Source organism: Blastococcus sp. SYSU DS0616 (assembly GCF_054051015.1).
In genome coordinates this window covers 108,563-166,233 of record NZ_JBJHAJ010000001.1, presented here as the reverse complement: position 1 = coordinate 166,233, position 57,671 = coordinate 108,563, and the positions used below count along the sequence as shown (strand labels likewise).

Genomic DNA, 57,671 nt, shown 5'->3' with positions numbered 1-57,671 from the left:
CTGGAACAGCCAGTCGCCGGGGGGAGCGTCGGTGCCGGTCACCCGATCGTTGCTGAGCGCCAGCTCCACGATCAGTCGGTCGCCCAGGGGAAAGACCTCGACGCGGAGGCTGACGTCGGTGTCGAGTTCGAAGACGTCCGCTCGTCGGACCGTGGTGCCGCCCAGGACGAGCTCCTTGGGGATCTCGAAGGGAGTGCGCCGGAACCAGGTCCGCTTCTTGCCGGTCTCCTCGTTCAGGCGCTGGAAGCTTTCGTAGCGTCCCCATGAGGCCGTGACGACGAGCGTCCCGACATCGCCCGGCACCTGAAACCGCAACCCCATCGACGACGGGTGCGTAAGGGCGCCCTTGGGCCCGGTGTCCTCCTCGTCATCCGAATCGGCAGTCGCAACGTCCTCGTCGGTCGGAACAGGGACACCGGGTTGACCCGGATGCTCCGAATCCGCATCGCTGATCGCCTGCACCGGAGCGCCATCGACTCCTTGGCTCTCCGCTTCTTCGACATCAAAGTGAACGCGGGCGAGCGGGTCGATGGTGACGGGTGCGAGTCCCCCGATGGCGTACATGGCTCGGGGGCTCGCCGGAACCTCCTCGTCAAGGTCACCCCTCGGGCCGAGTAGCTCATGCCTTACAAGCTCAACGAGTTCGCCGCGGACCACGGTTGATGGTGCGCAAGACATCAGAACAGACCTCCCTGAGTCGCGGCGATGCTCTGCGCGGATGCTCGGTGCAGGTTCTCCTCAAGTAGACGGTCAAGAATTTCTGCTCTCGCGGCCGCATCAGGACTGAACCGTACGACGTTCTTGTAGGAAAAAAAGCCGTGGTTCAGGGGCACGTCATCCCATCCGTACGCTGCCATGACGGCCTCATCGACATCTACGTGTAGTTGACGCACGCGCTGGATGTCGGCGTCCTCGACACCGGGCGTATTGACAGCGTTATAGAGAGAGGTCAGACCAAGCCCGCGCGTCAGCATGATGTCTCTTCTATCGGAGTCGAGTCTCCCACCCGCAGCCGCAAGGCGCTGCGATGCAAGCGGACGCGGGAAGGGTTCAAAGCATGTGCTAGGTGTGTACATCGCATCGACGCGCATCGTGGTCCCATACTTCAATGCCCAGAGCCGGTGCAGTGAAGAGGAGAGTATTGCGAGCGAAGCATCATCATCCATGGCGAATACGACGCAGGAGTCACTGAATATCTGACCGGTAGGCACACGCACAGGCATAATCGTCTTGCTGACCCGCGACAGTACGATGACCTGTTTAAGAGGTGCGATAGCGGTGTAGAGGCCTGGCCGCGTTTCCCCATACCTCCACCAGCGTTCGCGGTTGGCCTTGCGGTTGAGTTTCGCTCGCTCCGGCGCCACCAGCTGAGCTACTCGGGCGTACGGACCGGAATACGATGCAGCTCTTTCCTGCGACCAGTCGAAGAAATTGATCGCCCACCGGCTGGCGGAACAGTCTGGTCGGGAGTTCAGGTCATCGCCATTGATGTAGCGACTTATCACGTCTTGATTGCGGTCTGATTCCTCTAGAAGTTCTTGCGCTTCGGTATCGTCGAGGATGAATCCCTTCCCGAGGACATAGGAGCCGATGAAGACCTTGCGCGCATTCTCCAGCAGCGCACGGGGAGATCCGGCGGTACGCCCCTCCGGCTCAAGCAAAGTGGAGATGGTTGCGCAGGTTTCTCCGTCTACCCACAGAGAGACTCGATTCTCTGGCTTGCCTCGGCCACCCCAGACTGCCGCGTACTCGAGGGAGACGATCGCGGACGGCCACGGTGCGCTCCGGATTGCCCGGGTCACGATGAAGCCCTGCGAGACCATCTGGTCTAGTCCCACTTCGCGAGTATCACCCTGGGCGATGCTGTTGGTAGCGATCAGTCCCAGTCGTCCCATGCCGTGTCGGAGCAGTGTCGATGCTCGCAGGAAGAAGTAAGCGACAAGATCGGCGCCTCCGCGCACGTTGCCGGCCACCTGCTGAACCAAGTATTCGCGGAAGTCGTCACCGACGGCAGCCTTAAGCTTCTTGTCACCAAGAAACGGTGGATTGCCGACGATGGCATCGAAGCCGCCGTGCTTGAGGAGCACGTCGGGGGCTTCGAGGATCCAGTGCAACGGCTCCCACCTCTCATAATCCGTAGCGACGGCGGGGGTGAGGCCCTGGGCGATGATGTGGTCGAGGCGGGTTCTGTCACCGTTGCTGCCGTCGGCAGGGAACGCTTCGATGAGAGCGCCTTCTATGGCGGTGTAGGCGTCGTCGAGTGCGGCGCCCGGCCTGCCGCCGAGTCGAAGGGCCGCGGCGACGATGCCGTCGGCGATGAGGCGGAGCTTGGCGGTGACCTGCTCTGACTGCTCGAGGAGGCGACGCTTGCCGCTGCGTGTGCGCTGCGGGTCCTCCTCGTCGACGGTGGTGGCGAGCTGGCGGCGGATGCGGGTGACCTCGTCCAGCACCGCCTCGGCGTCGACAAAGGCGTTGAGCTGGCCCTTGGACTTTTTCGTTTCCGGTGCGATGTGCAGGTAGCGCAGCTGGTCGAGTGACGTGAGGCCGAGCAGCGAGTTGCCGTGGAAGATCTTGTCGTCGACGAACGAAAACGGTCTGGCAGGGTCCAGGGAGACCAGCCAGAGGGAGAGTTTGCACATCTCGACGGCCATGCCGTTGATGTCGGCGCCGTAGAGGCAGCGCGCGATGACCTCGCGGATGGCGCGGGTGCGCAGGCCGGTGTCGACGTGGTCGCCGTCGACGATGCTCTCCGCAGTCCAGGCCTCGACGAGTCGGTCGGCGAGGTAGCGGGCGGCGGCGACGAGGAAGGCCCCGGAGCCGGCGGCGATGTCTGCGACCTTGAGGTCGAGGATCGCCGAGCTCGACTTGAGCCGCCAGGCGTCCTCCTCGTTGGTCTGCAACGGACCGGGCTCGTAGACCAGCGGCTGCAGGGCGTGGAGCACGACCTCCTCGGCCAAGGAACGGGGCGTGTAATGCGCACCGGCGTTCTTCCGGGACTGGGTCTCCGAGACCATCAGCCCGCCGCGCGGGACGACGTAGGGCAAGTCGCGCAGGTCGCGGCGGATGAAGTTGCCCCACGAAACCAGCGCCGGAAGCAGATCGGGGTCGTCCCCGGCGATCGGCTTGAGGAGCCGGTTCATCTCCGCCTCGTCGACCTCGGCGTCGTGCAGCTTGGCCAGCTTCGCCACCGAGACGAGCTTCGCCGCCGGCTGGGTCTGCTTGACCCAGCCGGTCAGCCTCGTCGCGAAGTCCTTGGCGCCCCTCGACTCCTCGTAGATGCCGTCCAGAGCGTCGAGGTCGATCTCGGGTTCCTCGCCGTCCTTCCCCACCAGCCCGAGCACGACCTCGGCGTCGACCTCGCGGCAGGTGTAGCCGAGAAGACCCTCGTAGATGTAGCCGATCTGCTCGACGTCGACGTCCCGGAACGAGATCCGCCGTGCCTGCCCGCCGACCTTGGCCACCTGGACCGACTCGAGCACGTGCAGCATCACCCGGTCGGACACGCGGAGACGCAGTCCGCCGTCGGGGCGCTCGGCCGTCAGCCACGGGAACCGCTGGGGGTCGAACAGCGAGCCGCCGTAGGCCGGCATCCGGACCTCGTCGAAGTTCGCCCCGCCGTAGAGCGCGGTGCTGACCGCCAGCAGCCGGTGCCAGACGTCTGTGGAGTGGTCGAGGTTCTCCTCGCCCTCCCGCTGCGCCCGGGCCTGCAGGTCGTCGAGCAGGTCGCTGAGCCCGTAGGCGGCCCGGTAGAGCTCCGGCGTCGGCAGCATCCCTCGCTCCTCGGCGAAGAGCAGGAACACCACCCGCATCATCACCGTGACCGCGGCCTGGTAGATCTCGTCCGGGTCCTCGCACAGCGGGTCGTCGAGCTCCTTGCCTCGCGCAGAGAGCCGCGCCTCGGAGAACGCCTGGACCAGCAGCTCGACGGACTTGCGGACCTGGACCCCGAGCGCCTCGGTGATCTCCTCGGCCTCGAGCACGCTGCGCTGGAACAGCCGCGGCAGCCGGCGCTCGGGATTCGTGTGTCGCAGCGTCGACGCGCTGACCAACGTCAGGAACGCGTCGCGCAGTCGGGGCTCCTCGCGCCAGCTCAGCGCGTCGACCACACCCGACCCGGTGGTCGTGCCCTCGCCGGCCCAGACCAGCGACCACCAGCGGCCGTCGGTCACCACCCCCACCGCGACGTCGGCCCTGCGCAGCAGCGCGGCCATCCGGTCGACCTCGCTCGCCGACCAGCCGTCCAGGCCCGCCGCGTGCAGGCTGTCGGTCGGCGGCGCGACGCGCAGCAGGCACGCGAGCTCGCCGTCCCGCCCCCGCAGGGCGCCGTCCGGACGCACCGCGATCGTCTCGCCCGGCGACCGGACCACCAGGTCCTCCGGCAGCTCGCCCGGTGCGACCCGATGCCCCTCCCACCCGGCGAGGACGTCGAGCACCACGTCCACCCAGGAGCGCGCCACGTCGGCGTACTGCTCGGCCGACCCGTTCCGGGAGCCGTCGAAGGCCTGCTCCCAGGCGGCGTAGCTCTCCTTGAACGTGACGAGCCGGTCGTCGACGTCGCTGAGCGGCTCCATCCCGTTCGGCCACATGTCCTTGAGAACCGGCAGGGACAGGAACGGGCCGTCGGTCTCGACCTGCGCCAACCAGTCCTGGTGCAGCTGCGTCGCGCTCGGCGGACGACGCCTCATCGGACCGCCGCCCCCTGCACGGCGTCGGCGGGGCTGATCGCGAAGAGCACCGCGGCAGGGAACGGCCACGGCTTCACGTCCTGGTACCGGGTCTCCACCGCCTCTCGTTCGCGGCGGCGCTCGTCGTCGATCTCGTCGAGCCTGGCGCGCATCTGCCGCAGGTCCCGCTCCGACTGGTGCTGCTCGACGTCGAACAACATCGCCTCCGCTTCCTGTTCGAGCTTCTCCGCCGCGGCGATCGACTCGCGGAGCGTGCCGGCGAACCGGGTGAAGATGGCGTCCACCCGGCCGAGGTCCTCGTCGCGCCGTTTCGCCAGGCGGTCCTCGACCTCGCGGGTCCGCCGCTCGACGCGGACCCGGATGGCGTCCTCCACGCGGGACCGGAGTCCTGCGGTGTCGTCGTCCCAGGCCGTGGCGAGGTCGCGCGCGACCTCGTCCGGCGCGGCGGTCAGCTCGTCGCCGTCCAGCGCCCGGGCCAGCAGCTCCTCGGCCCGTTCGACACCGACCTGCTGCCGCCGGGCCAGCCGCGTGCCGGCCAGGAAGACCTCCTCGTGCAGCCGGATGCCGCCCCGACCGACCAGGACCAGTCGGACGACCGCGGCGGCGAAGGACTCGTCGAGCCCGGGTACCACGACGGCGCTGACCCGGTTCAGGTCGGTCTCCCCGCCCCACAGGGCCGACCGGAGCAGCCGGGTGGACCGCTGGAGCAACGGGTGGCCCAGGTGGGCGTGGACGACGTCCGTGGTGGCGCGGGCGACGTCCTGATCGAACGTGATGGGCCGCAGGCGGTCCGGCTCCAGCCGGCTGGCCAAGCCCCGGGTGACCGGTTCCCAGGAGCGCGCGAGGGACGGCAGCTCGAAGACCTCGGCGCCGCCGTCCTCCACCTGGGTGGGGACCAGCCGAGGCTGCATGTCGAGGTCCAGGGCGGTCTCGACCACGCGCCGGAGGTTCATCGGCCGCAGGTGCAGGCTCTCCCGGTCGTCTTCGAGCTGGGTCTCGAGGGTGGTCAGCTCGGCGTTCACCTGCCGCTGACCCAGCAGCATCTCGTTGATCGCGCGGTCGCCCTTGGGAGCCTGCTCGCTCGACCTCGGCGTGAGGGCGGCGCCGGTGAGCTGTCGCTGGATGTCGGGCGCGATGATCTCGTTCGCCGATCCGAGGTCCAGCTCGACCCGGGCGATCTTCGTGGCGACGCGGGCGAGGAAGTCGACGTCCGACGCCAAGCCGGAGGGGCCGGCCACCGGTGTGAAGTGCCGGATGTCTGGCTGGTGGTCCTGGCCGTACCGGTCGACCCGGCCGATGCGCTGCTCGAGCCGGTTCGGGTTGAACGGGATGTCGTAGTTGAACAGTCGGTGGCAGTTGGCCTGCAGGTCGATGCCCTCGCCGGCGGCGTCGGTGGCGAGCAGGATGCGCACCTTGGTCCTGCTCGGCGGCTCGTTGAACTGCGCGCGGGTGATCTCGCGCTGCTCTGGGTCGGTGCTGCCGTCGATGATCGCGATCCGGTCGACGTCGTAGCCGTGCTGGAGCAGGTTGTCCCGGACCCAGTAGAGCGTGTCGACGTACTCGGTGAAGACGACGATCCGCTCGTCGAGCCAGAGGTCGCCGGCGAGCAGCACGCCGTCGAGGTGGCGGACCAGGGCCGCCAGGCGGGAGTCGACGGTGCCGTCGAACTCGTGGCCCCAGCGGCTGAGCCACCGCAGGTCGGCGACGTCCTCGTCGGTCAGGGGCGGGAGCTTTCGTCGGGTGCCGGCGAGGGTCAGCAGCTCCGTCTGGTCGGACTTCCCCTCCTCGAGGTCGTCCGCGTCGACGCCCAGGACGTCGTCGTAGTCGCCGGTCAGCTGGGCGTCCACACCGCGGAGCCGCGTCTCCAGGTAGACGTCGACCGTGCGGGCGAAGGCGACGGGGGAGGAGAAGAAGCGCTTCTTCAGCAGGAGCGTCGCCATGTCGCGGGCTTGCTTGGCTGCGCCGTCGCCCGTGGACACCGCCTTATCGCGCCGGTTCGTGAAGGCGAGGAGGCGTTCGTAGGCCTCCTCCTCGGCGGGCGTGGGCTCGAACGGCAGCGCGGTGACCTGGCGCTCCTGGAAGCCCTTGGCCTCCTTCAGGTCGCGCTTCAGCCGGCGGACTGCGACCTCGCGGAGCGCGGAGCGGTCGATGTGCGAGCCGCGGACGAAGCGCTGCGGGTCGACCATCTCGAGCAGGGCGGTGAACGACTCGACGTAGCCGTTGTGCGGGGTGGCGCTGAGGAAGAGGCGGTGCTCGCACTTCTCGGCCAGCTCGCGGACGGCGTGCGTGCGCTGCGAGTCGACGGCGTAGCCGCGGCGGGTGATGTTCAGCTTGTCGACCCGCTGCGGGCTCGACGGGGCGACGTGGTGGGCCTCGTCGACGATGAGGATGTCGTAGGCGAACCGGCGAGCGCCCTCGCGCTTCGCGGTCTGCGCGTACACGTCCCGGAGGAGGCGCTGGGCGCGCTGCCCCGGGAGCCAGGACATCGAGACGATGATGCGCGGGAAGAGCGTGAACGGGTTGGCGTGAAGCCCGTGGCTGCGCCGGACCTCGCGCATCGTCTCGGAGTTGATGATCGTGAAGTCGAGGCCGAACTTCTCGAGCATCTCGTCCTGCCACTTCAGGGCCAGGCCGGCGGGGCAGACGATGATCGCGGTGCGGGCGCGGTGGCGGAGGAACAGCTCTTGGGCGACGAGGCCGGCCTCGATGGTCTTGCCGAGACCGACGTCGTCGGCGAGGAGCAGGTTGGCGCGGGTCTCGCGGAGCGCGCGACGCAGCGGCTCGAGCTGGTAGGCCTCGACGTTGGCGCCGCTGCGGAAGGGCGCCTGGACGACCTGGGAGTCGGCGGAGGTGATGGCGCCCCAGCGGAGGGCGTCGATGAAGGCGGCGAGCCGGCTCGGGTCGTCGAAACGGGCGGGGTCGATCGTCGTCGGCAGGCCGAGCTCCGGGCGGAGCGAGCGGCCCTGCTCGAGCTCCCAGACGACCTGTAGCTCCTGGCCGAGGCGGTCCTCCTCCAGGGACTGGAGGGTGACGGCGTGCTGCAGCCCGGCGGTGGCATCGTCCGCGCCGCTGCGGGGGAGACCTTGGACGCGGACGTCCGTCACCGCCCACGTGGCGCCGCGGACCACGGCGATCTGGCCCGGCTCCGGTACGGAGCGGGTGTCCGCGCCCGACGCGTCCTGTTGTGCGGACACTCGGACATCGCTGCCTTCCATGACTGCCACGAGCTGGACAGTAGTTACGGAACAGAGACGCGTCGCCCCTCCATGGGAGTGAGCGTGTTGCAGATGCCGACGTGGCCGGTGAGCCCACAGGGACGAATGCGGCTCTCGTGGCCGGGAGGTGACTCGATCGGAGCAGCGCTCGTGTTGGTAGCGGCTCCCCGACCCGACCGTTGCCTACGCTCCGCCGAGCCCAGCCGGTCGGTGACGAGGAGTTCAAGATGACCACGCAGGTAGAACAGGCCGAAGACTCGAGCCTCGTCAAGGCTGGCGAGAAGCTGGTCGAGCAGCTTCTCAAGTCGGGGATCAATGGCTTCGGTCCCTTCAAGAGCGCGGCGGAGAGCGCCGAGGAGGCGCTGCGGGGGCGCACACCGGAGCAGGCGGTCAAGGTGCTGATCCGGAACCACTGCGCCATCGCCGGAGCGCAGGGATTCGTCACGAACCTCGGAGGCTTCGTGACCTTGCCCGTGGCTCTTCCGGCGAACGTCGGCGCCTCGTACCTCGTGCAGACCCACCTGGCGGGAGCCATCGCGGCCGTGCACGGTCACGACCTGGACAGCGAGCAGGTGCGGTCAGCGGTCCTGCTCTGCCTCGTCGGCAACATGGGCGCGGAAGCCTTCAAGCGGGTCGGTGTCACGGTCGGGACCAAGACGACCATGACGCTGATCAAGCGAATCCCCGTGACGGTCCTCCGTCAGGTCAACAAGAAGGTCGGCTTCATGCTGGTGGCCAAGTACGGCACCAAACGGGCGGTCGTGACGCTGGCCAAGGGCGTGCCGCTCGTCGGTGGAGTCATCGGCGGGTCCGTCGACACCATCACCACCCGGACCGTCGGTGCCTATGCGAACAAGGCATTCGGGTCGGACAGCGACGGGAACGGACGTGGGACCGACACGGTGTGACGTCTGCGGGCTCGACCACGACCGCCGAGCCCACATGGCGGAGCAGATCGGGGACATTCGCGCCGACGAGCTCCGGCAGGACCACGAGCGGCGCCGAGCGAGCAAGGTCGCCGCAGCAAAGCTCGCCGCGGACCGCCTACGGGAGCGATCGTCGGTGCAGCGGCGACCTGCGCCGGCATCGAAGGCGAAAGCGGCGCCTGTGTGCCAGGCCTGTGGTGCCGTCCCGCGCCACAGGCAGTTGCCGTGGTGCGACGCCTGCGCCATCGCTCGTGGTCACGTGCGCTGCGCTGGGTGTGCCGGGTTGACGAAGGCGGGCAAGCTCAGGAGTGGTGTTTGCCCGTCGTGCAGGCCGAAGGCCAGGTGCGCTGACTGTGGTCGAACCGCACCGATCAAGAAGTCGCGGTGGTGCCACAAGTGCTCGCTGCGGAACGGTTGGAAGGTCTGCTCTACCTGCTCCAAGCCCTTCCAGCCGTCGAAGGAGCAGCCGCGGCGTCGACGCTGTCCGAAGTGCGTCGAGAAGTACGCACTCGCCGGACCGTACGGCTCTGGATCGAGCGTCCGGACCGTGTCCGGCGGTCTCCCCGGTCTCGGTCGTCGGTAGCGGTGGTCCCCCTGACGGTGGCGGGACCGCGGCTGGCGTGCCTGCCGAGGTCGCTGACCGAACTCGTGCGACTGGAGCGGTGACACCGCTCCGCGCACGACCAGAATTGTCGTTCCCAGATGCGAGGCTCCCCCCAGGCCTGCGGCGAGTGCGGCGAAAGAGACGGGGAGCCCTGGATCGATGACGTCGACGACGCTCTTCTGCGTCCCCCCATCGGAGGACGTGGTGACTGCCGTCGCCGAGCGCGTGGCAGCGCTCGGCCCTCGCCCTCGCGAGCAGCGTTGGGCGAGTCTCTCCGCCTGCGTGCTCGACGCGGTGTGGAGCATCGGCGCCCGCTACGACGGGGTCGTCGTGCCTGTGGTCCGGCGGGTACTCGAGTCCGGGGCCACCGGGCCACTGCTCACGCCGGCGACCCTCGTCGACGACGTGTATCCGCTCGATCGATTCGTGCAACGCTTCCCGGACGAGGAATTGCTGCTCGCGGCGGCACGGAATCGTCAGCGGACGTCGACTCGCGGCGGGATCACCAAGGCTCAAGCCGTGCTCGGCTACGCGCGCGTGCTGCTGGAACACGGCGTCGAGGACATTGCCTCCGCGAATCAGGCATTGGTGTCGCCGCCGCTGCTCGCGTCGATCGAGAACGGGATGCGCCGTATCCGTGGAGAGGGCCGGTACGGCATCCGCCGCGGCTACTTCTGGATGCTGTGCGGGGACGACGGCCGCATCAAGCCCCACCGGATGGTCCTCAGGTGGCTCGCACCTCACGGCGTGCGCGATCCGGAGGTCGCCCAGCAACTGCTGATCGACGTCGCCGAGCTGCTCAGCCTCGAGGGCGCGTCGAACGTGACCCCGTGGGAGGTCGACCACGCGATCTGGTCGGCGGCACGAGGTGACGACGTCCGATGACGTCGCGGACCCCGTCGGATGGGTCTCGACACGCCGATGCGACGCGGGGCGGTTGGGACTGCTGAGGTCGGTGGTCGAGGGATTGCTCCTTTTCGGTGACGGACACGTCCGCATCTCCAGCCTTGTCGGCACGAGATGGCAGCGTCTCGGAAGACGGCCACGAACCGGTCGATTCGGACGCGCGCGGGGGAACCACATGCATCATCTGGCATCGGCGAGCGTGGCCCTGGGGCTCCGCGGCGGCCTCGAGGGGCGTTCCGCGTGACCGCCATCGCCGTCCCGGCGGATGAGAGAAGCCGGTCGGCGCATCCCGAGCACCAGCTCGAACAGGCCTACGTCACGCGGGCGTACGAGCTGCTGGACAAGGGCTTGGCGAGCGTCGAGCACACCTACCAGAGCTACGAGGAGGGCAACCGCGCCACGGCCACGGCCCTGAAGCGCGCGCTGGAAATCCTCCGCAACAGCCGTGGCTCGGGTCAGCTCGTGTTCGGGCGAGTGGACCAGGATGGGGAGCCTCTCTACATCGGCCGCCGGCGCGTCCACGACGAGTCGAAGAATCTCGTCGTCGCCGGCTGGCACGCTCCCGCGGCGCAGGTCTTCTACGAGGCCACCGCGCAGGACCCCCGCGGGCTCCAGCTCAAGCGCGTGTTCAGCGAGCAGGACCGTGTGCTGTCACGGGTCGTCGACGAGATCACCGCCACAGCCGCCGCGGACGTGATCGACGAAGAGCTGGACGGTCCCACTCCGATCAGCGACGCCCTCCTGACCGAGCTCGACCGATCCCGCGACGGCGCGATGCGCGAGGTCGTCGCCACCATCCAGGCCGAGCAGTTCCGCATCATAAGGGCGGGCAGGGACCAGGTCCTCGTCGTGCAGGGCGGGCCGGGGACGGGGAAGACCGTCGTCGGCCTGCACCGCGCGGCGTGGCTCGCGTTCAACGACGAGGCTCTCCGGCGCGCGGGAATCCTCGTCGTCGCGCCGAGCACGGCGTTCCTGGCCTACATGAGTGGCGTGCTGCCCTCGCTGGATGCCTCCGACATCCTGCAGGTCGACCTGTCGTCGTTGTACGCGGGAGAGGCGACACCCGCCGCCCTCGACGCACCCGAGGTCGCACGAGTCAAGGGCAGCGCGGCGATGGCTGTGGTCCTGCGGCGTGCGCTGCTGGCCCGACGAGGCTGGGGCGACGAAGACCTCGAGCTCTCCCTCGGGGGCGGGCGCGCGGTCGTGCCGGCGTCACGGATCCGCGCCCTCCTCGACGACGCCAGTCGGCGCGAACTGCCGCACAACCAGGCGCGTGACGTGCTCCGGCAGGCGCTGTCCGCCGCCGCCTTCGCCGCCTACACGGAGGCGCAGGCGGACGCAGGCCGAGCGGTCATCGCCACGGAGCCCGCCATCCGCCGCCTGTCGACGTTCACGAACGCCCTCGACCGGATGTGGCCCACCTTCACCGCGGAGGAACTGCTCCGGAGCCTCTACGGGACGCAGTCATGGCTCGTGGACGCCTCCGCCGGGGTGCTGTCGGCTGACGAACGCGCCGGTCTCTTCCGTGAAGCGCGGGCGAGCATCGCCGACGAGCCGTGGACCGTCGACGACCTGTTCTGCCTGGACGAGCTGTCCTTCCTCCTGAACGGCGAGGTCCGCACCTACGGGCACGTGGTCGTCGACGAGGCGCAGGACCTGTCCCCGATGCAGGCGCGAGCGCTTGCGCGCCGGTGCCCCGAGGGTTCGTTCACCGTGCTGGGCGACCTGGCGCAGGCGACCGGCCCGTGGATCCGCGACGACTGGACCGAGCTGACCGATCACCTCTCCGGTGGCACCGCCAGCGTCGAGACCTTGTCCATCGGCTACCGCGTGCCGGGCGAGGTGCTGGAACTGGCTTCCCGGCTGCTCCCGCTCATCTCGCCCGGCCTGACGGCACCCCGGTCGGTCCGCGCCGGGGCAGGAGCTCCCACCGTGCACCTCGACAAGCTGGAGCCTGGAGAGGGCCGCGCGCTCGAGCTGGCACAGCAGGACGTCGAGAGCGGCATGACCACGGCCATCGTGGTGCCCGACAAGTCCTACGGCGGTCTGCTCGCGTCCTACCGGCAGGTCGACGACTCGATCGGTGACGGAGGCAGCGGCGACTTCGGCCAGCCGCTGACCGTCGTCCCTGCCTCGGTGGTGAAGGGCCTGGAGTTCGACTCCGTCGTCCTCCTGCACCCCACCGAGCTCGCCCGCTCTTCCGTCGACGGACAGCGACAGCTCTACGTGGCGATGACGCGGTGCACCCAGGTGCTCCGTCTCGTCGACGCCGATGAGCTCCCCGAGGGGCTCGACCACCTCGTACCGCCACGGCCGGTCGTGGCGATGGCTGCGTCCGCGGAGGCGGCCGGTGCCGACGTGGAGGCTGCCGACGGGGAGCGCCCCGTCGAGCCGGACGGCGATCCCCTCACCGAACTCATCGCACAGCTGGACCAGGACGACCGCCGCTTGGTCGAGGCCCTCGTGCGCCGGCTCCTGCAGGGAGGCATCCGTGACACGCTCTTCTGATCGCCCGGAGTCCGAGGACGCGGGCCTCGGCCTCCCGGATGCCCTGGACCGGAAGCTGCGTCGCCAGATCGCGGAATGGCGCGCAGCGCTCGTCGCGGTCGACGGTCGGCAACGACTGATCTACTTCAAGCACGTCCAGACGGCGTCGCTCGAGGTCACCGCGCCCGGGCTCGACGGCTTGCTCGGCGTGGTGGCGACCGGCAAGGCCGTCGTCACGACGGAGCAGGCCGGCGACCTCGACGACGACCGAGGGCGGCTCGCCTCCATCCGGACCGATCGGCTGCGGATCGAGGTCGGCAACAAGACGCCCGAGAAGCTTCCCAATGCTCTGCGGCGACTCGACCAGGTCAGCCAGAGCACGTACGCCGACCGCGGGTTCTGGAGCCTGTACATCGGGGCCGGTTTCCTCAGCTGGCTCGATCCTGACGAGAAGCGGGTCGAGAGCCCCCTGCTTCTGGTGCCGGTGCAGCTGCACCGCGAGGGCGACGCCGGCACGTGGTCACTGGCGTCCACCGAGGACGACGTCGTCCTGAACCCGGCGCTGCAGCTGCTCATGGAACAGAACTACGGCCTCGCGCTGCCGACTCCAGACGCCGACGGTGTCGTCGTCCGCGACTACCTCGCCCAGGTCGCGGCGGTGGTCGGCGGGCAGCAGGACTGGACCGTCTCCGAGCGCGCCGTCCTGACCAACTTCAGCTTCCACAAGGAGGCGATCTTCCGGGACCTGCTCAACCACGAGCAGCAGGTCCTCGAGCACCCGATGGTGCAGCTGCTGGCCCTCGGCCCGGACTCGCCGACCGGGGAGCAGTTCGACTTCCAGCCCGTCCACCAGGACGACGTCGACCGAGTCGTGCCGCCCGAGCAGTTGATGAGCATCCTCGACGCCGACAGCAGCCAGCGTCGCTGCATCCTCGCTGCACGCGACGGGCGCAGCTTCGTCATGGACGGCCCTCCGGGTACGGGCAAGAGCCAGACCATCGCCAACATCATCGTCGAGCTGATGGCCTCCGGCCGTTCCGTGCTCTTCGTCAGCGAGAAGGCCGCCGCCCTCGACGTCGTCCGCAACCGGCTCGCCGAGAAGCAGCTCAGCCCCTTCCTGCTGCAGCTGCACAGCCACGCGGCGACGCGCAAGCAGGTCGCCGCGGAGCTGCACCGCGCACTCACGCAGTCCCCGCGCGCTTCTGCTCGCTTCACCGACGTCGAGGTCTCAGCCCTGACCCAGGACCGGCTGCAGCTCAGCGACTACGCCGAGGCGATGAACGAGGTGCGCAAGGTTCTCGGGCGCAGCTTCTTCGACGTCCTCGGCCGCGTCGCACACCTGGAGCCGTACCGTCACGTCGCCGTTCCGGTGTCCGCGAGCTGGGCCGACCTGAGCGACCGCACCTTCGCCGCCATCCTGGACCGGTCAACTCGACTGGCACGGGCCTGGGAGCCGGTCCTCCAGGGTGACGACTTCCTCTGGCGCGACCTCGACTTGGCATCCATCGGGCAGCTCGACGTCGACGGCATGCGGCGGTCAACTCAGCACGCTCGGGATGCCGTCGCCGCGCTCAGGAGCCGTTGCTCAGCGGTCGACGCGGACCTCGGCATGTCCTTCGGCAACCGCGACCGAGACGTGGAGCGACGGCACCAGGTCCTCTCGCTCGTGGAGTCCCGTCCGGACGGCGCGCTGGTCTCGTGGCTGTCCGCCGGCGACACGGACTTCACCGCCGTCCACGATCGCGCGGCGGAGCTGAAGGCTCAGGTCGCGGAGTACCAGGACGTCACCTCACGACTGTTCCGAGAGGTTGGTCCGCGTCACGCCGAGCTGGACAGCGACCGCACCGACGACGTCGAGACCCTGCTCGATCCGGTGGCCGTCGGGTGGGTCCCCGGCGAGGCCACGACCGCCACCCAGTCACGAAAGCTGATCCAGTGGCTCGGCGAACTGCCGCAGAGGCTCGTCGAGGTCCTCGGCATGACGCAGCGATTGGGCGGCGCGCTCGGCTTCGGGACGGAGCACCCGACCTTGGCCGTCGCCCGGCGTCTCGCAGACCTGGCCGTCCTCGGAGAGGTCACGGCACGGCCGCTGGCACCGTGGTTCAACCCCAGCCTCCATGCTGCCCTCCAGGAGTCCGAGCGGGTGCTGAGCACGCTGGTCGCTGCCATGCAGGGCCGCCGAGCAGCACTCGAGGGCGTGTTCACCCCGAAGGCGCTCGACCTCGAGCTAGCGGCCCTGGACCACCGCTTCCGAGAGGTGCACACGGGACTGCGCCGTTGGTCCGGTCAGGCCCGCGCCGATCGCAAGCAGCTCAAGGCCGTGACCGTCTCGGGCAAGGTGACTCCCGACGTCCTCTCGCTCCTCGGGGAGGCAGCCGAGTGGCAGCGAGCGGAGCACGCCCTGGACCAGGGCGAGATCGATCACGCGTCCCGGCTGGGCACCTACTACCGCCGCGGTGACACCGACTTCGGTCGATTGGCGTCGGCGATCGAGATCGCCCGCCAGGCGGTTCGCCTGGCCGGCGACGACCTGGACATGCGTGCGCTCTCCAGCCAGTTGGCTGTCGACGGCGATCCCGACCCGATGCTCACCACCGTGGGCGCTCGGCTGCAGACCCTCGCCGGTCAGCTGCACACGGAGATCGAGCAGCAGCTCGGCGCCTTCGGGCCAGGTGCGTTGGAGATGCCGCTGCACCAGCTCGCGGAGTGGTGCGCTCGCGCGGCCGCCGCGTTCGCAGTCGGTGTCGAAGCGGCCGAGCACGTGGCTGCCGTGACCGGTCGGGACGTCACCGTGCGGGAATCGCGGGATGTCCTCCGGATCGCCCGTCGCCGGGACGATGCGGGAGCCCGCATCTTCGAGACGTACGAGAACGACCAGGAAATGCTGGGGCCGGTGTGCCGGGGCCTCGACACCTCGTGGGCCGACCTCGAGCGTGCGCTCGCATGGGCGGGGGACGTCCGCAAGCAGCTCGGCGGTGCGGTCGCCCCGGTCGTCGCCGAGAAGGTCGTCTCCCCGAGCCTGACGGCCGCCGACCTCACGTCGCTGGTCGAGGGCTGGTCGGCTGCAGCCGGTGCGGTTCGCCGTCTCTTCCTCGACGGCCGATCGCGAGAACTGGGCGAGGCCTTCGCGATGGACCTGGAGGACGCCGAGAACCTCCTCGACGAGATGACCGAGCGCGCTGCCACCGACATCGAGGACTGGATCGAGTACACGCGTCTCACCGAGTGGTTCGGCAATCACGGACTGGGCGGCGTCGTAGAGGAGCTCGTGACCGCTGTCGCTCCCGCTAGCGACGTCGCCCCGGTCCTCGAGCGGGCGACGCTGATGGCGTGGGTGGAAGCGACCGTGCGCGTCGATGATCGGCTCGAGCGCTACCGAGCGACGGATCGCGATGCCCTGGTCGAGGACTTCCGAGCACTCGACCGTCGGCAGGTCGACGACCGCTACGCCGGTGTCGTCTCCCAGTGTGCAGCTCGGCGGCCGAGCTCGAACGGGAGCAGAGCCGCGCAGATCATCGCGCGGGAAGCGGTGAAGAAGACCCGGCACAAGCCGATCAGGCAGCTGCTCGCCGAGACCGCCTCGCTCGTCCAGGACCTCAAGCCCTGCTTCATGATGAGCCCGCTGGCGGTGTCCCAGTTCCTGCCGGCCGACATGCGCTTCGACGTCGTCATCTTCGACGAGGCGTCCCAGGTCCTCCCGTGGGACGCGGTCAACTGCATCTACCGAGGAAATGCGCTCATCGTCGCGGGTGACGAGAAGCAGCTGGAGCCGACGGCCTTCTTCACGGCGTCCACGGACAGCGAGGACCTCACCGAGGACGACGACGAAGCGACGGATTCGTTCGAGTCGCTCCTCCTGCTCGCGAAGGCGTCCGGCGGGTTGCCCAACCTGCCACTGCTGTGGCACTACCGGAGCCAGCACGAATCGCTGATCAGCTACTCGAACCACCGGGTCTACGACGGGGAGCTGCACTCATTCCCCGGCGCGACGTTCGAGGCGCCAGACCTGGGCGTGGAGAGCTTCGTCGTCGACGGCGTCTACAACCGGGGGACGACTCGCGACAACCCCATCGAGGCGGAATTCGTCGTCGATCGGGTGCTGCACCACGCGACCATGCATCCCCACCTGTCCATCGGGGTGGTGGCGTTCAGCTCGACACAGGTCGAGGCGGTGTTCGCGGCCATGGAACGCCGGTCGGTCGACGAGCCCGTCCTTCGGCGGTTGCTGAGCGACCACGACCGACTCGACGGGTTTTTCATCAAGAGCTTGGAGAGCGTCCAGGGCGACGAGCGCGATCTCATCATCTTCACCATCGGCTACGGGCCCGATGAGCACGGCAAGATGACCATGAATTTCGGACCGCTGAACAAGAGGCGCGGATGGCGGCGTCTGAACGTGGCCGTCACCCGCGCTCGCCGGCGGGTCGAGGTGGTCTCGTCCTTCCGCGCCGGCCGCATCACCACCGACGAGTTTCCGGAGCCGACCGACGAGCAGAACGGCGTTCCGCACCTCAAGTCCTACCTCGATTTCGCTGCCCGTGGCCTCCCGGCGCTGGCCGTTGACGCCCGGGAGGGCATCACAGCCCCCGAGAGCCCCTTCGAGGAGGACGTGCTCGACGTCGTCCGAGGCATGGGCTACGCGGTCGATCCGCAGGTCGGGAGCGCCGGCTACCGCATCGACATGGCCGTACGTCACCCAGAGCGTGAGGGCGAGTACGTGCTCGCCATCGAGTGCGACGGCGCCATGTACCACTCGGCCAAGGCGGCCCGGGACCGCGACCGGCTCCGCCAGCAGGTGCTCGAAGGCCTCGGTTGGCGGATGCACCGGATCTGGGGGCTGAGCTGGGTCCGCGACCGTCGCGGTCAGACGGAGCGGCTCCGTGCTGCCATCGAGGCGGCCGTCCGCGGCGACGCCTCTCCCGCTCCGCGGATGCCCGAGGAGCCGGCTCCCGAGGTGCTGTTCGACGAGGTCGACTTCGACGCCAAGCCCGATTGGGCGGTGGCGTACCCGGCGCCATCCGAGTACGGCCGCCGACCGGGCGAGTTGACCTGGGCGACGCCGGGGTCGAAGGACGCACTCCCCGCCATCCGGACCTACTTGGAACGCGTTCTCCGTGAGGAGGCGCCGCTGCACCACGGTCGCCTGTTGGAACGCTTCCGTGGCGACTGGGAGGTGGGACGAGCTGGAGCCGCGATCCAGCAGAACATCGACCTCATGCTGTCGAAGGTCACCGTCGACGGCCGGCGGACCATCCGTGACACGGCTGGCTTCCTCTCGCTCTCCGGTGCCGAGATGACGCAGGTCCGGGTGCCGGCGGGTGACGAGGGGGTCCGCAAGGTCGGTTGGATCCCGCCGGCGGAACTCGACCTCGCTGTGCTGCTGCTGGTGCGTGATGCGCGGGCGATGGAGATCGCCGACCTGTCGACTGCGGTCGCTCGGCTGTTCGGCTGGCGCCGGCAGGGCTCGGACATCCAGGCAGCCGTGTCCGCGGCCATCTCCCGGCTCGAGCAAGCAGGCTCACTGATCAACGAGGAGGGCGAACTGCGACTCGGCGCGGGCCATCCGCCGCTGACTACGGCAGTCTCGCGGGGCGCGCACGAGGAGACTCCAGCGGAGGAACTGCTGGCGCTCTTCGCCGACGACGAGGCGGCCCCGCTGGTAGGCGCTGGAGAACCTTCCGTCACCGCGGCCGAGCCTCGTGTTCGGGCTGAAGCGGTGGGGGCCCCGAAAGAACGCGCGCCATCGCAACGAACGCCCAACCCGCCGACGAAGCGTCTGAAGAGATCGTTCGACGACCAGATCAGGGCGGACCTTTCGTACGTCCGGACCGCCTGTGGTTACGAGCCGGCCTACTTCACCAGCCGTGTCGTCTCGGTCGGCGCCCACCAGGCGGTGCGCGAGCTGCTGGCGGACGACGATGCCCGCTTCAACTGGCGGCGCCTGGCGAAGAGCTCCCTCTTGCACAAGAGCCCGGCGGCCTGCGTGCTCGACCCGGAGTTCTCGGGGATGTTCTCGGATCGGGAGCGGGCTGCCGCCAGGCAGGTACTCCAAGCCTTCGAGCCGGTGACGGACGAAGTGGCGTCCGTCCTGCAGGAGTCTGAGGAGTCATGACGGGCGTACACCTGCTGACCTACAACCCCGAGCGGTGGACTTGGGACGACTACGACGACACCGTGCAGCGCACGCGTGCCGGCCAGACACCTGAGGAACGTTGGAGCGTCGGACAGCGAGTTAGGGGCATCGACGTCGGCGATTGGGTCTTCCTCCTGCGCCAGGGGAGTGGTCCTCGCGGACTACTGGGTGTGGGGCGTGTCGCCTCTGAGCCGTATACCGATGACCACTGGAGTGGCGAGGGCGGGACGGCCCAGTACATCGAGGTCGACTGGCTCGAGTTGCTTCCGTTCGACGAGCTCCTGCCACTCGAACGGCTCGAAGCAGCGGTACCAAATTTCGGATGGACTCACGTCTACAGCTCCGGGCGGACGGTCCCCGAACCGGCGGCCGCAGCGCTCCTCGCGCTATGGGAGGCATGGACGGGCCAGCAGACGCCTGGGGTCATGCTCGAGCCGCTCTACGAGGAGGGAGCGCCGCTCTCCATCGCGTCCCGGCGCTATGAACGCAGCTCTGCCGCGCGGGACGCATGCATCAAAGTGCATGGGTGCAAGTGCGCGGTCTGCGGCCTTGTCTTTGCGGATCGCTACGGTCAGATTGGCCGGGACTACATCCAGGTGCATCACGTCGTACCTCTGCATGTTGGGGCCTCGACGCGACTGGTGGACCCGGCGAGGGACCTCAGGCCCGTCTGCGCCAACTGCCATGTCATGCTCCACCGCTCGCGGGCGGAGGGCGATACCGACCGGATCATGACGCCAGAGGAGCTGGCCGATGCCATCGGGATCTGAGCCGGTTCGGTGGCAGATCTCTGCCCCCTTGGAGCGAGAGACCCGTCCCGATCTGTCGGTAAGCCGTGTCACCCTGAGCTTTCCGCCGTTGCGGTCGGCTCGGCCTTGAAGGCTAGTAGTGAGCGAGCCGGTCTGCGTGCAGCGGGACGCGTGTGCCCTCGCCCTGCGTGCGCGGAGCTCGATCTCCGGTGGCGAAGGACGGGTGGCGCATGTCGCGACTGAACCACGATCGGCCGATGTTCAAGGCGATCGACGCGGGTGGCGGGGAGCGCATCCGCACGATCGCCGAGGAGCTGCGCGGATCGGCAGCGTCACGTACGACTGCGCAGCCGAGACCATGCCGATCTTGTCGCGCGGTTCGGCAGTTGGTGGATGGCGTGTGTCGCCCGTGCGGCGCGGATCGACAGCTGATCACCCATGCCGATAGGCAGCTCCGGCCGAAGAGGAGACACAAGGCCAACGCACAGGGGCGACTCAAGTCGGTCGAGGTCGTCCCGAGCAACGTCGGCAAGGCGGCGTTGAGACGGCAGATCGACGAAGCTCGCGCTCGCATTGCGGCGCGCCGGTCGAAGAACGTAGGAGTGCCAGCCGCAGGTGGCGCCGGCAAAGTGAGGCGGACCGGGCGTCGATCGGCCGGCGCCGGTCAGCAGCCTGAAGAGCCAGTCCGCACTCGGCAGGACGGGTCACGTTCGGTGAACCGCTCCGCGCGGCACAGCGTCGTCTGCCCGTCCTGTTTCACGGAGACGCCCGTCACCGGCATCTGCGCCTTCTGTTCCTAGGCACTTGACTCGCGGTCTGTCAGTTCTCGCCGCACCTCGGAAGTACTTGGGCGTCGCTTCGATGAACGGATGCGTTCGAGAGCGGCCGTGAAGCTCGCGTTCCATAGACCGAGATGGGGCCAGCGCTCGGCGACGTGCGCCGTCGCTTCCTCGACCGACATGCCCTGCTCGCGCACCAGCCAGGCGCGCAGCACCAGCCCGGTCCGCGAGGCGCCGCCGTGGCGGTGTACCAGCAGCCGGTGGCCTTCGGCCTGCAGCGCGGCCATGTCGTCGAGGACGTCGGCGAGCATGACGTCGAGGTCGGCGTTGTTCTCGTTGTCGGCGATGTAGGCCATCCGGTGCACCGGGTGCGGGAACGGCTCGCCCAGCCGGCACAGCGAGATGACGGCGAAGTCCTCGTCGCTGTAGCGGGCGCCATCGAGGTTGCCGGCCCAGATGCCGGGCAGGACCTCGGTCGGGCCGATCCGCGGGATCACACCAGGGTCGTAGTTCTGCTGCACCGCGCCGTCCAGCGCCGCCGCCAGCTGCTGCAGATCGGATAGACACCACACCTTGTCGCCGTGGCCGGGCACCCGCCCGTGCACCACTGACGCCCACCGGCTGGGGATCCCGCCCATCCCGCACACCGCCCCGGCCAGCCCTCCGGCGACGCACGCCACCGTGTCCGTGTCACCGCCCAGGTCGATGACCAGCCGCAGCACCTCGGCGAAGTCCCGTCCGTTCCGCAGTGCCCACACCGCCTGGCCGAGCGTCGGCCACACCGCGCCGTTCGACTCGGTGGCCTGGCCTGGAGTCCAGTCCCAGGTCAGCACCGCCGCCCACCGCTCACGGTGCTCGGGCAGCACCGCGTCGAGCGCCGAAGGGATCGCCGCCAGCGGGTCGCCGCCGTCCAGTGCCACCCGCATCAGCTCGGAGAAGATCGCGCAGCCCTCGCCCGCCGACGGGTCGACGTGGGTCAGCGCCGAGATGCGCCGGGCGGCGTCCATGGTCGCCTCGCGCTCGTCCCGGGAGAACCGGATGGCGGCTGGCGTCGTCCGCATCAGTGAGCCGTTGCCAGCCGCGTGACCCGAGCGGGCGAAGTGCTCGGCCGCGGCGACGTCCCACGGCCGGCCGGAGCCGAGGACGGCGCGGGTCTGGTTGCCGATGTCGGGCGGCCCGGCCGCCGCCCACGCGCGGAACCGGTCGAAGACATCGGCCTCGTCGAGCCCGCCCCGCTCCATCAGCGAGGTCGCCACGAGCAGCGCCATCTGGGTGTCGTCGGTGAACTCGCCCGGCTCCCAGTCGAGTGAGCCACCGCCGCACATCTCCGTCTTCGAGCCGCGTGCGGGGGAGGGGAACCGCGCGCTGAACCGGCCGGACGGGCCGAACTCGAACGGTGCCCCGAGGGCGTCGCCGACGGCCGAGCCGACGAGCGCGCCGGCCACTCGGTGGGAGCGGTGCATGCGCTGGGTCACTCAGGCATCCTGGCCGACGGTGGTGCCGCGTGTGCGTGCGACGCCGGACGAAGCTCGTGGCTCCGTCAGCGGGCCTGGACGAGCAGCGGCTGGGCGACCTCGCCGATCGAGCCGCGTTCATCGGAGAGCTCACCGTGGCACAGCCCGATGCCATCGGCGGCGATCTGCGTGCGGCAGGCCAGGTGCACCCACTCGCCGTCCGGCTCGCGAGTCAGGTGGGTGGTCATGCCCGGCGGGATGGACCACCAGCTGTCGATGGGCAGCTCCACGGAGATGCCGTTGGCGGCGTCGGCGGCGATGAGCGCGCGGTCGAGACCCGTGAGCGGCAGGCCGGCGACCAGGGGGACGCGTACCCGGGTCCAGACGTCCGCCGGCCCGGGCTCCTCCGGCGACCCGGCGGTGTAGCGCCAGTCGATCGCCTGCCCGAAGCCCCAGTCGGGCAGGCCGAACAGCACCTCGGGCGCGGAGTCCGGGACGGCGGGCGGGGGGCTGAGCTCGGTGACCACCGGCGGGGTGGGCCCGGTGGCGAGCGACCACACCCGGGCGACGGCGACGGTGCGGCCGTCGACGGTCATCACTGCCTCGGTCAGGTCGATCCGCCGCCCCGGCCGGACGGGCGACACCTCGACGGCGAGCTCGCGGCGGGGGATGGCCCCGAAGAAGTCGACGCTGATCCGTGCCGGGCGGGAAGCCGTCCCTGTCGCCCCGGCGGCGTCGGCGGCCAGGTGGGCCAGCAGTGCGGACGGCGGTCCGCCGTGCTGGGCGCTGTGGTCCCACGGGCTCTCGGTGGCCCGGGTGGGCGCGAACCGGTTGTCGCCCAGTGGCAGGTAGAAGGCCTCGAACTCCATGACCGGCAGTCTGGCCGAGGTGGTCAGCCGGCGACCGGGCGGACTCACCGTCGCTCGATCGGGTGGCACTGCGGCGATGCCTGCCCCGGGCGGCCGCTCGCTGTCGGTGGCGCCTGTCATGGTCCGCCCCGCCGTCACTGGGACGGCGCGGACCAGGGAGCGGCATGGGCGGATCGGTCGGTGTGCAGGCGGGACGGGTGTGCCCCGGGTGCGGACGGGAGGCCTCCATCCCGCTCGTCTACGGGTTGCCGAGAGGTGACCTCTTCGAGCAGGCGGAACGCGGGCAGGTCGCGCTCGGCGGCTGCATGGTGCCGGGAGAGATGGAGGCGTTCCTCTGCCGTAGCTGCGACCTCGCTTGGGGAGCGAGTCCGACCCCACCGCCGACGAGGCCGAGTTGGCCGGCCTGCTGGACGTCGGGCACGCCGAGCTCGTCCGAGCGCTGGGTACCGGGTGGCGGCGCGAGAGCGCAGCGGACGGCCAGGACGGCGTCCGGTGGTTCGTCAGCGGCGAGCCGGCGCAGCTCGCGGTGGGTGTGCAGGGGCCGTGGTTCGTCCTGGCCCGGCCGCTCACCTCCTGGGGTCAGCACCGGCCCGGCCCGCTGATGGGGAACGAGCCGCGGCTGACCCGGGACGACGTCCTGCACCAGCCGCACCTCGTCGCCGAGATGGCCGAGGCCATCGCCTCGCACCGGCGTCGGTCCTTCCGCTGGTGCCGCACCTGCCGCCGGGCCACCGCGCCCGAGTCCTTCGCGGCCGCGGAAGGCTCCTGCACGGCCTGCGTGGAGACCTTCGCCGATCGCTGATCCCCGCCCGTCGCCGCAATCTCGCCCGTAGGGGGTGGGCAGCTCGGTGCCGGCCTCCTCCATGCGGGTGCTGGTTCCGATGGGACGACGACCGAGCAGCGAAGATCGCGGGGGATCGACAGTGCGGAACGGTGCAGGACTGGACCGGGGGCCTTCCGGCCTCCGGGCATCACCCACCGGCCGGGTGCCGCAGTGGGTGATCGACGAGGCGAGCGGTCGGGCGCCCACCGCCGAGCCCTGGCGGACCTGGTCACCCTCACCCTCGCCGTCGCCGACGCGTCCCGCTCGCAATCGCCGCCGTCTGATGTACCTGGTGGCTGTCCTGGCCGGGGTCGGTGTCGTATGCGCCGTGGTGCTCGACCCGCGCGGTCTCGGGGGTGGTGCCGCGGGCACCGCCAGACCGTCGTCCTGGCCGACACCCGGCTTCGAGTCCGCTGACGCGCCGCTGGGCACACCGGTGCCGACCCCGAGTCCGGGAGGCACGCACCTCTTCGTCGGGTTGCAGGACGACGGCGAGCAGCCGGTGGCCTACGACCCGTGCCGGCCGGTCCACTACGTGATCCGTCCCGAGAATGCGCCGCCCGGGGGAGAGGCGCTGGTCCACGAAGCGTTCGCCCGGGTCTCAGGTGTGACCGGTCTGCACTTCGTCTACGACGGCGCCACCGACGAGTCGGCGTGGGACGACCGTGCGAGCTTCCAGCCCGACCGCTACGGGGACCGTTGGGCGCCCGTGCTCGTGTCGTGGCAGACCGAGGCGGAGAACCCGGAGCTGGCCGGTCGTGTCGCCGGGCTGGCCGGCAGCGCCAGTGTGGAGCCGCCCGGCGGGCCGCAGGTGTTCGTCACCGGTGTGGTGGGGCTCGACGCAGCCGCCTTCGACAGCATGCTGGCCGACCCGGCGGGGGTCTCCGGTGCGCGCGCCGTCGTCCTCCACGAGCTCGCTCACCTGGTCGGCCTCGCACACGTCGCGGACCCGGACGAGCTGATGTACCCGACGACCAGCACGGTGCTCGACTTCGGCATCGGTGACCTGACCGGCCTGTCTCAGCTCGGGGCGGGGAGTGCGTCCCGACCGTGTGAGCGGGAGCCGGCAGATCACCGGTTGGAGGTAGATGTGTCGTGCGTGACGAACTCGGCGCCCGGCTCGCCGGAGATGTCTGTGTGGCATGTCACGCTGCCGGGACGATCCATCCCAGCCAGCCACGGGGGCACGGCATGACGACGTCCGCGGTGCGCGCATGACGGCGCGCATCTTCCCGAGCAGTCCCGTCTTCGAGTCGCACGCCGAGCGGCTGTTCGCCGAGGCGCTGCGCGACCAGTTGCCCGACGACGCCGTCATGGTCTGCGGCCAGCGCTTCAGCGACCGCCGCGAGGACCGTGAGGCCGACGTCATCGTCGCCTGGCCCGGCTTCGGGATCGCCGTCATCGAGGTCAAGGGCGGCAGCGTCCACCTCCGCGAAGGGGAATGGCGGCAGGTCGGCGGCGGGCTGGACAAGCGAATCAGGCCAGTCGAGCAGGCGCTGCGCTGCAAGTACCTGCTGCGCGACTACCTGCGCCGCGATCGTCGCTGGAGCGCTGGTGACCCGCGGATGGTGCACCTGGTGGCCTTGCCGGCGACGACGCTGCCGGACGAGTTCGCCGCGCCCGACGCGCCGCGGTGGATGGTCCTCGACCGCACCGACCTGCCTCGGGCGGCCGCCCGCATCAGCAGCGCCCTCCGGCAGTACGAGAGCGACGTCGAGCCGCCGACCGCCGAGGACGTCGAGGCGTTCGTCGACTGCCTGGCCGGGGTCGGCATCCCTCAGCAGGAGCTGCTCGCGACGCTGCACGAGCGGGAGGCCGAGTGCGACCTGCTCACCCGCGACCAGGCGCGCGTCCTCGACTGGCTGCGCTCCAACCGGCGGGTGGAGGTGCGCGGCGGCGCGGGCTCGGGCAAGACCTGGCTCGCGCTGGAGAAGGCCCGGCGGCTGACGCTCGAGGGTGGGCGGGTCGCGGTGATGTGCTACTCCCGCGGGCTGGCCGAGTACCTCCGCCGCCGGGTCGACACCTGGAACCGGAAGGAGCGCCCGGCCTACGTCGGCACCTTCCACGGTCTCGGCATCGACTGGGGCGTCACCCCGGGGTCGGACGACGACAGCGGCTACTGGGAGGAGTACCTCCCCGAGCGCATGGTGGAGCTCGCCGGCGGGCTGCCCGAGGCCGATCGCTTCGACGCCATCGTCGTCGACGAGGCGCAGGACTTCGCCGAGAGCTGGTGGCCGGCCGTGCTGGCCGCGCTGCGCTCCCCGGAGGACGGCTGCCTCTACGTGTTCGCGGACGAGGGGCAGCGGGTGTTCGCGCGCCAGGGCCGCCCACCGGTCGCGCTGACGCCCTTCGACCTCGACGAGAACCTGCGCAACACCAAGCAGATCGCCGGGACGTTCGGCAGCCTCACCACGAGTCAGATGCGCTACCGGGGTGGCGACGGCGTGCCCGTGCGCTTCGTCCAGTGCTCGACCGACGACGCCATCGGTGCGGCGGACGACGAGGCGGCCGCCCTCCTCGACGCCGGGTGGCCGGCCGAGTCGGTGGCGCTGCTGACGACCTACCGGCGGCACCCCGTCCAGGCCGAGCGCCAGACCGCCGGCCAGGACGCCTACTGGGACTCCTTCTGGGCCGACGACGACCTCTTCTACGGGCACGTGCTCGGCTTCAAGGGGCTGGAGCGCCCGGCCGTCGTCCTGGCGATCAACGGCTTCCGGGACGAGGAGCGCGCCCGCGAGATGCTGTACGTCGGGCTCTCGCGCGCCCGCGACCTGCTCGTGGTCTGCGGCGACCTGGAGCTGATCCGGCGGGTGGGCGGCCCGGCCGTCGCCCAGCGGCTCGCGCAGTCCTCGAACTCGGCGCCCACCGGCTGAGGAGGAGTTGTGAACTCCGTGAAGGAAGGTGTCCGCTACTCGCTGGACGAGGGAGCAACCCGGGCGGGGAGCGGAGTCGGCGAGCGTGATTGGACCGGCCTACTCGCTCCGTCACGCACATGAGTTCGCCCGGCTGCCCTATGGGATCGTGCGTCGATCCGGGAACGGTCGCGCGTCAGGCCCGGGGCTCGGTGCCTGCGGCCAGCCTCGCGGCGATCGGCTGCACCTCGTCGAGCTTGCCCGCGGCTACCGCGATCACCAGGTCGTAAGCCTCGTCGTTCGACAGGGGCAGCCGTACGCCGTTGAGACCGTAGAAGGCGATCGTCCCAGCCAACGCCAGCCGCTCGTTGCCGTCCACGAGTGCACGGTTGCGGGCCAGCGAGTGCAGGAGTGCCGCCGCCTTCTGGTGGAGCGAGGGGTAGACGTCCCGGCTGAACGCGGTCGCACGCGGCCGCGCCAGGGCGGATTCCAGCAGCCCGGCATCACGGACGTGGAAGTCGCCCAGCGTCCGCGCCGCCACGTGCAGCAGGTCGTCGAGGTCGAGGTGGATCACTGGCCGAGGCGTTCGAGGGCTTCGGCGTAGCGGGGCAGCTCTTCGTCGAGCACCCGGTCGAGCAGGTCGCGCTTGCTCGTTCGCTCGATGTAATCGCGCACCGCCTGGCGCGCGACCTCCTGCATCGAGCGCCCCTCCAACTCGGCCCGCCGGCGCAGGGCTTCGGTCTCCTGGTCGTCGAGACGAAGAGTCATGGCCATGCCGAGCAAGATACCGCCGTTGATACCGTCGATGAGTCGCGTTGAGCTCGAGCGCTGCGATGCGGCTACGCATCCTGGCGGCTCCTTGGTCGAGCCGGTCAGTCCTGGGGACGACGATGGCGCGGCCGCCGATCGTGCCGGTCCCACCGACCGTGCCGATACAGAAGAGGTAAGACGTCGCCGAGTCAGGAAGCTCCCCCTGTCACGGACCACCGCACCGCGGCCCCGCTCGCGGCCGACGACCGGCCGCGGGTCCCCGACGCGCTCCCGGCCCAGGAAGGGCGCCGGTCAGCGATCGGCGGCGGCCAAGAAGAAGACGGCGACACGTCGTCGCCGCTCCGGGCGCGCCGGCCGGCTGGTCCTGCTCGCGGTGCTGGTGGTCGCCGGTGTCGTCGTGTGGCCGGCGGTCAAGCCGCACGTCGCAGCCCTGCCGTTCCTCGACTCGGTGCTCGCCGGCACGTCGCCGTCCGGACCCACCTGGCCGCTGACCGGCGTGCCGGCCGACACGGTCCCCGACCGCCCGGCGCTCGCCGTGAAGATCGAGAACTCCGTCGCCGCCCGCCCGCAGACCGGCCTGAACGCCGCGGACATGGTGTGGGAGCAGGTCGTCGAGGGCGGCATCACCCGGTTCGTCGCCGTCTACCACTCCACCCTCCCGCCCGAGATCGGCCCCGTGCGGTCGATCCGGCCGATGGACCCCGCGATCGCCGCCCCGCTCGGCGGGCTGCTCGCGTTCTCCGGCGGCGTGCCGACCTACATCACCGCCGCCGAGGACGCCGGGCTGCAGGTGATCCGCCAGGACTCCGGCGCCGATGGCTTCTTCCGGACGACGACCCGCTCGGCGCCGCACAACGTCCACGCGGTCCCGCAGACCCTCCTCGACCAGGCCGACGCCACGCACCGTTCCTCGCCCGGCACCCAGTTCCACCACGCCGCGACGGGGGAGCAGCCCACCGCCGTCGCCGCCGGGCAGCCGACGACCACGCTGGACCTCGCGCTGTCGGGGATCAGCAGTCCCCGGTGGGCCTGGAGCGCCGCGGACGGTCGTTGGCTGCGGGCCGAGGGGAGCACCCCGGCGGTCGAGGCCGGCGGCGCGCGGATCGGTGCCACCAACGTGGTCGTCCTGCGCGTCGACGTCGTCCAGACCGAAGCCCGCGATCCGGCCGGCAACCCCGTTCCGGAGACGATCCTGACCGGCAGCGGGCGGGCCCTCGTCGCCACCGGCGGGCACACGGTCGAGGCGACCTGGTCCAAGCCGGCCGTCGGTGACCGGGTGGAGCTGACCGACGCGAACGGCGACCCCGTGACCCTGGCGCCCGGGACCACCTGGGTCGAGCTGGTTCCCAACTCCGGAGCGGTTGACACGGGCTGAGCGGGCAACCGGCGATCCGCCGGAGGAGGTCACTCCCCGGGGAGGACCACGGCGCGGCCGCGGTGTGACCCCTCGTGCAGCCTCCGGTAGGCCTCCGGAGCCACGGAGACCCTCCAGGTCCCCGCGACGGCCGACTCCGCAGGCGCCCGTCGGCCGTCGCCATGTAGTAGACCGATCCCGTGCCTCCCACAGCTGCCGGCGACGTGACCGACGCACTCGACGCGGAGGTCCCCACGGGCACCCGCCGGGTCCAGCCCTTCCGCGGCGGCCGGTGATGGGGCACGTCTACCTCAGCCGCCGGTTGACGCCCGCCGCCATGGCCGCGGCCGGCGATCTCGGTGCGCCGCTGGTGGTGCACGACGACCCCGACCGGCCTCCCTCGCGCGAGCAGCTGCTGTCCGCTGTGCGGGGTGCCTCCGCGCTCATCACCCTGCTGACCGACCGGGTGGACGGCGAGGTCCTCGACGCCGCCGGACCCGGCCTGCGGATCGTCGCGAACGTCGCCGTCGGCTACGACAACATCGACGTCGCCGCGGCCCACGCCCGCGGCGTGGTGGTCACCAACACCCCGGGGGTCCTCGACGAGGCGAGCGCGGACTGCGCCTTCGCGCTCGTCCTCGCCACGTCGCGGCGGATCGTCGAGGCCGACCGGTTCATGCGCACGGGCGCCGACTGGATCTGGGGTCCGCAGTCCTTCGTCGGGCTCGATGTCAGTGGTGGAGCCACTCTGGGGATCGTCGGCCTCGGCCGGATCGGCATGGCCGTTGCCCGACGCGCCGCGGCCTTCGGCATGCGGATCCTCGCCACGGGCAGCCGCGCGTCGAGCGACGAGGCGGCGGCGTACGGCGTCGAGCCCGCCGACCTGCGGCGCGTGCTCTCCGAGAGCGACGTCGTGTCACTGCACTGCCCGCTCACGCCGGCCACCCACCACCTCATCGACGCGGAGAAGCTGGCGACCATGAAGCCGACCGCCATCCTCGTCAACACCGCCCGCGGGCCCGTCGTGGACGAGGCCGCACTCGTCCACGCACTGGAGAACGGCGTCATCGCCGCGGCTGGTCTCGACGTCTACGAGAACGAGCCGCAGGTGCACCCGGGGCTCCGCTCGCTGGAGAACGTGGTGCTCCTGCCGCACATCGCCAGCGCCGGGCTGGCGACCCGTGACGCCATGGGCAGGCTCGCCGTCGACAACGTCCGCGCGGTGCTGGCCGGGGAGGAGCCGCGCACGCCCGTCGCCGGGGCGGGTGGGTGACGTGCGGCCCGGGACGGCGTCGCCGTAGGGGCAGGCCGGCGGCGGGCATGGACGTGCCCGTGCCCGTGCACGAGCGCCCCCCGGGCGGCAGCGGGCGTGGCCGCCCTCGGCCGGCGGTCAGTCGCCGGGGACGACGACGGCGCGGCCGCGGATCGTGCCCTCGTGCAGCCTCCGGTAGGCCTCCGGCGCCTGGTCGAGCGTGAACCGCTCCACCTCGACGTGGATCGCCCCGGCCCGTGCCAGGTCGAGCACCTCCATGAGCTCCGGTCGCGTGCCCCAGTACGGCGCGCGCACCGAGGCACCCATCGGCGTCGAGAAGAAGCCGGTCGGCAGCAGCCCGCCGCCGATCCCGACGATCTGGATGACGCCGTCCAGCGCCACCGACTGCCGGGCGATCTCCAGGGTCGGCGGCGCCCCGACCATGTCGAACACCACCTGGGCGCCCACCCCGCGGGTCAGCTTCCGGATCTCCGCGACCGCCGACTCGTCCGACGGCAGCGCGCGGTGGGCACCCACCTCGCGCGCGAGCTTCAGCTTCTGCTCGCTGATGTCCAGCGCGATCACGGTGGCGCCGGTGATCGCCCGCAGGATCTGGATGCCCACGTGCCCGAGCCCGCCGGCGCCGATCACCACGGCGGTGCTCCCGGCGGGCAGCGCACCCAGCGACGAGACGATCGCGTGGTACGGAGTCAGCCCCGCGTCGGTCAGCGACACGGTGGCCACCGGGTCGAGTTCGCCGAGCGGGACGAGGTGCCGGACGTCGTCCACGACCATGTACTCGGCCAGCGCGCCGGGGGAGCCGAGCCCCGGCGGCTGGATGCCCAGCTCGGCAGCGCGTGGGCAGTAGTTCTCCGCACCACGCGCGCAGGCGTGGCACAGCCCGCAGCCCCACGGCCCGTAGACGGCGACCGGCTCACCCACCTCGACGCCGGTGGCGCCCTCGCCCAACGCGTCGACGACGCCTGCGCCCTCGTGCCCGAGGGTGAGCGGCAGCCCGTAGATGTACTGCTCGGCCGGCAGGCTCATGACGAACGCATCGGAGTGGCACAGCCCCGCGGCGGTGACCCGCAGCCGCACCTGGCCGGGGCCAGGCTCCGGAGTGGGGACGTCGACCATTTCCGGCTCGCCGCCGATGGTCCGGTACTGCACCGCGCGCATGCTGCTCCTCCGTTGCCGGGACGACGTCCCCTCGGACGCTAGGGCCTCGCCACGGCGATCGGCAGGCCGTCAGGTCCCGGCGATCAGGGCCCGAAGCCCCTATGAGGCGATCGCCGGGCGCGGCGGAGCGTCAGGTCGCCATCAGGTCCCGGGACAGAGGAACCGGCGTCGTTCCTGCGCGCCGCGGACTGCGCGGGCCCGCCCGTTGGCACAATAGGTCGTGTAACACGCCCATTTATGCAACCGAGGGGATCGGCATGCTCACCGTCGACCAGGCCGCCGAGCGTCTCGGTGTCGAACCGGAGCAGGTCCGCCGGCTGATCCGCGCCGGAAAGCTGGCGGCCCACCGGGTGGGCCGCACACTGGTGCTCGACGAGGACGCCGTCGAGGGGCGGGCCCGCCTGCCGATCACGGCCGGACGCGCCCTCGCCCCGCGAACCGCGTGGGCCGCGCTCTGGCAGCTCTCCGGGGAGGATGTCGACTGGCTGCCGCCCGCCGACCGCTCCCGGCTGCTCGCCCGGCTGCGCGGCTACGACCCCGAGCAGCTGGTCGCCGCAGCCCGGGACCGGGCGGAGCGCCACGAGCTGCGCGTCCTGCCCGCCTACCGGGAACGGCTGCTCGACGCCGACGGCGTCGTCCCCTCCGGACTGACTGCGGCGGCCGCTGTTGGCGCCGACATCGTCGCTGCCGAGGCCGCGGCCGAGGTGTACTGCACCGAAGCCACGCTCGACGAGCTGCGCCGCGAGCTCGCCCTTTCCGAAAGAGGAGAGGCCAACCTGGTCGTGCGCGTGCCCCGCTACGAGGTGAGCCTCACCGGCCGCACCCACATGCCGGTCGCGGTCGTCGCCGTCGACCTCGCCGAGTCGCCCGACGTGCGCACCCGGCGAGCCGGACTCGACCTGCTCGCCGCCGCGCTGGGCGACCTCAGCCGGTGACCGCAGCGGAGGCGCGGGTCCAGCTGCCGGCGCTGGCCGGCCCGCTGGACACCCTCTGGGACCTCGTCCTCGACCTCGCCGAGCAGCTGCCGCCGACCGGCTGGGTGCTCGTCGGCGGCCAGATGGTCATGCTGCACGGGCTGGTCGCCGGGCGGGTGGCTACGCGGGCCAGTCAGGACGTCGACGTCCTCGCCGACCTGCTCACCGACGACGCCGGACTGGCGCGCTGCGTCCGTGCAGTGCGGGATCTGGACCTCGAACCGCAGCCGGACTCGGCCGGCAGGGTCTACCGCTTCGTCCGGGCCCGGGACCAGGCCCGCGCCGACGTCCTGGCCCCTGACCACACGCCCCCGCGGCGGCGGCTGCGCACGGTCGGTGGGGACACCATCCGCATCGAGGGCGGCACCCAGGCCCTGCGGCGGGCCATGCCCGTGTACGTGACCAAGGGCGAGCGGACGGCGCCGGTCCCGGTGCCGGACCTGCTCGGTGCCCTGGTGCTCAAGGCCGCCGCCTGGGCCACCGACGCCCGCGATGCGGAACGGCACAGCGGGGACGCCGCCTTCCTGGCCGGCCTGATCGCTGATCCGCTCGCCGAGGGAACCGGTTCGCCGGCAGCGACCGCAAGCGGCTGCAGCGGCTCGACCAGGTGCTCGGGGATCCGGACGCCACCGAATGGCGCCGGCTCGGCGACGCCGCCGACGACGGCTACGCCTCCTGGCGCCTCCTGGCGAGCTGAGCTCGGGTCACCGCTTGGTCACCGCCATAGTGCTGCTTCTGCAGCTAATGTGCATGCATGCCCGTCTCCGTGACGATCCGGGGCGTCCCCGATGACGCCAGGGATGAGCTCGCGGCGCGCGCGGCCCGAGCCGGTCAGTCGCTGCAGGAATACCTGCGTGCAGAACTGGTGGCGCTCGCGCGGCGCCCCAGCCCGGACGCCCTGTGGGACCGCGTTCAACACCGCGTGCTCACCACCGGCAGCCGTTTGTCCGGTGACGCGATCCTCGAACTGCGCGACGCCGACCGCCGGTGACCGTCGTGGTCGACGCGTCCGCCCTCGCTGCCGCGCTGATCGATGGGGGCTCGGACGGCTCCTGGGCGCGCGCCGGGCTGCGCGGCGAGGACCTCGCAGCGCCGGCGCACGTGTACGTCGAGGTGTCGAACGTGCTCCGGCGCGCCGTCCTCGCCGGCCGGCTCGGTGCGGACGTCGGCGCGCTCGCCCACCGTGACCTCGTCGAGCTACCGCTGACGTGTTTCCCGTTCGAGCCGCTGGCCGACCGCGTGTGGGAACTGCACGCCGGGGTCACCGCGTACGACGCCGCCTACGTCGCGCTGGCCGAGGCGCTCGACGCGCCGCTGTGGACCCTCGACCGGCGTCTCGCCGCCGCGTCCGGGCCGCGGTGCACCTTCCAACTGCCGCCGTGAGAGAACTGTGTGGACCTGAGCGGCTGCCCTTCCTCGACCGGCTGACCGCGCATCTCGTGGGCCGAGCCCGCGGCTAGGGTCCCGGATCGCCGCCCACCGAACTGGAGGCTCTCGTGCCCTGGACCGACCGCACGCTCCCCACGCCGCTCCCGCGGCCGGCCCGAATGGCCGCCGCGGCGCTGAGCCGGCGGTGGCAGCTGCCCCCGGCCACCCACGAGGTGCGGGTGCTGCGCGGCGTCGACGTCCCGATGCGCGACGGCACCACCCTGCGCGCCGACGTCTACCTGCCGGCGTCGGCCGGCCCGCACCCGACCGTGCTGCTCCGCTCGCCCTACGGCCGCGGCCTCGGGTTCGCCTTCGCGATGACGGTGCCGTACGCCGAGCGCGGCTACGCGGTGGTGGTGCAGAGCGTGCGCGGCACCTTCGGCTCCGGCGGCGAGTTCAGCCCCGTCGTGCACGAGGAGCACGACGGGCAGGACACCGTCGCCTGGCTCCGCGAGCAGCCCTGGTTCGACGGCCGGCTCGCCACCCTCGGCCCCAGCTACCTCGGCTACACGCAATGGGCCCTGGCCCTCGACCCGCCGCCCGAGCTGAAGGCGATGGTGCTGCACATCGGCCCGCACGACCTCGCCCAGGCGGGCATGGTCGACGGCGCCTTCCAGCTCACCAACCTCGCCATCTGGACCGAGCTCGTCGCCCACCAGGAGCGGGTCAGCTTCCTGCGCGGGCTCTACCGGCTGATGACGGCGGAGCGGCGGCTGGCCCCGCACCTCGGCAAGCTCCCGCTGCAGGGGCTCGCCGAGCGGTTCGGCGGCGCCCCGGCCCCGTGGTTCGACGAGTGGCTCGCCCACCCCGACCTCGCCGACTCCTACTGGGACCGCTACCGCGCCACCCCCGCGGTCCACACGAGCACGGTCCCGACCCTGCTCATCGGCGGCTGGCAGGACTGGTTCGTCGAGCAGACGCTGTACCAGTACGCCGTCCTGCGCGACCGCGGCGTCGACGTCGGCCTCACCCTCGGCCCGTGGGCGCACCTCACCATCGACGCCGCCGTGACGACGCCGGAGAGCCTCGCCTGGCTCGCCGCCCACCTGCCCGTCGACGGCGCAGCGCCCGTCCCGCAGCGGCCGGGCCGCGTCCGGGTGCACGTCACCGGCGCCCGCACCTGGCGCACCATGCCCGACTGGCCGCCGGCCACCACCGACCGCGCCTGGTACCTCGCCCCGGGCGGGCGGCTGGACGACGACGCCCCCACAGCGCCGGGTGAGCCGACCACCTTCACCTACGACCCGATGGACCCGACCCCGTCGGTCGGCGGGCGGGTGCTCGCCGCCAGCGCCGGCCAGCGGGACAACCGCGAACTGGAGGCGCGCGACGACGTCCGCACCTTCACCACCGGGCCGCTGCGCCGGCCGGTCGAGCTGCTCGGCGGCGCCCGGGTGCGGCTGTTCCACGAGTCCGACAACCCGTACGCAGACGTCTTCGTGCGGCTGTGCGACGTCGGCCCGGACGGTGCGTCGATCAACGTCACCGACCGGCTGGTGCGGCTCGACCCGGCGCCAGGCGAGGAGCCGGTGGCGGGGGAGCGGGTCGTGGAGACGACGCTGCCCGACGTCGCGCACCGCTTCCGCGCCGGGCACCGCATCCGGCTGCAGGTCTCCGGCGGCGCCCACCCGCGCTACGCGCGCAACCTCGGCACCGGCGAGTCGCCCGGCGAGGGCACCCGCGGGGTGCCGGTGACCCACCGGATCTGCCATGGCGGCGCGGCGCCGTCGTCGATCATCCTGCCGACGGGCTGACCCGCTCAGCGGCGAGGCGCTGCAGCGCGGCGGTGAAGCTCTCGTTCCACAGCCCCAGGTGCGGCCAGCGCTCGGCGACGTGCGCCGTCGCCTCCTCGACCGACATCCCCTTCTCCCGCACCAGCCAGCCACGCAGCACCAGCCCGGTCCGCGACGCCCCGCCGTGGCAGTGCACGAGCAGCCGGCGTCCCTCGGCGTGGAGTGCGGCCATGTCGTCGAGGACGTCGGCCAGCACGGCGTCGAGCCCGGGGTTGTGCTCGGTGTCGGCGAGGTGGGCGACGCGGTGCACCGGGTGCCCGAACGGCTCGCCGAGCTTGCACAGCGAGATGACGGCGAAGTCCCGCTCGCTGAACCGGGCGCCGTCGAGGTTGCCGGCCCAGATGCCCGGCAGCACCTCCGCCGGGCCGATCCGCGGGATGACACCCGGGTCGTTGGGCACCCACGGCTTCCCGTCGAGCAGCGTCGCCAGCTCCTGCAGGTCGGCCAGCCCCACCCGCTCGCCGGACCCGGGAACCCGGCCGTGCACCGACGAGACCCAGCGCATCGGGATGCCGCCCATGCCGAACACCGCACCGGCCAGCGCCCCGGCGACGCACGCCACCGTGCCGGTGTCCCCGCCCAGGTCGAGCCCCAGTCGCAGCACCTCGGCGAAGGACCGCCCGCGCCGCAGCGCCCACACCGCCGCACCAAGCGCCGGCTCCACCGCGCCGCCCGGCCCGCCGGCCTGATCAGGCGTCCAGCCCGGCGCGAGCACGGCCGCCCACCGCTGCTCGTCGGCCACCAGGGAGAGCGCGGCGGCGATCGACGCCAGCGGGTCGCCGCCGTCCAGCGCCACCCGCAGCAGCTCGGCGAACAGCACGCAGCCCTCACCGGTCGCCGGGTCGCCGGACGTCAGTGCCGAGATCCGCCGCGCGGCATCCGCGGAGGCCGCCGCCCCGGACCGCGCGCCCCAGATCGCCGCCGGTACCGCCGGCGCCAGCGAGCCGTTCCCCGCGGCCGCGACCAGGTCGGCCTCGTCCGGGCCGTCGCGCTCCAGCAGCGACCGGCCGACCTGCAGGGCCAGCCGCGTGCGGTCGGTGAACTCGCCCGGCTCCCGGTCGTCGGGGCCGCCGCGCATCTCCGTCCGCGAGCCCCGCGCCGGCTCCGGGAATCGGGCCGAGAACTGCCCCGGCGCGCCGGCCGCGAACGGCGCCCCGAGCGCGTCACCGACCGCCGAGCCGGCGAGCGCGCCCATGACGCGGTGGCTGCGGTGCATGGACGGCACGGGCACTCCTCGGACGGCGGAACCGGTCCCAGCATCTCCCGCGGGGCCGTGCGCGGGCCGAGGCGGGCACCCGTTCGCCACAGACGTCCCGGACGCAACAGCCGACCTGGGCTTTTCCCGCGGGTGCCGTGGCGGGCCCGTTCTGCTCCGTACGCTGGGCGAAACCTCCACGGAAGGACGGCGACGTGAGCAAGCACCTGCTGGACGAGACGGCCGAGTTCAAGATGCCCCGCATCGGCCGGCACGCCGCCCCGGAGACGGGTGAGCTCGAGATCACCCAGCGGCTGGAGCCCGCCGCCGGGCCGCGCCCGGTGCACCGGCCCCGGCCGGACGAGGGCATCCGGGAGCGCTGAGCCACCGGGCGCCGCCCGCCCGCACCACCCCGCCCGGACGGCGACGCCCGCCGTCCGGGCCACCGGCGCCCGCTCGGCGGCTTCTGCGACGATTCCCGTCACGCAGGAGCGCTGAGACCCCCGGGAGCCGTGCACGTGATCGTCGACCAGCCCGCAGTCCCGGCCGGGGGCGCGAGTCGATGACTGCCACCGGGCTCGCGGCGCGGGCCGTCGAGCGGATCAGCCTCCCGGTCTACGAGGCCGGGTCGATCGACGTCCCGTTCGTCGCCCTGGGCTGGTCGGCGGCGCTCTCCACCGACACCTGGTGGGAGGAGCACTCGCACCCGACGCACGAGCTGCTCTGGAACAGCCGGGGCGCGTCGTCGGTGACCGTCGACTCCCGGCTGTGGACCATCACCCCCGCGCACGGGCTCTGGCTGCCCGCGGGCATCCGCCACACCGGCTGGGCGCCCGCCGGCACCTGGATGCGCGCGGTGCACTTCTGCGTCGACGACGCGCCCCGGCTGGCCGACCAGCCCGTCGCCGTGGAGATCACCCCGCTGCTGCGGCTGCTGCTCGACCGGCTCGACGCCCCCGACCTCGACGCCGGCTCCCGCGCCACGACCGAGGCGATGGTGCTCGACGTCCTCCGCCCCGCACCGCGGGAGCTGCTGCTGCGCGTGCCGTCGTCCCGGCTGCTCGCCCCGATCGTCGACACGCTGCGCACCGACCCCGCCGACGACACCACCCTCGCCGGCTGGGCCGCCCGCCTGGGCGTCAGCACGCGCACCATCACCCGCGCCTTCCGCAGCGAGACCGGGCTCGGTTTCGGGCAGTGGGTCGCCGCCGCCCGCGCCCAGCACGCGATCACGATGCTGGCCCACGGAGCGGAGATCGAGCAGATCGCCGGCCGCGTCGGCTTCCGGTCGGTCAGCGCGTTCGGCGCCGCGTTCCGCCGCATCACCGGCATGAGCCCGGGACGCTTCCGCGCCCAGTAGCTGTCCGTTTCGCGACAACGGGTGTCCTGATCGAGGGATTGTCTCCGCCGACACGGTCACTCAGACTTCGGTTAGGCAATCCTTAGTTGATCACCGCGCCGCCGTGGCGCGCCCGGAAGGACACCATGACCCGCGCATCCCACCTGGCCGCCGCCTCCGCGGCCGCTCTGCTCACCGTCGGGCTCGCCGCCTGCTCCTCGTCGGAGGCGGGGGAGACCACCGGGTCCGCGGGGGAGTTCACGCCGATCACCATCGAGCACGCCCTCGGCACCACCACGATCCCGGAGATGCCCGAGCGGATCGCCACCGTCCAGTGGGCCAACCACGAGGTGCCGCTGGCCCTCGGCGTCGTGCCGGTCGGCATGGCCGCCGCCAACTTCGGTGACGACGACGGCGACGGCCTGCTGCCCTGGGTCGAGGAGAAGCTCGAGGAGCTCGACGCCGAGACCCCGGTGCTGTTCGACGAGACCGACGGCATCGATTTCGAGGCCGTCGCCGACACGAACCCCGACGTCATCCTCGCCGGTTACTCCGGCCTCACGCAGGAGGACTACGACACCCTCAGCGAGATCGCGCCGGTCGTCGCCTACCCCGACGCGCCGTGGGCGACCCCGTGGCAGGACATGATCGAGGTCAACGCCGCCGGCATGGGCATGGCCGCCGAGGGCGAGGAGCTCGTCGCCGACCTCGAGCAGCAGATCGACGACGCCGTCGCCGAGCACCCCGAGCTCGAGGGCACGGCCACCATGTTCATGACTCACGTGGACACCACCGACCTCAGCGAGGTCAGCTACTACACCCCGGCGGACACCCGCGCCGCGTTCTTCGAGGACCTCGGCCTCGCCACCCCCGGGAGCATCGCCGCGGCCTCCACCGACCCGGACCAGTTCTCCGGCTCGATCAGCGCCGAGCAGATCGACACCCTCGACGACGTCGAGCTGATCGTCACCTACGGCGACCAGTCGCTGGTCGACGCGCTCGAGGCCGACCCGCTGCTGGCGCAGATGCCCGCCGTCCGCAACGGCGCGATCGTGCTGCTGCCGAACACTCCGCTCGGCACGGCCGCCAACCCGACCCCGCTGGCCATCCCGTGGGTGCTCGAGGACTACGTCGGCATGCTCGCCGAGGCCGCCGCCAAGGCCCCGTGACCTCGGTCGACACCCCGCCGGCCCCGGATGCCGCCGCCCTCCCGTGGCGGCGTCCGGGGTCGGTCCGGCTGCTCTGGCTGCTGGTCGTCCTCGCCGTCCTCGTCGCGCTGATGGGCGCCTCGGTGGCGATCGGCTCCCGCGGCGTCGGCTGGGCCGACATCGTCGCCGCCCTCGGCGGCTCCTCGGAGACCATCGCCGAGGCCGCCGTCACCAAGCGGATCCCGCGCACCGTTCTCGCCGTCGTCGTCGGCGCGGCGCTCGGGCTCTCCGGCGCGGTCATGCAGGGCGTCACCCGCAACCCGCTGGCCGACCCCGGCGTCCTCGGCATCAACATGGGCGCCTCGCTCGCCGTCGTCGTCGGGCTCGCCTGGTTCGGCCTGTTCTCCGAGACCGCGATCGTGTGGACGGCGATCGCCGGCGCGGGGGCCGCGGCCTTGTTCGTCTACGCCGTCGGGTCCCTGGGACGCGGCGGGCCCACCCCGCTCAAGCTGGCCCTGGCCGGCGCGGCCACCGCCGCCGCGCTCACCTCGTTCGTCACCGCCATCGCGCTGCCGCGCGGCGACATCGCCGAGAGCGTCCAGTCGTGGGAGATCGGCGGCGTCGGCGGCGCCACCTTCGACCGCATCGGCACCGTGCTGCCCTTCCTCCTCGTGGGCCTGGCGGTCAGCCTGCTGTCGGCCCGCAGCCTCAACTCCCTGGTGCTCGGCGACGACCTCGCCGCCGGCCTCGGCGAGCGGGTCGCGCTCGCCCGGGGTGTCGCGGCGCTGGGCTCGGTGCTGCTCTGCGGCGCCGCCACCGCCGTCGCCGGGCCGATCGCCTTCGTCGGGCTCGTGGTCCCGCACCTGTGCCGCCTGCTGGTCGGCATCGACCACCGGTGGCTGCTGCCGTTCTCCGCCCTCACCGGCGCGGCCCTGCTCACCGCGGCGGACGTCATCGGCCGGGTCGTCGCCCGGCCCGAGGAGCTCGACGTCGGCATCCTCACCGCCCTCGTCGGCGCCCCCTTCTTCATCTGGATCGTGCGCCGGCAGAAGGTGAGCGAGCTGTGACCGCCGTCGTCACCGCCCGGCCGGCCACCGTCGACGCCGTCGCCGCCGGCCGGGTGCGCCGCTCCGCCCGCCGGCGCACCGTCATCGCGGTCCTCGCCGGGCTGGTGGTCGTCACCTTCGCCGCGACGCTGATGGTCGGGCGGACCTTCTACCCGCCCGGGGACGTGCTCCGCGTCGTGCTCGGCCAGGAGGTGCCGGGGGCGTCGTTCACCGTCGGCCGGCTGCGGCTGCCGCGCGCGGTCCTCGCGGTCGTGGCCGGGCTCAGCTTCGGCCTGGCCGGGATCACCTTCCAGACGATGCTGCGCAACCCGCTGGCCAGCCCCGACGTCATCGGCATCACCTCCGGGGCCAGCGCCGCCGCCGCCTTCGGGATCGTGGTCCTCGGGTGGAGCGGCACCGCGGTCTCCGCGCTGGCGATCGTCGCCGCGCTGGGCGTCGCGCTGGCCATCTACGGGCTGGCCTTCAAGGACGGCGTCGTGGGCACCCGGCTGATCCTCATCGGCATCGGCGTCGCCGCCATGTCGCGGAGCATCACCTCCTGGGTCCTCTCGGAGGCCGGGGCGTGGGACTTCGCCGAGGCGCTGCGCTGGCTGACCGGCAGCCTCAACGGCACCACCTGGGCGGCGACCCTGCCGGCGCTGGTCGCCCTCGCCGTGCTCGGCCCGGTGCTGCTGACCCGGTCGCGGGAGCTCTCCGCGCTGCAGCTCGGTGACGACACCGCCTCCGCGCTGGGCGTCCGGGTCGACCGCACCCGCGTCGTGGTGATCGTCGCCGCCGTCGGCCTGCTCGCCTTCGCCACCGCCGCGTGCGGGCCGATCGCCTTCGTGTCCTTCCTCGCCGGCCCGATCGCCGCCCGCATCGTGGGGCCGCACGGCTCGCTGCTGGTCCCCGCGGCGCTGGTGGGGGCGCTGCTCGTGCTCGTCGCCGACCTCGTCGGCCAGTTCGCCCTCGACACCCGCTTCCCGGTCGGCGTCGTCACCGGGGTGCTGGGCGCGCCCTACCTCATCTACCTGATCGTCCGCACCAACCGCACGGGAGGCGGCCTGTGACCCGCGACCGGAGGCTCCTCGCCGAGGGGCTGACCCTCGGCTACACCGACGACCCCGTGATCGACTCGCTGGACCTGGCGATCCCGCCCGGCCAGATCACCGCCATCGTCGGCGCGAACGCGTGCGGGAAGTCCACGCTGCTGCGCTCGATGTCGCGGCTGCTCAGCCCACGCGGCGGGCAGGTGCTGCTCGACGGCAAGGCGGTGCACCGGATGCCGGCCAAGGAGCTGGCCCGCATCCTCGGCCTGCTGCCCCAGTCGCCGATCGCCCCCGAGGGCATCACCGTGGCCGACCTGGTGGGCCGCGGGCGGCACCCGCACCAGCGGCTGCTGTCCCGCTGGAGCCGGGAGGACGACGAGGCAGTCGCCGCGGCGCTGGAGGCCACCCAGACCGTCGAGCTCGCCGACCGGCCGGTGGACGAGCTGTCGGGTGGCCAGCGCCAGCGGGCGTGGATCGCGATGGCGCTCGCGCAGCGCACCGACGTCCTGCTGCTCGACGAGCCGACGACGTTCCTGGACGTGAGCCACCAGGTCGACGTCCTCGACCTGCTCACCGACCTCAACCGCGCCCGCGGCACGACGATCGTCATGGTGCTGCACGACCTCAACCTGGCCGCGCGCTACGCCGACCACCTGGTCGCCCTGGCCGGGGGCCGGGTGCACGCGGCCGGGACCGCGGAGGAGGTGCTCACCCCGGAGACGGTGCAGGCGGTGTTCGGGCTGCCCAGCCTGATCGTCACCGACCCGGTTTCCGGGAAGCCGCTGATGCTGCCCCGCGGCCGGCACCACGACCTCGCGGGCGCCGAGGTGCTGACCGCGCACGGGTAGCCGCCCGAGCCGTGTCCGGGCCCGGGGTCCGCGCACCCGGCCCGGATGCCAGGCTGAGCGGGTGCCTCCCGTCCGCAGCTCCGGCGTCCTCCTGTACCGCCGCACCGGCGAGGCGGTCGAGGTGCTGCTCGGTCACATGGGCGGGCCGTTCTGGGCGTGGAAGGACGACGGCGCCTGGTCGGTCCCCAAGGGGGAGCACGACCCGGCCGAGGACGCCGAGGCCGCCGCGCGCCGCGAGTTCGCCGAGGAGCTGGGCTGCCCGGTGCCGGCCGCGTCGCTGCAGCCGCTCGGCGAGGTGCGCGGCCGCAAGCTGCTCGCGGTCTGGGCCGGCGAGGGCGACCTCGACGCCGGGGCGATCACCAGCAACACCTTCGAGCTGGAGTGGCCGCCGCGGTCGGGCCGGGTGCAGGAGTTCCCGGAGATCGACCGCGCGGCCTGGTTCGACCTCGCCACCGCGCGGGTGAAGATCGTCCGCGGTCAGCTGCCCTTCCTCGACCGGCTGGGCGCGCACCTCGCCGGCTGACCGGCGGTCGGGTCAGCCGGTGCCCTCGGCGGCGATCAGGTCGGTGACCTCCTGCGGAGGTGTCGAGCAGTCGTCGGCCGACGGCTCCTGGTCCGAGGCCAGCCCCTCGATGCCGACGTCCTCGACCGGCTGGAAGCCGAGCCGCTCGAGGTGCGCGGGCACCCGGTTCTGGGCGTTCACCACGTGCGAGCGGGACAGCCAGCCCAGCCCGTCGTCCACCTGGAAGTCCATGCCGCCGCCGGGCGCCCGCTGCACGTGCCCGGGGGAGGGGAGCAGGCCGACCAGCTGCACGGCCTCCGCGGCGGACAGCTCCGCCGGCGGGGAGTCGAAGTAGTACCAGCCGGCCGCGCAGACGCCGTAGATCGTCGGCCCGAACTGGGCGTAGTTGACGTACAGCTCGAGCATCCGGCGGTCGTCGACGAACGCGGCCAGCTCGACGGCCAGGAGGGCCTCGACCCCCTTGCGCCAGGCGCTGAGCTCCTGGTTGAGGAACAGGTTCTTGGCCATCTGCTGCGGGATCGTGGAACCCGAGGGGTCGTCCTCTCCGGAGAGGTGGGCCGTCGCCCGGCTCCACAGCGCGTCCCACTCGAAGGCGCCCGAGCGGTAGGGGAGCTGCGCGTCCTCGTGCGCGATGACCGCGGCGAGGAAGTTCCGGGAGACGTGCTCGACCGGCACCGACTGCTGGATCGCGCCGTCGGGGTTGGCCAGCATGAAGGCCGTCGTGGGCGGGTCCACCCAGCGCAGCGAGAGCACCACCAGCGCCTGGACGACGCCGACCACGGCCAGCACGCGGACGACGCGACGGACCAGCCCCCGGCGACGCCGCGGAGGGCGGTCCCGGCGACCCCGGCGGCCGCGCGGCGGCGGGAGCGGACGCTCGGGCGCGGGCGGGAAGGGGCCCTCCGGCCGGGCCGTCGGGTAGGCACGCCGCGGCTCCTCCCCGGGCCACGGGCGCGGCGGCGGCCCGTACTGCGGCGGTCCGTACGGCGGCTGCCCGTAGGGAGGCTGCCCGTACGGCGGCTGCCCGTAGGGAGGCTGCTCGTAGGGAGGCTGTCCGTACGGACGCTGCTCGTACCGCGGCGGGCCACCGGCCGGCGGCGGAGCGCCGTACCAGTCGTTGCCCACCGGCGGTGGACGGTCGAACCGGGGACGCCGGGCGGGCTCCGGCTGCGGCAGCGGCTCGGTGGGCCGGCGGCGGAGCCAGCGGGTGGTGCGGCGGTCCGGCGGGACGGGGGCCATGAGGCGGTGCTCCTCAGGTCGGCGTCGAACCGTCATCCTAGGGAGGTTTCCTGTGGGCCCCGTCGACGCCCGGCGTCCCGAGCCCCCGGAACGACCGGACGGGCGAGTCGGTGCGAGGCGGGTCACCCCTGGCGGGGCCTCAAGGTCGGGCGCGGAACGGCCGACGTTCTCCAGGTGAGCCGGTCAGGAGCGCCCGAGGTGGCGACGCTGCGCGTCATGGCGCAGACGCTGGCCATCTTCTACGGCTTCGGCGGCGCCGCCGGGTTGCTCATCGCATCCGGGGCCCAGCCGGGTGCCCTCCGCTCGGTCCTGCTCGCGCTCTCGCTCACCGCGCTGGCAGCCGCGGTCGTCGTCGCCCGGTGGGGCGCCCGGTGGCCGCGCAGGGTCTTCGACGTGGCGGTGGGTGCCGCGGACGTCCTCATCGCCACGGCCGTCGTGGCCAGCCCCGACCCGGTCACCGCGCTGGCCGCCGCCACGCTCATCAGCTTCGTCGTCGTCGACGCGCACCTGTTCTTCACCGGGCGCCAGGCGTGGGCGCACCAGGCTCTCGCGGTAGCCGCCGTCACCGCGTCCCTGCATGTCTCCGGTGGCGTGCCGCTCACCACCGCGCTGGGCCTGGACGTCGTGCTCGTCGGCCTCGGCGTCGTCATCCGGCGGCTGGTCATCCGCGCCTCGGGCGCCAGCCGCGACCCCCTGACCGGTCTGCGCAACCGGCGCGGCTTCGACGAGGCGCTCGACGAGCTGCTGTCGGAGGCCGGCCGCACCCGCGAGCCGCTGTCGGCGGCGCTGCTCGACGTCGACCACTTCAAGTCGGTCAACGACACCTACGGCCACGAGGCCGGTGACCGCGTGCTGTGCCGGGTCGCCGACGTCTGGCGGGCGCAGCTGCCGGCCGGGGCGGTGCTCGCCCGGCACGGGGGCGACGAGTTCTCGCTGCTGCTGCCCGGCGTCCGCGCCACGACGGCGCTCGCCCTCGTGCGGCGCATCTGCGCGCTGCACCCGGACATCTCGCTCTCCTGCGGGGTGGCCGGCTACTCGTTCGGCGAGAGCGCGTCCCAGCTCATGCGCAGTGCCGACCGCGCTCTCTACGACGCGAAGGTCCTCGGCCGCGGCCGGGCCGAGCTCTTCGAGGGCACCGGTCCGGCGGTCGACGGCGCGATCCGACGGGGCACGCCGCGGGCCTGGTGAGCCCCGGCACGGCGTCCTGGCTCACCTGCGGTGGTCCTGGCTCACTGTCGACGCTGAGCCAGGACCCCTGACGATCAGGTCACCTGATCATCATCGGGCTCACGGCAGGCCGGCGTGCGGGACGGCGACCTCCGTCGACACCAGCACCGCCTCGCGCACCGGTGCCCGCGTGTGCTCGTAGAAGTCCGGTGCGCAGCACAGCAGCAGCGTGCGGCCGTCGTCCCCACCCAGCGCGCAGGCGTAGACGCCCATGCCGTCCGGTGCGGCGATCTCCTCGACGATCGCGCCGCCGGCCGCCACCCGGACCACCCGGGAGTTCAGCCCGTCGGCGACCCAGACGTGCCCCTCGGCGTCGAGCGTGCACCCGTCGGGGGCGACCACCACCTGCCCGATGAGCTCCTCGACCGAGTCGCCCACCGGCATCGGGCCGAGCTCCGCCCACACCCGGCGGCCGCCCAGCGAGCCGTCGGCGGCGATGTCGAACGCCGTGAAGCGGTTGCCCCACGTCTCGCCGACGATCAGCGTGCCGCCGTCCGGGGTGATCACCGAGCCGTTCGGGAAGCGCAGGTCCTCGGCCACCACGGTCACCGTGCCGTCGGGGTCGACCCGCTTCACCGACGCCGGGGCGGGCGCGCCACCGCCCATGAGGTCGAAGCCGAAGTCGCCGACGAACGCCCGGCCGGCGGCGTCGACCACCATGTCGTTGAGGTGCCCGCCGCAGACCGCGGAGAGGTCGGCGTGCGTGGACACCTCGCCGTCGGCGACCCGGAGCAGCCGGTGGTCCTTCATCGACACCACGAGCAACGAGCCGTCGGGCAGCCAGCCCAGGCCCGAGGGCTGGTTCTCCACCTCGAGGACGACGTTCTCCCCGCCGCCGGGCGAGACCCGGCTGACGGTGCGCCGGTAGAAGTCCGAGACCCACCACTGCCCGTCGCGCCACCGCGGCCCCTCGAAGTAGGAACCGCCCTCCAGCACCGTCCGGAACTCTCGCGTCGCCATGGCACCGGACGCTACGACGCCGCGGCGCGGCGCACGAGCCGGTCCCGCGCTGTTTCACCGCTCCCCACCTGGGCAGATGCGAAGAATGCGTCGACGGAGAGTGCGCCGGTGATTGTGCGGGGGGTGTTCGAGCGGACCCTGCGGGCGGTCGAGCGCTGGGAGGTCCTCGACGCCCCCAGCTACCCGGTCGAGCACGGCATCTCGCTGACCTTCCTGCTCGCCGGGCGCTATGCCCGGCCGCTGCAGGACCTGCTGCACGGTGTCTGGCTCGGCCACCCGCTGCACCCCGCCCTGGTCACCGTGCCGATCGGGTCGTGGACGGCGGCCCTGGCCCTCGACGCCCTGGACGCCACGGGCCGCGGCGGGCCGGGCTCCGGGGCGGCGGCCCGCACCGCGGTGCGGGTCGGCGTCGCCGGCGCGGTGGCCGCGGCGGTCACCGGGCTGACCGACTGGCAGCACGCCCACGACCAGGCCCGCCGCGTCGGGCTGGTGCACGCCGGGCTGAACAGTGCCGCGCTCGCGCTCTACACCTGGTCGCTGGCCGATCGGGCCCGCGGCCGGGCCGCCCGCGCGCGCGTCACCGCCGCCGCGGGCTACGCGGTCACCGTCGCCAGCGGCTGGCTCGGTGGCGCGCTCTCCTACCGGCACGGGATGGGTACCGACCACGCCGTCCGCAGCTACGAACCGCGGCGCTTCACCGACGCCGCCGCCCTGGCCGACCTGCCCGAGGGCGAGCCGGTGCCGGTGGACGTCGACGGCATGCCCGTCGTCCTCGTCGCCACCGGGGGTGCCGTGCAGGCCGTCGGTGGCCGCTGCCCCCACCAGGGCGGGCCGCTCGGGGAGGGCTGGCTGCACCGCGGCGACCTGGTCTGCCCCTGGCACGGGTCGCGGTTCGACCTGGCCACCGGTGAGCCGGCCCAGGGCCCCTCCACCGCACCGCTGCCCTGCTTCGACACGCGGGTCCGCGAGGGCCGGGTCGAGGTGCGCCGTCGGGCCGAATGGCGCACGCCCACCGCGATCACCACCGTCCAGGAGGCATCCCGATGAAGGCCGACGAGGTCCTGACCGCCCACCACGACGTGCTGCGCGGGCTGCTGCGCGACCTGGCGGAGACGACCGGCGAGGAGACCGAGCGGCGGGAGGAGCTGCGCGGCCGGCTGCTGCGGGAGCTGGAGATCCACACCCAGATCGAGGACGAGCTGTTCTACCCGGCCGTCGTCGACGTCTCGCCGCTGCTCTCCCTCGCGCACGCCGAGCACCGGCAGATCGACGACCAGCTGGCCACCGTGATGCGCACGGCACCCGACGACCCGGAGTTCACCACCGAGGTGCGCATGCTGGAGAAGACGCTGCGCCACCACACGATGGAGGAGGAGCAGCGGATGTTCCCCCAGGCGCACGCCCTGGGCGAGGAGCGGCTCGAGCAGCTCGGTGAGCAATTGCGCGCACGGCAGCGGGAGCTGGTGGAGTCCGGCGGCATGCGGCTGATCGTGCGGCTCAAGCGGGCGACGCTGCGCCTGGTGTGAACGCCCCGGGGGGGGGGGGGGGGGGGGGGGGGGGGGGGGGGGGGGGGGGGGGGGGGGGGGGGGGGGGGGGGGGGGGGGGGGGGGGCGTCCCGCGCCCCGCGGCCCCCGGCCGCATCGGCCGGGGCACCGGGGAGAGCGCCGGATCAGACGACGCGACGCGCGGTGTTGTAGCCCCACATCGAGTCCACCGGCACGACCGCCACCGGGTTGCCGTAGGTGGAGGAGTGCACCATCAGCCCGTCGCCGATGTACATGCCGACGTGACCGACCGGGTCGTAGAAGAAGATCAGGTCGCCGGGCTGCAGGTGGGCCCGGTCCACGTAGACCCCCGCCGTCGACTGCGCCCGCGAGGTCCGGGGGATCTCCACGCCCGCGGCCTGGTAGGCCGACCAGGTCAGGCCGGAGCAATCGTAGCCGCCGGGGCCGGTGCCGCCCCAGACGTAGGGCTTGCCCTGCTGCGCCAGGGCCGTGTCGACGGCGACCTGCGCGGCGTGGGTGGGCGCCACGACGGGCGTGGTGACGACGGTCGTCGTACCGCCGCCACCCCCGTCACCGGTGGAGGCGGTGGCGGCGAACGGGGTGAGAGCGATGCCCGCTCCGGTGAAGAGTGCGAGCGCCGCGCCGCGGACGGAGCGGCGGGTGGTGGACGTGCGCGTGGTCGTCATGGACGACGGTTCTCCTGTTCTCCATCGACCGCCTACCGGGTTAGCTGACGGGTTCGGGCGGGGAACTCGCCCGGCGTGACCGGCTCGCGGCCACGCTTCACCCCAGTGCTGCGGTGGGTCCCCGGTCCGGGCGGCGGTCGGATCCGACGCCCGGTTCGGCGGTGTCGGACGGGTGTCACCGGGAGCGGTGACGACGGGATCCCGTCCGGACCGCGACGACGCTAGGTCGGGATCCGTCCACCTACCCACCGGCCGACACGCGGGGGACCGGCCCGCGAGCGGCGTGTCGACCACGGGGGCGGGCCCGGGCGACTCGCGCGCCGACCACCGTGGACGCGCGGACGACGGCGCGAGGCGCGGCCTCGCCGGTCACCGATCGTCAGCGCACGCTTACTTCCTCCGTCGCGGCGGGTCCGCACGCTGTGCGCTCCGCCGTGTCCGCCGCGTACAGGGCTGATCCGGAGCCTCCCGGGACGCCGTCGATGGAGTGACTACACCTAGCAACGACGCACAGGGAGCGGGAGAACCGGACGTCGACGGTTCACTTCCCGGTGGCAGACGCCTGGCAGTTTCCCGGACGTTCCACGGGGGATCTCGAGGCAAGGGGAGCAGGATGAAGGCAGGGAGGGCGGCCGTGGGAGCGGCCGCGGCGCTGGCGCTGGTGGCGGTGTCACCGGCGACGGCACTGGCGGACGGCGGCGAGGACGACATCGTCACCGTGGCGGCGGGGCTGGACGGACCGCGTCAGCTCAGCGAGTTCAAGGGCCACCAGCTCGTGGTGGCCGAGGCCGACTCCGGCGAGGTGTCCTCGGTGGACCTGCGCGACGGGCGGGTCCGGACGCTGCTCAGCGGCCTGGGCAACGCGCAGGGTGTCGACTACAAGTACGGCGGCCTCTTCGTCGCGGTGGGCGAAGCCCCGCCGGCGGAGGAGGGGGCTCCCCCCGTGCCGCCCGGCACACCCAGCCAGGTGGTCGTCGAGGCCAAGCCGAACGGCCAGATCCTGCGCACGTGGGACCTCCTCCAGTACGAGCTGGACCACAACCCCGACGGCCAGCAGCAGTTCATGGAGGTCGACGGCGAGCAGGTGCCGATCGAGACGCTGTCCAACCCGTTCGCGGTGCTCGCCCAGCCCAACCGGCTGCTGGTCAGCGACGCCGGCGCCAACGCCGTCCTCTCCATCGACCTGCGCAGCGGGAAGATCAGCACGTTCTTCGTGCCGCCGACGGTCACCGACACCCCCGAGTGCGCGGAGGCCGAGAACAACCCCGGCACCGTGGGGTGCGACTCGGTCCCGACCGAGATCGCCGAGGGCCCGAACGGCCTCATCTACGTCGGCACGCTGGGCGCCGAGGCGCCCGGTGCGGCGCGGGTCTACGTGCTGGACCGGCACGGCGAGGTCGTCGACGTGATCGGTGGGCTGACGGGGGTCACCGGCGTCGCCGTCGACCCGCACGGCACCGTCTACGCGTCCAACGTCCTCGAGGGCTTCCCCGAGGGCCCGCCGGCGGAGGACTTCGACCCCTCCACGATCGGTGAGGTCACCCGCATCTCGCCCTCCGGCGAGCGGGCCACCGCGCAGGTGACCATGCCGACCGGGCTGGAGTGGACGCACGGGCACCTGTACGCCTCGGCGTGGAGCGTGGCCGGCTTCCTGGGCATGCCCGGCGCCGGTGAGGTGCAGCGCATCGGCTCGGGTGCGTTCACGGGCCTGCAGCCCTGATCGATCCTGCGAGGACGGCGGTGCCGCGACCGGGCCTTCCGGCCGCGGCACCGTCGTCTGCGGGGTGACCACCGCCACAGGCCGGTCGGCGGGGCGTGCGAGCATCGCCGGGTGGCCCGCCTGCTGATCGCCAACCGTGGCGAGATCGCCGTCCGCATCGCCCGCGCCGCCGCCGCCGAGGGGCTGACGTCGGTCGCCGTCGCCGCCGCCGACGAGCCGCACGCCCCGCACCTCGCCGCCGCGGACGAGGTCCACCTCCTCCCCGGCAGCGGTCCGGCGGCCTACCTCGACGCCGCCGCGGTCGTGCAGGCCGCCGTGGACACCGGCTGCGCGCTGATCCACCCCGGTTACGGCTTCCTCTCCGAGAGCCCGGCGCTGCCCCGGGCGTGCGGCGTCAGCGGCGAGGCGCCGGCGGTGGTGGGCCCCGGCGCCTCCGTCCTGGAGACGCTCGGTGACAAGGTGCTCGCCCGCGCGGCCGCCGAGGCCGCCGGCGTGCCGGTTCCGCACGGCACCGGCGACGCCGCCACCTCGCAGGAGGTCGCCGACCTGCTCGACGCGACCGGCGCGGTGATGCTCAAGGCGCGATTCGGCGGGGGCGGGCGGGCCACCCGCGTCCTGCGCCGGGGCGACGACGTCGCGGCCGCGGTCGCCGCGCTGGCCGGCGAGGCCCGCGTCGCGTTCGGCACCGAGGCGCTGCTGGCCGAGGAGCTGGTCGAGGACGCCCGGCACGTCGAGGTGCAGCTGCTCGGTGACGCCGGCGCGGACGTGGTCGTCCTCGGTGACCGCGACTGCTCGCTGCAGCGCAACCGGCAGAAGGTCGTCGAGATCGCCCCCGCCCCGGACCTGCCGGATGCCGTCCGCGGCCGGCTGCACGACGCGGCGGCGGCGCTCGCCCGGCACGTCGGGCTGCGCGGGCTGGCCACCGTCGAGTTCCTCGTGCCCGCCGGGGCGCCCGAGCGGTTCGCCTTCCTGGAGTGCAACCCGCGGCTGCAGGTGGAGCACACGGTCACCGAGGAGACGCTGGGCCTGGACCTGGTGCGCATGCAGCTGCGGGTTGCCGCCGGCGCGACCCTCGCCGACCTGGGGCTGGCCGACGGTGCGCCCCGTCCGGTCGGCACCGCCGTCCAGGCCCGCGTCCTCGCCGAGACCCTCACCGCCGACGGCGCCGTCGTTCCCTCCGCCGGCACGATCACCGCCCTCGCGCTTCCCGGCGGCCCGGGCGTGCGGGTGGACACCGCCGCCCGCCCCGGCGCCGAGCAGAGCCCGCGCTACGACCCGCTGCTGGCCAAGGTGGTGGTGCACGAGCGGCAGGGCGCGCTCGCCGACGCGCTGCGCCACCTGCACCGGGCGCTCGGCGAGGTGCAGGTCGCCGGCGTCCCGACCAACACCGAATTCCTCCGCGCCCTGCTCGCGCGCCCGGACGCCGCACGCGCCACCACCACCTTCGTCGACGACCACCTCGCCGAGCTGGCCGGCAGCGCCGCGCCCGCGCCCGAGGCGGGGGAGGGGCTGCGCGCGCCGGTCCCCGGCACCGTCGTCGCGGTCGCGGCGGCCGAGGGCAGCACGGTCGAGCCCGGGGGAGCGGTCGTCGTCCTCGAGGCGATGAAGATGGAGCACGTCGTCGCGCTGCCGGCCGGCGGCACCGTGCGCCGGATCGCGGTGCGGGTCGGCGACACCGTGCGGCAGGGGCAGCTGCTCGCCGACGTGCAGCACGCCGACGGTGACGCCGCGGCCGACGCGGCGGCGATCGACCTCGACGCCGACCGCCCCGACCTCGCCGAGGTGCGCCGCCGCCACGAGCTGGGGCTCGACGAGCACCGCCCCGAGGTCGTCGCCAAGCGGCACGCGCTGGGCCGGCGCACGGCGCGGGAGAACCTGGCCGACCTCGTCGACGAGGGCAGCTTCCTGGAGTACGGGCCGCTGGTCTTCGCCGCGCAGGAGCGCCGCCGCAGCCGCGAGGAGCTGCAGCGGAAGACGCCCGCCGACGGCGTCGTCGGCGGCCTCGCCGACATCGCCGGCCACCCGGCGGTCGTCGTCTCCTACGACTACACGGTGCTCGCCGGCACCCAGGGCATGCGCGGGCACCTGAAGAAGGACCGGTTGTTCGAGCTGGCGGAGAAGCGGCGGCTGCCGGTCGTCCTCTTCGCCGAGGGTGGCGGTGGGCGGCCCGGCGACGTCGACCACCCGGTCGTCTCCGCGCTCGACACGGCGGCCTTCGCCCTGTTCGGCCGGCTGTCGGGGCTGGTGCCCACCGTCGGCATCGCCAGCGGCCGCTGCTTCGCCGGCAACGCCGCGCTGCTCGGCACCTGCGACGTCGTCATCGCCACCGAGGACGCGAACATCGGCATGGGCGGACCGGCGATGATCGAGGGCGGCGGGCTCGGCGTGGTCGCACCGGAGGAGATCGGGCCGATCGACGTCCAGCACGCCAACGGGGTCGTCGACATCCGGGTGTCCGACGACGCCGCCGCCGTCGCCGCGGCCCGGCAGTACCTGTCGTACTTCCAGGGGCCGGTGGCCGGGTGGACCGCCCCCGACCAGCGGCTGCTGCGCCACCTCGTGCCCGAGAACCGCAAGCGGGTCTACGACATGCGCGCGGTGCTGGGGGCGCTGGCCGACGAGGGGTCGGTGCTCGAGCTCCGCGACGGCTGGGGCGCTGGCATGATCACCGCTCTGGCGCGGGTCGAGGGTGCGCCGCTCGGCGTCCTCGCCAACGTGCCCACGCATCTCGGCGGGGCCATCGACGCCGACGCCGCCGACAAGGCCGCCCGCTTCCTCCAGCTCTGCGACGCGCACGGCCTGCCGGTGCTCTCGCTCTGCGACACCCCGGGCTTCATGGTCGGGCCGGAGTCGGAGAAGACGGCGACGGTGCGCCACTTCTCCCGGCTGTTCGTCACCGGCACCACCCTGTCGGTGCCGGTCGGCACCGTCGTCGTCCGCAAGGCCTACGGGCTGGGCGCGCAGGCGATGGCCGGGGGCAGCACCAAGGTGCCGCGGTTCACCGTCGGCTGGCCGACCAGCGAGTTCGGGCCGATGGGCCTGGAGGGCGCGGTGCGCCTCGGCATGCGCCGGGAGCTCGCCGCGATCGAGGACGACGCCGAGCGGGCGGCGGCGTTCGACGCCGCCGTCGCCGCCGCCTACGAGAAGGGCCGCGGCCTCAACGTCGCCGCGCACTGGGAGATCGACGACGTCATCGACCCCGTCGACACCCGCCGCTGGATCGCCACGCTGACCCGCGAGGCGGCGGCCACCCCCCGGCCGCCGGGCAAGGTGCGCCCGCACGTCGACACCTGGTGACCGACCGGGTGAGACTTGCCGCCCGGTGGTTGGCGGGGGCCGCCGCGGGGCAGGGATGGTCCTGATCAGCCGGCCGGCCGGCGAGCCGGTGCGACGACGAGGAGGCAGACATGGGAATGATGCGGAAGCTCATCGCGTCCGGGGTGGCGGCGAAGGTGTTCCAGGAGGCCAAGAAGCCGCAGAACCAGGCGAAGATCAAGAAGTTCATCGCGGACTTCCAGAACAAGAGCGGTGGCGGCGGCGGCGGCAAGGGTCGCGGCGCCACCCGCTGACCCCCGCACCGTGCGGAACCACGGAGCGACCCCCGGTCCCGAGGCAGCCGCCTCGCGGCCGGGGGTCGCTCCCGTTCCCGGGTCCGCCTCCCGGGCCCCGGTGAAGACCCGCGAGGAGCGCTGGCAGGAGCGGCTCGCCGTGCCGGTCCTGGTGGCCGCGCTGGCCTCGATCCCGGCCATGTTCCTCACCGTCGCCGAGGGCACGCTGGGCACCGCCGGGCACGCGATCGACGCCGTCAGCGGGCTGGTGCTGGTCGCCGAGACGGTGATCCTGCTCGTCGTCGCCGAGAACAAGCGTGCCTGGCTGCGCGGGCACGTGGGGCTGGTCGCCCTCACCGTCGCGGTGGTCGTCGCCGTCGTCTTCGCGCTCGGCCCGGTCCAGATCCTGCGGCTGGTGCGCACGGTCGGCGCCCTGCGCATCCTGCGCGCCGGACGCATCGTCAAGGCCGCCCGCAGCGTGAGCGATCGCATGGGGTTCACCGGCCGGCTCGCCCACGTCGCCGCCGCCGGGACCGGGGTGCTGGTCGCCGTCTTCGTCGGGGTGGTCCTCGCCGACCCCACGTCCCGCTCCCGCGACCTGCTCACCGCCGTGCTCGGCGAGATCAGCACCCCGGTGATCGTGGCGCTGTCCGCCGCCGCCGGGATCATCCTCGGCGTGGCCACCTACCTGCTCGCCCGCGACCCGGGCGCCGGGCCCGACGCGGAGGCCGACCCGCCCGGGGCCGCGTGATCCGATCGCCTTCCGGGGGTTCCCGTGCCGGCGCAGTGGGCATCCACCGGGGCATGGGAATCATGAGCAAGATCGCCAAGGGTGGCATGGCCAAGAAGGTCATGGACGAGGCCAGGAAGCCGCAGAACCAGCAGAAGATCAAGGACGCCGTCTCGAACTTCAGGAACAAGGGCAAGGGCACCGGCTCCGGCGGCACGACCGCGCGCTGACCGGGGCGGCGTCGACCGGCCGGGCACGAGGAGGGCCGAGATGACCGAGGGATCCATGACCGGCCGCCCCTACGGCGGCGCGAACGACCCATCGAACGAGGCGGGGCTGCCGGGGGAGACCCCGGAGGAGGGCCAGGTCGGCGCCGCACGGGAGCAGTCGCCCCGGGCGGCCGAGGGAGGCATGTCCGGGGACGTGACCCGGACGCCGAGCGGCCAGGACGGCGACAAACCGGGCGGCATCGCCGACGCGACCGGCCCGCAGGGCTGAGCGTCCGGTAGACCTTGCGGTCGTGCACCGCATCGCCGTCCTGGACGACTACCAGTCCGTCGCAGCCGAGTTCTGCGACTGGTCCCGGCTGCCCGAACCGGCCGAGGTGGTGACGTTCGCCGACGCCGTCGCCGATCCGGATGCGCTGGTCGCCCGGCTGCGCGGCGTCGACGTCGTCGTCGCCATGCGGGAGCGCACGCGCTTCGGCCGCGACGTGCTCGAAGGGCTGCCCGACCTGCGGTTGCTCGTCACCACCGGCATGCGGAACAAGTCGATCGACGTCGCGGCCGCCGCCGAGCTCGGCATCACCGTCTGCGGCACCGCGGCGTCGGGCACCGCCACCGCCGAGCTCACCTGGGCGCTCATCCTCGCCACCGTGCGGCACGTGCCGCAGGAGGACGCCGCCATGCGCGCCGGTGGCTGGCAGACCACGATCGGCACCGACCTGCACGGCGCCCGGCTCGGCGTCATCGGGCTGGGGCGGATCGGCGCGCAGGTGGCCCGCATCGGCGCTGCCTTCGGCATGGACGTCGTCGCGTGGAGCCAGCACCTCACCGAGGAGCGGGCCGCCGAGGTCGGCGCCCGGCTGGTGGGGAAGGACGAGCTCTTCGCGACCGCGGACGTCGTCACGGTGCACCTGCTGCTCTCCAAGCGGACCCGCGGCCTCATCGGCGCCGACGACCTGGCGCTGATGAAGCACACCGCCGTCCTGGTCAACACCAGCCGCGGCCCGATCGTGGACGAGGCCGCGCTGGTCGACGTGCTCCGCCGCGGCGCGATCGCCGGCGCGGGCCTGGACGTCTACGACGCCGAACCGCTGCCACGGGAGCACCCGCTGCGCGAGCTGCGCCGCGCGGTGCTGACCCCGCACCTGGGCTACGTCACCCGGGGCACCTACGAGGTCTTCTACGGGGAGGCCGTCGAGGACGTCGCAGCCTGGATGGCCGGCCGGCCGATCCGGGTGATCGAGCCCGCGTAGTCGGCACAATGGCCCCGTGCCGCAGACCGGACCGGGTGATCCCGGGCTGACGACGGCCGAGCTGCGGCTGGTCGCCCGGTACGCCGTCGAGTGCGCCGAGGAGGCGCTCCCGCTGTTCGAGCGGGCGCACCCCGACGACCACCGGCCGCGCGCGGCGGTCGACGCGGCGTGGGCCTTCGTCCGGGGCGCGGGCCGGTCGACGCTGCAACGGGTCACCTCGCTGGACGCGCACCGCGCCGCGAAGGCTGCCGCGACCGGGCCTGCGAAGCACGCGGCGCACGCCGCCGGTGACGCCGCCGCGGCCGCCTACCTCCACCCGCCCGGCGCCGTGCTCGGCTGGGCGTCGAGCGCCGCCCGGGCGTCCCAGGTCGGGCACATCCTGCGCGCTGCCGCGCATGCTGCCCGCGCAGCCGAGCTCGCGGCCGGCGGGGAGCCCGGCGTCGGGGACCGGCACCTCGGGCGGGCCCGGCTGCGCGCGACCCCGGACCTCGCGGACGTGGTCCGGCGCTATCCGCGCCCACCCGCAGGCACCGATCGGGTGGGGCAGCTGCTGCACGTGCTGGACGCATCGCTGCGGGAGCCCTGAGCCGCGCGCCGCGGGCACCGCCCACCCGGTGGAGCGACGCGCGCTCACCGCCCTCCGGGAAGCCATCCGGGCAGCCATCCGGGCACCCCGACGACCGCCATGGTCAGCAGGAGCGTGCCGAGGACCAGCAGGGTCGTCGCCGCCGCGAGGAGCAGGCGGACCGTCGGCCGCTGGGCGGCCACCCACCCGGTCCACCGGATGACGTGCCGACGGGCGACCGCCAGCAGCCGCTCGGCCCAGGTGAACTCCGACGCGAGCACGGCCAGCCCGGCCAGCACGGTCAGCCAGCCCGGGCCCGGCAGCGGGACGGTCACCAGGCCGACCAGGACGATCACGGTCCCGACGAACCCGACGCCCGCCCGGTACGCCTGCTCGAGCGGCCGCGAGGCCGCCAGCCGACGTCGCCAGGCCCTCTGCCGGCGCGGGTGGGGCCGGCCGGGGTCGGTCCGACCCAGGCCGACTCCGACGCCCACGCCCGTCACCCGGCGTCCCGCCGCAGCAGCGACCAGCCACCGGCCGCCAGGGCCGCCAGCGCCCAGCCGCCCAGCAGCGCCGCCGCGTGGGTGGCCGTCAGGTCCGGCTCCCCGAGCAGGGTCCAGACCGCGCCCGTCCCCGGCAGCCACTCGCCGACCTCGGCGGCCCACGTGCCGAAGGCCGGGAGCAGGAAGGGCAGCACCAGCTGCAGCAGGAACACCGTCGCCAGCGCCCCCGCCGTCGACCGCAGCAGGAAGCCGACGCCGGCGGTGAGCACGCCGCCGGCCACGAGCACCGCCGCGACCCGCCCCAGGCTGTCGGTCAGGCCACCGGAGGACAGCACGAGGTCGGGCGCGACCAGCTTCGCGAGGAGGTCGGCGATGAGGGCGAGCAGCACCCCCGCCACGGTCACCACGGCCACCGGCACGGCGACCCGAGCGGCGAGCAGCACACCCCGGCGCGGCGTCCACTGCAGCGTCGGCGCGATCGCCCCGCTGCCGTACTCGGAGGTGACCGCGAGCAGCACCAGTACCAGCAGCGCGAACTGCCCGACCAGCGTGCCGAACTCTCCGGCGACCGTCGCCGCCACCGTCGTCCCCGAGGCGTTCGACATCTCCGCCTCGTCGACGGCGGCCATGGTCCCGATGCCGACGGTCGCCACCGCGGCCGCCAGCAGGCACCACCACGTCGCGCGCACCGTGCGCAGCCGCAGCCACTCGGCGCCCGCCGCCCGCGCGAGCACCGTCGCACTGCCGGGCTGGGCCGCCCGCAGGGTCGCGGCGGTCATGCCCGCACCTGCCCGGCCGGCTCGGGGGCGGCCGCCACCCGGTACTGGACGCTGTCCCCGGTGAGGTCGAGGTAGATCTCCTCCAGGGAGTGCTGCTGCTCGGCCAGCCGGTGCACGGCCACGCCGGTCTCGAGCGCCACGTCGCCCACGGTCTCGGCGGAGGTGCCCTCGACCAGCAGGTCGCCGTCGCCGGTGGGGTGCACCCGCAGCCCCCGGCGCAGGAGGGCGCCGGCCAGGTCGTCAGCCGACGGCGTCCGCACCACGACCTTCCGGCCGGCGTGCTGGCCGCGCATCACCTCGGTGATCGGGGCGTCGGCGATCAGCCGTCCGCGGCCGATGATGACCAGGTGG

48 protein-coding genes and 1 riboswitch (2 of these 49 running past the window's edge) are annotated in these 57,671 nt (G+C 72.8%); of the genes, 33 read left to right on the top strand and 15 right to left on the bottom strand.

The window, feature by feature from the left end:
• The 3 genes in view from drmA to drmD are tightly spaced (at most 41 nt apart) and all read right to left on the bottom strand, a layout consistent with a single transcriptional unit that may run on beyond the window.
• Positions 1-678, bottom strand: the 5' end (the start) of a protein-coding gene (drmA, locus tag ACI79K_RS00860; protein ID WP_456598663.1) for a DISARM system helicase DrmA. The gene continues 2,979 nt to the left of window position 1, outside the view; only the first 678 of its 3,657 coding nucleotides appear in the window; the start codon lies at positions 676-678; its stop codon lies beyond the left edge, outside the window.
• Positions 678-4,640 carry an Eco57I restriction-modification methylase domain-containing protein gene (locus ACI79K_RS00855; RefSeq protein ID WP_456598662.1) on the bottom strand — a complete coding sequence of 1,321 codons (3,963 nt, stop codon included), beginning with the start codon at positions 4,638-4,640 and terminating at the stop codon, positions 678-680. Before ACI79K_RS00855 ends, drmA begins: the two co-directional genes overlap by 1 nt.
• A 41-nt stretch (positions 4,641-4,681) precedes the next feature.
• Positions 4,682-7,879 (bottom strand): DISARM system SNF2-like helicase DrmD, encoded by a 3,198-nt coding sequence (gene drmD, locus ACI79K_RS00850; protein WP_456598661.1) that lies wholly within the window; start codon positions 7,877-7,879, stop codon positions 4,682-4,684.
• Positions 7,880-8,127: 248 nt separating this feature from the next.
• On the opposite strand from drmD, the gene ACI79K_RS00845 reads away from it, so the two are divergent.
• From ACI79K_RS00845 to ACI79K_RS00825, 5 genes are all read left to right on the top strand, one after another.
• Positions 8,128-8,808: an EcsC family protein gene (locus ACI79K_RS00845; RefSeq protein ID WP_456598660.1), complete on the top strand. Its 681-nt coding sequence runs from the start codon at positions 8,128-8,130 to the stop codon at positions 8,806-8,808.
• 826 nt (positions 8,809-9,634) lie between these two features.
• Entirely contained in the window at positions 9,635-10,315 is a 681-nt protein-coding gene (locus ACI79K_RS00840; RefSeq protein WP_456598659.1) for a hypothetical protein, read from the top strand.
• Between the two features lie 261 nt (positions 10,316-10,576).
• A complete protein-coding gene (locus ACI79K_RS00835; RefSeq protein WP_456598658.1) occupies positions 10,577-12,844 on the top strand; it encodes a HelD family protein in 2,268 nt (755 codons plus the stop codon).
• Complete coding sequence (locus tag ACI79K_RS00830; protein WP_456598657.1) at positions 12,828-18,935, top strand: DUF4011 domain-containing protein; 6,108 nt, start codon at positions 12,828-12,830, stop codon at positions 18,933-18,935. Before ACI79K_RS00835 ends, ACI79K_RS00830 begins: the two co-directional genes overlap by 17 nt.
• Positions 18,932-19,726: an HNH endonuclease gene (locus ACI79K_RS00825; protein WP_456598656.1), complete on the top strand. Its 795-nt coding sequence runs from the start codon at positions 18,932-18,934 to the stop codon at positions 19,724-19,726. Before ACI79K_RS00830 ends, ACI79K_RS00825 begins: the two co-directional genes overlap by 4 nt.
• 775 nt (positions 19,727-20,501) lie before the next feature.
• Here the strand turns inward: ACI79K_RS00825 and ACI79K_RS00820 are convergent.
• Both ACI79K_RS00820 and ACI79K_RS00815 read right to left on the bottom strand, forming a co-directional pair.
• Positions 20,502-21,959: an ADP-ribosylglycohydrolase family protein gene (locus ACI79K_RS00820; RefSeq protein ID WP_456598655.1), complete on the bottom strand. Its 1,458-nt coding sequence runs from the start codon at positions 21,957-21,959 to the stop codon at positions 20,502-20,504.
• Between the two features lie 65 nt (positions 21,960-22,024).
• A complete protein-coding gene (locus ACI79K_RS00815; RefSeq protein ID WP_456598654.1) occupies positions 22,025-22,807 on the bottom strand; it encodes a thioesterase family protein in 783 nt (260 codons plus the stop codon).
• Positions 22,808-23,162: 355 nt separating this feature from the next.
• Between ACI79K_RS00815 and ACI79K_RS00810 the strand changes: the two genes are divergently transcribed.
• From ACI79K_RS00810 to ACI79K_RS00800, 3 genes are all read left to right on the top strand, one after another.
• Complete coding sequence (locus ACI79K_RS00810) at positions 23,163-23,609, top strand: hypothetical protein (RefSeq protein WP_456598653.1); 447 nt, start codon at positions 23,163-23,165, stop codon at positions 23,607-23,609.
• Positions 23,610-24,066: 457 nt separating this feature from the next.
• Positions 24,067-24,825, top strand: a complete 759-nt coding sequence (locus ACI79K_RS00805) for a matrixin family metalloprotease (RefSeq protein WP_456598652.1) — start codon at positions 24,067-24,069, stop codon at positions 24,823-24,825.
• A gap of 19 nt (positions 24,826-24,844) precedes the next feature.
• Positions 24,845-26,503, top strand: coding sequence for an NERD domain-containing protein (locus ACI79K_RS00800; RefSeq protein WP_456598651.1), 1,659 nt, complete (start codon positions 24,845-24,847; stop codon positions 26,501-26,503).
• A gap of 175 nt (positions 26,504-26,678) precedes the next feature.
• Here the strand turns inward: ACI79K_RS00800 and ACI79K_RS00795 are convergent, their stop codons facing one another.
• Both ACI79K_RS00795 and ACI79K_RS00790 read right to left on the bottom strand, forming a co-directional pair.
• Positions 26,679-27,056, bottom strand: coding sequence for a type II toxin-antitoxin system death-on-curing family toxin (locus ACI79K_RS00795; protein ID WP_456598650.1), 378 nt, complete (start codon positions 27,054-27,056; stop codon positions 26,679-26,681).
• Complete coding sequence (locus ACI79K_RS00790) at positions 27,053-27,256, bottom strand: DUF6290 family protein (RefSeq protein ID WP_456598649.1); 204 nt, start codon at positions 27,254-27,256, stop codon at positions 27,053-27,055. Before ACI79K_RS00790 ends, ACI79K_RS00795 begins: the two co-directional genes overlap by 4 nt.
• Before the next feature lie 370 nt (positions 27,257-27,626).
• On the opposite strand from ACI79K_RS00790, the gene ACI79K_RS00785 reads away from it, so the two are divergent.
• Positions 27,627-28,628, top strand: a complete 1,002-nt coding sequence (locus ACI79K_RS00785) for a DUF3048 domain-containing protein (protein ID WP_456598648.1) — start codon at positions 27,627-27,629, stop codon at positions 28,626-28,628.
• A 274-nt stretch (positions 28,629-28,902) separates the two neighbouring features.
• Entirely contained in the window at positions 28,903-29,880 is a 978-nt protein-coding gene (locus ACI79K_RS00780) for a 2-hydroxyacid dehydrogenase (RefSeq protein WP_456598647.1), read from the top strand.
• Between the two features lie 117 nt (positions 29,881-29,997).
• Here the strand turns inward: ACI79K_RS00780 and ACI79K_RS00775 are convergent, their stop codons facing one another.
• Positions 29,998-31,038, bottom strand: coding sequence for an NAD(P)-dependent alcohol dehydrogenase (locus tag ACI79K_RS00775; RefSeq protein ID WP_456598646.1), 1,041 nt, complete (start codon positions 31,036-31,038; stop codon positions 29,998-30,000).
• A 257-nt stretch (positions 31,039-31,295) separates the two neighbouring features.
• Here ACI79K_RS00775 and ACI79K_RS00770 point away from each other — a divergent pair, with 257 nt between their 5' ends.
• The 5 genes from ACI79K_RS00770 (at position 31,296) to ACI79K_RS00750 (ending at position 35,194) form a co-directional block, all read left to right on the top strand.
• On the top strand, positions 31,296-31,973 hold the full coding sequence (locus ACI79K_RS00770) for a helix-turn-helix domain-containing protein (RefSeq protein WP_456598645.1): 678 nt from the start codon (positions 31,296-31,298) through the stop codon (positions 31,971-31,973).
• Positions 31,970-32,782, top strand: coding sequence for a hypothetical protein (locus ACI79K_RS00765; RefSeq protein ID WP_456598644.1), 813 nt, complete (start codon positions 31,970-31,972; stop codon positions 32,780-32,782). The genes ACI79K_RS00770 and ACI79K_RS00765 overlap by 4 nt, the downstream gene beginning before the upstream one ends.
• A complete protein-coding gene (locus tag ACI79K_RS00760; protein WP_456588525.1) occupies positions 32,767-33,003 on the top strand; it encodes a FitA-like ribbon-helix-helix domain-containing protein in 237 nt (78 codons plus the stop codon). Before ACI79K_RS00765 ends, ACI79K_RS00760 begins: the two co-directional genes overlap by 16 nt.
• Positions 33,000-33,395: a type II toxin-antitoxin system VapC family toxin gene (locus tag ACI79K_RS00755; RefSeq protein WP_456598643.1), complete on the top strand. Its 396-nt coding sequence runs from the start codon at positions 33,000-33,002 to the stop codon at positions 33,393-33,395. Before ACI79K_RS00760 ends, ACI79K_RS00755 begins: the two co-directional genes overlap by 4 nt.
• 113 nt (positions 33,396-33,508) lie before the next feature.
• Positions 33,509-35,194, top strand: a complete 1,686-nt coding sequence (locus ACI79K_RS00750) for a CocE/NonD family hydrolase (RefSeq protein WP_456598642.1) — start codon at positions 33,509-33,511, stop codon at positions 35,192-35,194.
• Here the strand turns inward: ACI79K_RS00750 and ACI79K_RS00745 are convergent.
• Positions 35,175-36,449, bottom strand: a complete 1,275-nt coding sequence (locus ACI79K_RS00745; protein ID WP_456598773.1) for an ADP-ribosylglycohydrolase family protein — start codon at positions 36,447-36,449, stop codon at positions 35,175-35,177. The two genes, ACI79K_RS00750 and ACI79K_RS00745, sit on opposite strands and share 20 nt — an antisense overlap.
• Positions 36,450-36,643: 194 nt before the next feature.
• Here ACI79K_RS00745 and ACI79K_RS00740 point away from each other — a divergent pair, with 194 nt between their 5' ends.
• From ACI79K_RS00740 to ACI79K_RS00710, 7 genes are all read left to right on the top strand, one after another.
• Positions 36,644-36,811 carry a hypothetical protein gene (locus ACI79K_RS00740; RefSeq protein ID WP_456588528.1) on the top strand — a complete coding sequence of 56 codons (168 nt, stop codon included), beginning with the start codon at positions 36,644-36,646 and terminating at the stop codon, positions 36,809-36,811.
• Between the two features lie 179 nt (positions 36,812-36,990).
• On the top strand, positions 36,991-37,788 hold the full coding sequence (locus tag ACI79K_RS00735; protein ID WP_456598641.1) for a helix-turn-helix domain-containing protein: 798 nt from the start codon (positions 36,991-36,993) through the stop codon (positions 37,786-37,788).
• Positions 37,789-37,913: 125 nt separating this feature from the next.
• Complete coding sequence (locus tag ACI79K_RS00730) at positions 37,914-38,936, top strand: iron-siderophore ABC transporter substrate-binding protein (RefSeq protein WP_456598640.1); 1,023 nt, start codon at positions 37,914-37,916, stop codon at positions 38,934-38,936.
• Entirely contained in the window at positions 38,933-39,982 is a 1,050-nt protein-coding gene (locus ACI79K_RS00725) for a FecCD family ABC transporter permease (RefSeq protein WP_456598639.1), read from the top strand. The genes ACI79K_RS00730 and ACI79K_RS00725 overlap by 4 nt, the downstream gene beginning before the upstream one ends.
• The gene (locus ACI79K_RS00720; RefSeq protein WP_456598638.1) at positions 39,979-41,031 is read left to right on the top strand and encodes a FecCD family ABC transporter permease; all 1,053 of its coding nucleotides are present in this window, start codon (positions 39,979-39,981) and stop codon (positions 41,029-41,031) included. The genes ACI79K_RS00725 and ACI79K_RS00720 overlap by 4 nt, the downstream gene beginning before the upstream one ends.
• Entirely contained in the window at positions 41,028-41,858 is an 831-nt protein-coding gene (locus ACI79K_RS00715; RefSeq protein ID WP_456598637.1) for an ABC transporter ATP-binding protein, read from the top strand. Before ACI79K_RS00720 ends, ACI79K_RS00715 begins: the two co-directional genes overlap by 4 nt.
• Positions 41,859-41,919: 61 nt before the next feature.
• Entirely contained in the window at positions 41,920-42,381 is a 462-nt protein-coding gene (locus ACI79K_RS00710) for an NUDIX domain-containing protein (RefSeq protein WP_456598636.1), read from the top strand.
• A 12-nt stretch (positions 42,382-42,393) separates the two neighbouring features.
• On the opposite strand, the gene ACI79K_RS00705 is transcribed toward ACI79K_RS00710, so the two are convergent.
• Complete coding sequence (locus ACI79K_RS00705) at positions 42,394-43,620, bottom strand: transglycosylase domain-containing protein (protein ID WP_456598635.1); 1,227 nt, start codon at positions 43,618-43,620, stop codon at positions 42,394-42,396.
• Positions 43,621-43,794: 174 nt separating this feature from the next.
• Between ACI79K_RS00705 and ACI79K_RS00700 the strand changes: the two genes are divergently transcribed.
• Positions 43,795-44,808 carry a diguanylate cyclase domain-containing protein gene (locus ACI79K_RS00700; RefSeq protein WP_456598634.1) on the top strand — a complete coding sequence of 338 codons (1,014 nt, stop codon included), beginning with the start codon at positions 43,795-43,797 and terminating at the stop codon, positions 44,806-44,808.
• Positions 44,809-44,907: 99 nt separating this feature from the next.
• On the opposite strand, the gene ACI79K_RS00695 is transcribed toward ACI79K_RS00700, so the two are convergent.
• A complete protein-coding gene (locus ACI79K_RS00695) occupies positions 44,908-45,807 on the bottom strand; it encodes an SMP-30/gluconolactonase/LRE family protein (RefSeq protein WP_456598633.1) in 900 nt (299 codons plus the stop codon).
• Positions 45,808-45,930: 123 nt separating this feature from the next.
• Between ACI79K_RS00695 and ACI79K_RS00690 the strand changes: the two genes are divergently transcribed.
• Both ACI79K_RS00690 and ACI79K_RS00685 read left to right on the top strand, forming a co-directional pair.
• The gene (locus ACI79K_RS00690; protein ID WP_456598632.1) at positions 45,931-46,854 is read left to right on the top strand and encodes a Rieske 2Fe-2S domain-containing protein; all 924 of its coding nucleotides are present in this window, start codon (positions 45,931-45,933) and stop codon (positions 46,852-46,854) included.
• Positions 46,851-47,333, top strand: coding sequence for a hemerythrin domain-containing protein (locus ACI79K_RS00685; protein ID WP_456588539.1), 483 nt, complete (start codon positions 46,851-46,853; stop codon positions 47,331-47,333). Before ACI79K_RS00690 ends, ACI79K_RS00685 begins: the two co-directional genes overlap by 4 nt.
• A 143-nt stretch (positions 47,334-47,476) precedes the next feature.
• Here ACI79K_RS00685 and ACI79K_RS00680 read toward each other — a convergent pair whose 3' ends face one another.
• On the bottom strand, positions 47,477-47,998 hold the full coding sequence (locus tag ACI79K_RS00680) for a C40 family peptidase (protein WP_456588540.1): 522 nt from the start codon (positions 47,996-47,998) through the stop codon (positions 47,477-47,479).
• A 14-nt stretch (positions 47,999-48,012) separates the two neighbouring features.
• A riboswitch (cyclic di-AMP (ydaO/yuaA leader) is annotated at positions 48,013-48,169 on the bottom strand.
• A gap of 463 nt (positions 48,170-48,632) precedes the next feature.
• Between ACI79K_RS00680 and ACI79K_RS00675 the strand changes: the two genes are divergently transcribed.
• From ACI79K_RS00675 to ACI79K_RS00640, 8 genes are all read left to right on the top strand, one after another.
• Positions 48,633-49,718, top strand: coding sequence for a ScyD/ScyE family protein (locus tag ACI79K_RS00675; RefSeq protein ID WP_456598631.1), 1,086 nt, complete (start codon positions 48,633-48,635; stop codon positions 49,716-49,718).
• A gap of 111 nt (positions 49,719-49,829) precedes the next feature.
• Positions 49,830-53,015 (top strand): carboxyl transferase domain-containing protein, encoded by a 3,186-nt coding sequence (locus ACI79K_RS00670; protein ID WP_456598630.1) that lies wholly within the window; start codon positions 49,830-49,832, stop codon positions 53,013-53,015.
• Positions 53,016-53,125: 110 nt separating this feature from the next.
• Complete coding sequence (locus ACI79K_RS00665; RefSeq protein ID WP_456588543.1) at positions 53,126-53,287, top strand: hypothetical protein; 162 nt, start codon at positions 53,126-53,128, stop codon at positions 53,285-53,287.
• Between the two features lie 100 nt (positions 53,288-53,387).
• Positions 53,388-54,017, top strand: a complete 630-nt coding sequence (locus ACI79K_RS00660; protein WP_456588544.1) for a hypothetical protein — start codon at positions 53,388-53,390, stop codon at positions 54,015-54,017.
• A 53-nt stretch (positions 54,018-54,070) separates the two neighbouring features.
• Complete coding sequence (locus tag ACI79K_RS00655) at positions 54,071-54,226, top strand: hypothetical protein (protein ID WP_456588545.1); 156 nt, start codon at positions 54,071-54,073, stop codon at positions 54,224-54,226.
• A gap of 40 nt (positions 54,227-54,266) precedes the next feature.
• Positions 54,267-54,494, top strand: coding sequence for a hypothetical protein (locus ACI79K_RS00650; protein WP_456588546.1), 228 nt, complete (start codon positions 54,267-54,269; stop codon positions 54,492-54,494).
• Between the two features lie 22 nt (positions 54,495-54,516).
• The gene (locus tag ACI79K_RS00645; protein WP_456598629.1) at positions 54,517-55,473 is read left to right on the top strand and encodes a D-2-hydroxyacid dehydrogenase family protein; all 957 of its coding nucleotides are present in this window, start codon (positions 54,517-54,519) and stop codon (positions 55,471-55,473) included.
• A gap of 16 nt (positions 55,474-55,489) precedes the next feature.
• On the top strand, positions 55,490-56,059 hold the full coding sequence (locus tag ACI79K_RS00640; protein WP_456598628.1) for a putative immunity protein: 570 nt from the start codon (positions 55,490-55,492) through the stop codon (positions 56,057-56,059).
• Between the two features lie 44 nt (positions 56,060-56,103).
• Here the strand turns inward: ACI79K_RS00640 and ACI79K_RS00635 are convergent, their stop codons facing one another.
• The 3 genes in view from ACI79K_RS00635 to ACI79K_RS00625 are tightly spaced (at most 5 nt apart) and all read right to left on the bottom strand, a layout consistent with a single transcriptional unit that may run on beyond the window.
• A complete protein-coding gene (locus ACI79K_RS00635) occupies positions 56,104-56,532 on the bottom strand; it encodes a TIGR02611 family protein (RefSeq protein WP_456598627.1) in 429 nt (142 codons plus the stop codon).
• A gap of 5 nt (positions 56,533-56,537) precedes the next feature.
• Positions 56,538-57,320, bottom strand: coding sequence for a hypothetical protein (locus ACI79K_RS00630; protein WP_456598626.1), 783 nt, complete (start codon positions 57,318-57,320; stop codon positions 56,538-56,540).
• Positions 57,317-57,671, bottom strand: partial view of an ABC transporter ATP-binding protein gene (locus tag ACI79K_RS00625; protein ID WP_456598625.1) — the 3' portion only. It continues 584 nt past the right edge of the window; the window shows 355 of its 939 coding nt (coding positions 585-939); the start codon falls outside the window, past its right edge — the gene reads right to left on this strand; the stop codon is at positions 57,317-57,319. Before ACI79K_RS00625 ends, ACI79K_RS00630 begins: the two co-directional genes overlap by 4 nt.

Coding starts and splice junctions, on each gene's coding strand:
- ACI79K_RS00845 (WP_456598660.1), top strand. CDS start 8,128: ATGACCACGCAGGTAGAACAGGCCGAAGACTCGAGCCTCGTCAAGGCT.
- ACI79K_RS00825 (WP_456598656.1), top strand. CDS start 18,932: ATGACGGGCGTACACCTGCTGACCTACAACCCCGAGCGGTGGACTTGG.
- ACI79K_RS00815 (WP_456598654.1), bottom strand. CDS start 22,807: ATGGAGTTCGAGGCCTTCTACCTGCCACTGGGCGACAACCGGTTCGCG.
- ACI79K_RS00800 (WP_456598651.1), top strand. CDS start 24,845: ATGACGGCGCGCATCTTCCCGAGCAGTCCCGTCTTCGAGTCGCACGCC.
- ACI79K_RS00790 (WP_456598649.1), bottom strand. CDS start 27,256: ATGGCCATGACTCTTCGTCTCGACGACCAGGAGACCGAAGCCCTGCGC.
- ACI79K_RS00780 (WP_456598647.1), top strand. CDS start 28,903: ATGGGGCACGTCTACCTCAGCCGCCGGTTGACGCCCGCCGCCATGGCC.
- ACI79K_RS00775 (WP_456598646.1), bottom strand. CDS start 31,038: ATGCGCGCGGTGCAGTACCGGACCATCGGCGGCGAGCCGGAAATGGTC.
- ACI79K_RS00770 (WP_456598645.1), top strand. CDS start 31,296: ATGCTCACCGTCGACCAGGCCGCCGAGCGTCTCGGTGTCGAACCGGAG.
- ACI79K_RS00760 (WP_456588525.1), top strand. CDS start 32,767: ATGCCCGTCTCCGTGACGATCCGGGGCGTCCCCGATGACGCCAGGGAT.
- ACI79K_RS00745 (WP_456598773.1), bottom strand. CDS start 36,449: ATGCACCGCAGCCACCGCGTCATGGGCGCGCTCGCCGGCTCGGCGGTC.
- ACI79K_RS00735 (WP_456598641.1), top strand. CDS start 36,991: ATGACTGCCACCGGGCTCGCGGCGCGGGCCGTCGAGCGGATCAGCCTC.
- ACI79K_RS00730 (WP_456598640.1), top strand. CDS start 37,914: ATGACCCGCGCATCCCACCTGGCCGCCGCCTCCGCGGCCGCTCTGCTC.
- ACI79K_RS00705 (WP_456598635.1), bottom strand. CDS start 43,620: ATGGCCCCCGTCCCGCCGGACCGCCGCACCACCCGCTGGCTCCGCCGC.
- ACI79K_RS00695 (WP_456598633.1), bottom strand. CDS start 45,807: ATGGCGACGCGAGAGTTCCGGACGGTGCTGGAGGGCGGTTCCTACTTC.
- ACI79K_RS00685 (WP_456588539.1), top strand. CDS start 46,851: ATGAAGGCCGACGAGGTCCTGACCGCCCACCACGACGTGCTGCGCGGG.
- ACI79K_RS00680 (WP_456588540.1), bottom strand. CDS start 47,998: ATGACGACCACGCGCACGTCCACCACCCGCCGCTCCGTCCGCGGCGCG.
- ACI79K_RS00665 (WP_456588543.1), top strand. CDS start 53,126: ATGGGAATGATGCGGAAGCTCATCGCGTCCGGGGTGGCGGCGAAGGTG.
- ACI79K_RS00655 (WP_456588545.1), top strand. CDS start 54,071: ATGGGAATCATGAGCAAGATCGCCAAGGGTGGCATGGCCAAGAAGGTC.
- ACI79K_RS00650 (WP_456588546.1), top strand. CDS start 54,267: ATGACCGAGGGATCCATGACCGGCCGCCCCTACGGCGGCGCGAACGAC.
- ACI79K_RS00630 (WP_456598626.1), bottom strand. CDS start 57,320: ATGACCGCCGCGACCCTGCGGGCGGCCCAGCCCGGCAGTGCGACGGTG.